Here is a 46,912-nt window from a genome sequence, read left to right as displayed (position 1 = left end):
AACACCCCCGCTGAGGGCTTCAACACGGCGTTCCAGGGAGCGCAGGCACCCGGATCGACGATGAACCGCCCTGACGCGCGGGCAGGTCAGGGCTGTGCCGGGGGCGGCAGTTCGGCGTGCACGACGGTGTAACCGCCCTTGGTCACCGGGGCGTACGGGGCCGGGGCCATGCAGGTGCCGACAGGGGCGTCCTCGGGGGCAGCGTCGCCGCCCGGCAGCAGATTCACCCCGTTCCACGAGAAGCCCACGCGGTCGCCCGAGCGGTTCTTGCCGTCCTTGCCCCCGTCGTAGACGCTGAATCCGAGCCTCCGGCCGATGTCGAGGGGCCCGCCGGGACCCACCTTGGTGATGACCGCCGTCAGCGTCGCCGAGCGGGGGCCGGTGACCAGGCAGTCCACCCGCCCCTCGGCCGTGTACGTGATGTCCCGTGCGGCCGAGTAGTGCGAAATCCTGACCGTTCCCCGGGCGTCGGTGGGAAGGCCCGTGGGTATCCCGGGCAGCGGCCGGCTGTACGGATCGGCGACCGCGTCGAAGCTGAACGAGCGGACGTCCTCGTCCTGGTGATAGGGCAGCGTGAAATCCGCCCGGCCGGTGACACTCGCGTGCGACGGCGTCCCGCGACCCTCGGCAGAAGCGCCGGAGTCGTCGGAGGCGCCCGAGGCGCCGGAGAGGCCGGAGGCGCCCGAGACGCCGGAGGTGCCGGATGCGCCCGACGCGCTGGCGACGCCGCTCACGGCGAGCACCGCGGCGGCCGCGGTCAGTACGGCCACTGTCCTGCGTGGTGACGGAGAAAGCACGGTGGTCTCCCGGGAGTTGGTGTGTTGCGACGTGTCCCATCCTTCACGCCGCCCCCTCCCGGGCCATCGGCCCTGAGCGGCAACTCCCCGCGCCCACCTCGGCCGTTCGGCGGACCCGTGGTCGCTCTCAGGTCGCGCGGACCGGCGCCACCGACCGCGCACGTCCCGGCGGCGGGCGCCCCGCGCCGGGCCGCTGCCGGGCCGGCGTCGAAAGCCCGGACGGACGCCGTGCACGCCGGGGGAGCGGGGCCGGCGTCCGGCGGACGCCGGTGAGAAGACGACCACCTCTCGGGAGGAACGGCAGCACGTGAATGCCGCACCGCCGAAAGCTGACGTGCCGACCCCGCCCCTGGCCATGTTGCTGCATCAGATAGGTTGTTGCAAGTAATGTGCAATAGGGGTTGGCTGTCCCCGGACGATCACCCACACGGAACGAAAGGGGACGTGCCTGATGGGCACCTACGCGCTTCCCGACCTGCCGTACGACTACTCCGCGCTCGCCCCGGCCATCGCGCCGGAGATCCTGGAGCTGCACCACGCCAAGCACCATGCCGCCTACGTCAAGGGCGCCAACGACACCCTGGAACAGCTCGCCGAGGCCCGGGAGAAGGACCTGATCACCCCCACCGGCCTGGTGGGTCTGGAGAAGACTTTCGCCTTCAACCTCTCCGGGCACGCCCTGCACTCGATCTTCTGGCAGAACCTCTCCCCGGACGGCGGCGACCGTCCCGTAGGCGCCCTCGCCGACGCCATCGACGAACACCTCGGCGGCTTCGACGCGTTCAGGAAGCAGCTCACCGTCGCCACCACCTCGGTGCAGGGATCCGGCTGGGGCGTGCTGGCCTGGGAGCCGCTCGGCCGGCGCCTGATCGTCGAGCAGGTCTACGACCACCACGGCAACGTGGGCCAGGGCAGCACCCCGCTGCTGGTCTTCGACGCCTGGGAGCACGCCTACTACCTGCAGTACAAGAACGTCCGCCCCGACTACGTCACCAAGCTGTGGGACCTGGTCGACTGGGCGGACGTCGCCGCCCGTTACGCGGCGGCGGCCGGCGCCTGACCACCCCGCCCGGGGCGGCCACGGACACTCCGCCCGGCACCTGCCGGGCGGCCGGTCTCAGCCGCGCTCGTCCGCCAGCCACGCGTCGAACGTCTGCATACCCCGCGGGCCCGGGCCCGTGGGGAGCAGGCCGCCGCCGGCCATCGCGCGGCCCGCCGCTCCCGGGTAGCGGACCGGCAGCACGAAGCGGCGTTCCGGGCGGGTGGGGAGCAGACGGCGGACCATGTCGAGGAGCCATTCCTCGCGGGGGCCCGCCAGTTCGGGGGCCATGCGCTGGGCGGGCCCCTCGGCCAGTCCGGCCAGGGCGCGGGCCGCCTCCCGGACGGCGACCGGCTGGACGCGCATGCGCGGGATCACGGCCAGCGGACCGGGCATGCCGTCCAGGATCTGGTCCGCGAACTCGTGGAACTGCGTCGCCCGCAGCACCGTCCACGGGACCGGCCCGTCCGCCACGACCTGCTCCTGGCGGATCTTGCCCTGGTAGTAGCCGTGACCGACCCGCTCGATGCCCACGATCGACAGCACCACGTGGTGGCGCACGCCCGCCCGCTCCTCGGCAGCGAGCAGATGGCGCGACGCCGACTCGAAGAACGCCACGGCCTTCCTGCGGCTGAGCGTCTGCGCGTTGGTCACGTCGATCACCGCGCCGACACCGGCCAGGGCGTCGTCGAGGCCCTGGCCCGTGGTGACGTCGACGCCCGTCGAACGGGCCAGCACCACAGGCTCGTGCCCGGCGGCGCGCAGTTCACCGACGACGTGCCGCCCGGCCAGACCGGTACCGCCCGCTACCGCAACACGCATGCGATCTCTCCGTTCAGGCACTCAGGCATTACAGGCAGGCGTTCAGGTGCTCGGACATCCGGACGTACGGCGCACCGCCGGGCGGATCTGCCGTACGCGACCGCGACCGTACCCGCGACCGCGACCGCGCCCGTATCCGCACCGCCGCTCACGCGGCGTGGGTGACGCGCAGTTTCGACTGGCCGTGCGGCAGCTGCTCCCAGTCGTCCATGAAGCGGGCGTCGAGGCCGTGCCGGGCGGCCAGCCGGACCAGTGTCTGGGTCCGGTAGTAGAAGTCCTCGCCCAGCACCTGGTGCTCGCGCGTCTCGGTGCGGTCGTAGGTGAAGTCGAAGAACCCGCCCGGGGCGAGCACTCGTCCCACGTTCGCCAGGCATTCGTCGATGATCTCCAGCGTCGAGTGCGAGAAGACGCTGTGCGCGTGCACGACCGTGAACGCGGCGTCGGGGAGGAAGTCCAGCGTCAGATTGTCCACGGGCGTCAGGTACGGAAGCTTGTGCTGGAGCCCGTAGCGGACGAGGGTCTTCTTGGCCTCGATGAGGATGTCGGGGGAGATGTCGATCCCGTAGTAGTGGCCGGGCTCCAGATGGTCGATGAACCGCCAGCCGGCCCGCAGATTGCCGCAGCCGATCTCCAGCATCCGGTCCTGCGGCTTCAGCCCGTGCTCGCGCAGGTAGTCGAACTGCATCTGCCCGATGGCGAGCCAGCGGTCGTGGGAAGGCCCGCCGCCGACCGCCGCGTCCGGGCTCCTCGCCGTGTCGGAGGCCATCACCGCCCGGTAGTAGGCGACGTGGCCGCCGCGGTGGCGCAGCCGCAGCCATGTGTCCCGGCCCGCCCGGCGCAGGTAGGGCAGTACGCGCTGCGGGTTCCGCAGCGCGTACCGCGCCTTGTGGCCGAGGCTCGACCGGTTCGTCGACAGACGGGATGCGGGTCGTTGCGGCATGACGGCCTCCGTGTCGGTGGGCGTCCCCCTTCCCGGATGCTAACCACGGGCGGCCCCGCCGGGCGCGGGCTCACCCGTTCGGCACACATTCCACCCGGGACCCCGACCGGCCCGGCCGCCCCGGCGCCCGCACGAGGTGCTCACCCCGGCTGCACGCCGCCGTACAAGAACACCGCGGCCGACCGCCGGGCAGGTCCTCGAACCACATGGCCCCCGAACGGACGCCGTGCCCGTGCGCCTCCGGCAGGGCCGCCAGAAGCTGAGGGCCATGCCCTCCACACGAGCGATATCCGCCGCTGTCCTGCTGTCCACCGCCACACTGCTCTCCTGCTCCCTGACGGCCTGCACGCCGGCGGCACAGGACGGCGACCAAGGCGGTCGCGGCGGCCGCGGCGGCGCAGCGACCGACGGACGCGACGAAGGCCGGTTCTGGAAGCAGTCCCTGGACTGGAAGGACTGCCCGGCCCCCTCGCCCGTCCAGGGCGGCGGCGAGGCCCCCGACCCCCTCCCGGACGGCACCCGGTGGCAGTGCACCACCCTGCGGGCGCCGCTGGACTGGAAGAAGCCCGCCGGGGAGTCGATCGGCATCGAGCTGATCCGGGCCCGCTCCAGCGGCGACGCCGACGACCGGATCGGTTCGCTGCTTTTCAACTTCGGCGGCCCCGGGGAATCGGGAGTCGCCACCCTGCCCGGCCTCGCCCCCGACTACGAGAAGCTCCGCTCCCGCTACGACCTGGTCAGCTTCGACCCGCGCGGCGTCGGCAACAGCCGGGGCGTGCGCTGCCTGGACGCCGGCGCCGCCGACGAGGACGAGGTGGACGACACCCCCGACGACGGCGGCGACGAGAACAACGCGCTGGTCGAGTTCAACCGGGAGATGGCCGCGGCGTGCAAGAAGAACTCCGGCGACATCCTCCCGCACGTCGGCACCACCGAGGCCGCCCAGGACATGGACCTGATGCGGCACGTCCTCGGCGACGACAAGCTCCACTACTTCGGGATCTCGTACGGCACCCAGCTCGGCGGCGTCTACGCCCACCTGTTCCCGAAGAACGTCGGCCGGGCCGTTCTGGACGGCGTCGTCGACCCCACCCGGAACACGATGGAGGAAGCCCTCGGGCAGGCCGGAGGGTTCCAGCTCGCCTTCGACCACTTTGCCGCATGGTGCGCCGAGCAGGGCTGCACGCTCGGCGACGACGCCGAGGAGATCGTGGACACCACCGTGGAACTCGAGGCCGACCTCGACGACACTCCGCTCCCCACCTCCGACGGAAGCGAACTCGACGGCGACAAGCTCACCGGCGCCATCACCGGTGCGCTCTACCGGCAGGAGTTCTGGCCCGCCCTCCTGGTGGGCCTGGAAGCAGCCGCCACCGGCAACGGCGACATCATGCTGGACCTCGCGGAGGAGCTGGGACAGCGCGGCTCCGGCGGCGACGCCGACGGGGACGGCGACGCCGACACCGCCGGCAACGACAACGAGAGCAACGAGGACGACGCCTTCAGGGCCATCACCTGCGACGACTCCAGCGACCGCTACACCGTGGCGGACGTGGAGGCCAAGATGCCCGAATTCATCGGAAAGTCGCTCCTGTTCGGGCCCACCCTGGCGTGGGGCACACTCGCCTGCGACGGCTGGCCGGTGCCGGGAGAGGCCGAACACCCCGAGGTGAGCGCGCCGGGCGCGCCGCCGATCCTGCTGGTCGGCAACACCGGGGACCCCGCCACCCCTTACGAGGGCGCCGCCCGCATGGCGGAGCAGCTCGGCAAGGGCGTGGGCTTCGAGCTCACCTACAAGGGCGAGGGCCACGGCGCCTACGACAGCGGGAACGCGTGCGTGCAGAGCGCCGTCAACGCGTATCTGCTCGACGGGAAGCTCCCGAAGAGCGGCGCGGTGTGCGAGGCGGAGCCGCTGCCGGAAGGCAAGTAGCCCTGGCCCGCGGCCGTCCGCGGGCCCCCGCCCCGCTGACCCGGCCGAGGGCATGTCCGCAGGCCCCGGCGCGGCTTCGCGGCATTACGTGTGGCATCGCGTTGGCTGGGCACTCCACCGCTTCGCAACCGCCGCTTTCCGAACCGCGCACGAAGGAACCGCCAGAACCGCCCGGGGGTCACACATGGTCACATCCACCCGTACGCCGGCACCCGTTCCCGTGAAGGGCCGCACGCGGGGCCAGGTCGTCATCGTGTGGCTGACGACCACGGATCATAAGAAGATCGGGCACCTCTACCTGATCGCGTCGTTCCTGTTCTTCGTCGTCGCCGGGGTGATGGCCCTGCTGCTCCGTGCGGAACTGGCCCGGCCGGGCCTTCAGATCCTCTCGAGCGAGCAGTACAACCAGACGTTCACCATGCACGGCACCATCATGCTGCTGCTTTTCGCGACGCCCACCTTCGCGGGTTTCGCCAATGCCGTCATGCCGTTGCAGATCGGCTCTCCCGACGTGGCGTTCCCCCGGCTGAACATGCTGTCGTTCTGGCTGTTCTTCTTCGGCGGACTGATCGTGCTGAGCAGCCTGTTCACCCCCCAGGGCGCCGCCGACTTCGGCTGGACCGCCTACACGCCGCTCAGCGGCGGCGAGCGCTCACCGTACCTGGGCGGCGACCTGTGGATCATGGGCCTGGCGCTGTCCGGGTTCGGCACCATCCTCGGCGCCGTCAACTTCATCACGACGATCATCTGCCTGCGCGCGCCGGGAATGACGATGTTCCGGATGCCGATCTTCACCTGGAACATCCTGTTCACCTCGGTCCTGGTCCTCCTCGCCTTCCCCGTCCTCGCGGCCGCGCTGCTGGTCCTGGAGGCCGACCGGCGTTTCGGCGCACAGGTGTTCAACCCCGAGAACGGCGGCGCACTCCTGTGGCAGCACCTCTTCTGGTTCTTCGGCCACCCCGAGGTCTACATCATCGCCCTGCCGTTCTTCGGCATCGTCACGGAGATCCTCCCCGTCTTCTCCCGTAAACCGATCTTCGGCTACGTCGGCCTGATCGGGGCGACCATCGCCATCACGGGACTGTCGGTGACGGTGTGGGCCCATCACATGTTCGCGACCGGCGCGGTCCTGCTGCCGTTCTTCTCCTTCATGACCTTCCTCATCGCGGTGCCCACCGGGGTGAAGTTCTTCAACTGGATCGGCACCATGTGGAAGGGATCGCTGTCCTTCGAGACGCCGATGCTGTGGTCCATCGGCTTCCTCGTCACGTTCCTCTTCGGCGGCCTGACCGGCATCATCCTCGCCTCGCCGCCCCTCGACTTCCACGTCACCGACAGCTATTTCGTCGTGGCCCACTTCCACTACGTCGTCTTCGGCACCGTCGTGTTCGCCATGTTCGCCGGCTTCCACTTCTGGTGGCCCAAGATGACGGGCACGATGCTCGACGAACGCCTCGGCAAGATCCACTTCTGGACGCTGTTCACCGGCTTCCACACCACGTTCCTCGTCCAGCACTGGCTCGGCGCGGAAGGCATGCCACGGCGCTACGCCGACTATCTCGCCGCCGACGGCTTCACCGCTCTCAACACCGTCGCCAGTATCGGAGCGTTCCTCCTGGGCGCCTCCACGCTTCCGTTCTTCTACAACGTCTGGAAGACGGCGAAGAGCGGCAAGCGCATCGAGGTCGACGACCCGTGGGGCTACGGCCGCTCCCTGGAATGGGCCACCTCGTGCCCCCCGCCGCGGCACAACTTCACCACGCTGCCCCGGATCCGTTCCGAGTCGCCCGCCTTCGACCTCCACCACCCGGTGGTCACACAGTTCGACGCCGCCGAGGCCGCCGGCCGGCGCGACGTCGTCGAACCCGGCAAGGGCGTGGCGCCCATGAGCCGGGACGAGAACAGCCCGGAGGACTGAGGCGCCACGTCCTCCCGGACCCCCCGGGGACGTGCGTGCCACTGTGGGTGATTCCCACCCCAGGGGTGGACGCGCGTTCTATTCGGCTGCGGCACGCATATCGCCGCCCAACTCCCGGCATTCGCCGCTGACCTGCGGATTTCTCCGTTCCGGCATGGTGCCGCCCTCTGATAACACGGGAGCGGACGCACTGCCAAATCGTTTCGCCACTCCAGGTTCATGATCACCAAAAAGCGTGATCGGGCGCATCCTGCTCCCTGGGCCCGCTGTTATCCGTGCGTCCACACCGTGATGGACACCGGCTCGTAGGGGTTTCGAGCCGTTAGCAGGAAACCGAAAGGAAAAAGTCTTCATGTCGAAGATCAGCTTCGAGGAGCTCGACGTTCTCGCCGGCGAGATGCTGCCCGAGCGTGCCGTGCTCTCCACCGTCGTGCCCTTCAACAACTGGGGCGGCGGCGGCTCCGAGGGCGGCTCCTCGAGCTCTGCCGTCGCCATCGCGCCGGCCGCGTCGGACCAGAACGGCATCACCAGCTCGGCCTGCTCCGTCCAGGAGGTCGACGGCACTCCGGGTCTGCTCGGCTCCCTGGGCCTGGGCTCGAACAACCCGAGCTCCGGCATGACCTGCATGCCGAGCTCCACGTCGGTGTTCTGATAGTTCACTGTCCGCGGCTGGGGACGGCGTTTCCGCCACCACGGAAACACCGTCCCCGGCCGTCCGGGTTTCCGCGTCCCGACCGTGAGTGCCGGCAGGAAACGAACGGCACATAACGGGAGCGTCAACGGGCACGAGGATAGCCCGAGGAAGGAAGCCATGGACAACATCGGCTACCACGAACTCGCAGCCCTCGGCGCAGAGTTCCTTCCGCCGCGGACCATGCTGTCGCTCATCACGATCGACAACAGTTCCACGACGTACCAGTACCACTTCCCCGAGGGCGGCGGCGACGGCAACTCGCAGGTCGCCTTCGCCTGCCAGTCCGAGCGCGTGCACGGCACCCCCGGCCTGATCGGCTCGTTGGGCCTCGGCTCCAACAACCCGAGTTCCAGCCTGACCTGCGTACCGGCCGCAGTCACCAGCGGCTGATCCGCCCCACCCCGACGCGGGGCCCGGCGCCGTGCCGGGCCCCGCGTGTCACCGGGAGAACCGCATGCCTTCCCCTTCCGCCGGTGAGCACCTGAACCTGCCCGCCCTCACCGACGGCACCGAACTCGTCGGCGAATACGCGGGCTCCGGCTACCGCAAGCCCCCGCACCTGATCCAGCGCCGCGACGGCCAGGTCATCCACCTGCCCGACCTGCTCTACCGCACCGTCAAAGAACTCCGCCGCCAACGCGGCATCGAAGCCTCCGCCGAACGCATCCTCGAACGCGTCGCCGAGGAACTGTCCCACGCCACCGGCCGCGGCTTCGCCGCCGAACACATCGCCTTCCTCCTCGACGAGAAACTCGCCCCCCTCGGCATCACCACCCGCAGCGACGGCACCGCGCCCCCGGTCACCAAGACCGAACACGCCGTACTCGGCCTGCGCACCCGCGCCGCCCTCGTCTCCGAACACACCACCTGGGTGATCGCCGGACTCTTCGCCTGGCTCTTCCACCCCGCCGCCGTCATCGTCCTTCTCGCCACCCTGCTCGCCGCCGAGACCTGGCTCTTCACCACCCAGGACACCGGCGCGGCCATCACCGGCGTCATGGCCGAACCGCTCGGCGTCCTCGTCACCGTCGGCCTCACACTGCTCTCCGCCGCGTTCCACGAGATCGGCCACGCCTCCGCCTGCCGCTACGGCAACGTACGCCCCGGCGTGATGGGCTGCGGCATCTACGTCGTGTGGCCCGCCTTCTACACCGACGTCACCAACTCCTACCGCCTCGGCCGCGCCGGACGGCTGCGCACCGACCTCGGCGGCGTCTACTTCAACGGCCTGTTCATCCTGGCCCTCACCGCAATCCACGCCCAGGCGCCGACACCGGTACTCCTCGCCGCGATCCTGCTGATCAACCTCGAAGTGGTGCAGCAACTCCTGCCCACCCTGCGGTTCGACGGGTACTACATCATGTCGGACCTGGTCGGCATCCCCGACCTGTTCAAATACATCGGCCCCATCCTCCGCCACAAGGTGCTGCGCCGGCCCGCCGAACCCCGGCTGCGCGAACTGAAACGATGGCCGCAGACCGTCGTCACCCTGTGGGTCCTGCTCGTGCTGCCCGTACTCGCCGTCCAGTTGGGCGTCGTGGTGCTGCGCCTGCCGGACATGATCACGCAGGCATGGGCCACGGCCGGCCGTCTGATCGACACCGCCGGCTCCCCGCTGGGCATCATCGCGTCCGCCGTCCAGATGCTCTTCCTGCTGCTGCCCGTCATCGGCGTCGGGCTCGTCCTGTGGTCACTGCTGCGCACCCTCGTGCGGCTGGCCGCCAGACAGGTCCGCACCGCCGGCGGACTGCCGACACCGTCCGCGATGCTGTGGGGCGCACTCCACATGCTGTTCGCCCTGGCCGTGGCCTACCTGCTGTGGAGGATGAGCCGCACCAGCGTCCGCCGTGCCGAATCCGAAGGACCGGCCGCCCCCCGCCCCGTCCTGGCCTGCGAACTGCGCCCCTTCGACGGCGGCAGCTCACCGGCGGAACCACCCTGCGGGGCGACCGTCTTCGGATACGCCGACGCACACGCGACCGGCGAGACGCTCGCCCCCTCCCAGAGGGAACGTCAGTGACCGCGGCGGACCCGGGCCGCCCTGCGCGCCTCCGCGAGACCACGGGCCTCGGCCGTCCTGCGCGACTCCTTCGGGGCCCGGGCGCCCAGACCCCGGAAGGGCGCGTTGCCGCCGGCTGACTTGTCCGCGACAGGCGGCCGCTTCGCCCCGGTGATGCCCGCCAGCTTCTCCTCGCCGGAGCGCACCTGCGTGACCACCGGCCGGATCCCGGCGTCGGACATCATCCGGTTCACGTCACGCCGCTGGCCCGGCGTGACCAGGGTGACCACCCGGCCCGACTCGCCCGCACGCGCCGTACGCCCGCCCCGGTGGAGATAGTCCTTGGGATCGGCGGGCGGATCGACGTTGACGACAAGGTCGAGCGCGTCGACATGGATGCCCCGCGCGGCCACGTTGGTGGCCACCAGCACGGTGACCTCACCGCTCTTGAACTGGGCGAGCGTATGCGTGCGCTGCGGCTGCGACTTCCCGCTGTGCAGCGCGGCCGCCCGGACACCACTGCCGCGCAGATGACGGGTGAACTGGTCGACCGCGTGCTTGGTGTCCAGGAACATCAGCACCCGCCCGTCCCGGGCGGCGATCTCCGTGGCCGTGGCGTACTTGTCCGCCGGATGGATGTTCAGCACATGGTGCTCCATCGTGGTCACCGCGCCCGCCGCCCGGTCGACCGTCGCCTGCACCGGGTCATGGAGGTAGCGCCCGACCAGAAGATCGACGTTGCGGTCGAGGGTGGCCGAGAACAGCATCCGCTGCCCACCCGGCCGCACCTGGTCCAACAGCTCCGACACCTGGGGCAGGAACCCCATGTCGCACATCTGGTCCGCCTCGTCCAGCACCGCGATCCGCACCTGGTCCAGATGGCAGTCCCGGCGCGCCACCAGGTCGGCCAGCCGGCCCGGGGTCGCGACGACCACGTCCGCACCGGCCCGCAGCGCCGCCGCCTGCCGCCCGATCGACAACCCGCCCACCACCGTCGCCGGCCGCAGCCCCAGCGCCGACGCGTACGGGGCCAGCACGTCACTCACCTGCTGCGCCAGCTCCCGGGTCGGCACCAGGACCAGCCCCAGCGGCCGCTTCGGCTCGGCGCGCCGGCCCGCGGTACGGGTGAGCAGGGGCAGCCCGAAGGCGAGAGTCTTGCCCGACCCGGTCCGCGCACGGCCGAGGATGTCCCGGCCGGCCAGCGCGTCGGGCAGGGTGGCCGCCTGGATCGGGAACGGCTCCGTCACCCCGGAATCGGCCATCACCCGCGCCACTTCCGGGGGCAGCCCCAGCTCGGCGAAGGACCGCGCGGGCGGCGAACCGGGCGTCAGCGTCACCGCAGAGAGCTCACCCCGCACCGCCGACGGCCGGTCTGTGCCGGCACCGAGGCGCCCGGCGGCTGACGGCTTCGCATTCATGGGGGACCCTTCCGTGGTCTGGCGCCCGGAACGAGCCGGGGCCCGCACCCCTTGGTACGGGCCCCAGAACGACGAAGCGTGACCCCATTTTACCAGCGCGCCCCCACCCCCGGCCGGTCCCGCCTGCGCCGCCCTCACGCCGAAGACCGGCACGGGCACCGATTAACGGTGACCCCCCTGCCTCCGGCAGGATGAGCGTCCATGACCGAGATCCGCACCCCCCGCCTCCTCCTGCGCCGCTGGCACGACGACGACCTCGCGCCGATGGCGGACATCAACGCGGACCCCCAGGTCATGCGCTGGGTCGACGACGGCTCCCCGCTCGACCTCGAGGACACCGCCGAGGCGATCGAGCAGTGGGAAGAGGAATGGGACGAGGAGGGCTTCGGTCTCTTCGCCGTCGAACTGCTCGCCTCCGGCGAACTGGCCGGCTTCACCGGACTGTCCGTGCCCGAGTTCCTGCCGGAGGTGATGCCCGCCGTGGCGATCAGCTGGCGGCTCGGCTCCCCGTTCTGGGGCCAGGGATACGCCTCAGAAGCCGCCCAGGCGACGCTCGAGTTCGCGCTCCAGGACCGTGGACTCGACCGCGTCATCAGCATCAGCCGCGCCGGGGACGACGCGTCCGAGAACGTCATCCGCAAGCTCGGCATGGTGCTCGAGCGCGAGACGGTGCACCCCGTGTACGGCTTCCCGCTGCGCGTCCACAGCATCGACCTCACCGAGTTCCAGGCCTGAGCCCCGCCGGGCACCCGGCGCCGCCCCACCCCCGGCCGGGCCCGCCTGCGCCGCCCCGCGTCACCCCCGCCCCGCCGCCTCTGCCTCCGTCCCGTCCCCGGCCTGCCGCGCCGCCGCCACGACGCGCCGCGGCGCCGCCGGTTCCGGCAGGGAACGCAGCAGCAGCCAGCCCAGCACGGGCATCACCACCAGCGGAGCCAGCGCCGTCCGCAGGGACGTCGCGTCGGCGAGCTGCCCGATGAAAGGGCCGGCCAGGCCGCCGGCACTGACGGTGAGCCCGAGGGTGACCCCGCCGGCCGTACCGACCCGCGAGGGCAGATAGTCCTGAGCGAGGGTGACCTGCAGCGAGAACGGCACGTACAGGCCGGCGGACGCCAGCGCCACGACCACGTAGAGGCCCGGCCCCGGAACGGTGACGATCCCCGCGACCGCGACGGCCGTGGCCAGGTACGACCAGCGGCACACGACGACCCGGTCCCAGCGCTCGGCCAGGTGCCCGCCCACCACGGAGCCCACCGCGCCGCCGAGGTAGAGCACGAACAGCGCCGCCGTGCCCGCCGCCGCGCCGCCCCCCGTGCGCTGCCGTGCGTAGAGCGAGATGAAGGTGCTCAGGCCGACGAAGACGACCGACCGGCAGATCACCGCCATCGACAGCTTCCCGAACGACACCCGGTCATCGGCCGCCCTCACCGCCACCGGGCCGGAACGCGCACTCCCGTCCTTCTCCAGCGCCTTCAGCACCGGCAGGCACAGCACGCTGCCGACGAGCGCCGGCACCACGAGCAACGGCGACAGCCGCAGCCCTGCTCCGGCGACGACCGCGGTGACCATGAGGGGCGCGAGCGCGAAGCCGAGGTTCCCGCCGAGGGAGAACCAGCCCATCCCCTTGTGACTGCCCTGGCAGGCGAGCCGCGCGACCCGGGCGGCCTCGGGATGGTAGGCGGCCACCCCCAGCCCCGACACCGCCACGAACACCAGCGTCCACCCGTAGGAGCCGCTCACGCCGCTCCCGGCGATGCCCGCCCCGCCCAGCAGCGTGCTCACCGGCAGCAGCCAGGGCATCGCCCACCGGTCGGTCAGCACCCCGAACACCGGCTGGGCCACCGACGACAGCACCGACGCGGCAAGCACGATCCCGGACACCGCGGCGTAACTGTAGGCACGCTCGGCCACGAAGAACGGCACGAGCGACGCCACCGCGCCCTGATACACGTCCACGCAGGCATGCCCGACCGCCAGCAGGACCACCGACCTGTTCTTCCGCCTGTTCTTCCGCCCGTTCTTCCGCACGCGACCATCGTCGACGGCACACCGGCTGTCGCACTTCCGATAAACTGCCGACCGATGCCGCGAATCCGCCACCAGCCGGTCGCTCCGACCCGGACCCGGAGCCTGGCGACCGGGACACGGATCGACGCCCACCAGCACGACGACCACCAGATCGTCTACGCGGGGCGAGGAGCACTGACCGTCACGACCGGCGCCGGCACCTGGGTGGCACCCGCCACCCGCGCCATCTGGATCCCGGCCGGCACCGTCCACGCCCACCAGGCCCACGGCGACCTGGAACTGCACCTCGTCGGCCTGCCCGCCACCGACAACCCGCTCGGCCTCCACACACCGACCGTGCTCGCCGTCGCGCCCCTGCTCCGCGAACTCATCCTCGCCCACACCCGCCCCCCGCTCGACGACAGCCCCGAACGCACCCGCCTGCGCGCCGTCCTGCTGGACCAGCTACGGGCCTCGCCCCAGCAGCCGCTCCACCTGCCCGCGCCCACCTCCCCCCTGCTGCAGGAGCTGTGCGACCTGCTGCGCGCCGACCCCGCCGACAACCGCACCCTGGCCGCACTGGGCAGGACCGTCGGCGCGAGCGACCGCACCCTGTCCCGGCTGTTCAAGTCCGACCTCGCCATGACCTTCCCGCAGTGGCGCACCCAACTGCGCCTGCACCACGCACTGCTCCTGCTGGCGGACAACACCCCCGTGACCACCGTGGCGCACCGGTGCGGCTGGTCGTCCGCCAGCGCGTTCATCGACGTCTTCCGCCGGGCTTTCGGCCACACCCCGGGCACCCACCACCGCCACGGACCCGGCTGACCCCGGCCCGGAACACGAAGCAGACCGGCGACGTCCGCAAGAAACCGGAAGAAAATCGAGGGACCGTGTCGATACGGCCCGGTCCCGTTCGTCGTCATCATGTGCGGCACCCGCCGCACGACAACGACAGACCTGAGGGAGCCGGACCATGAAGTACATGATGCTGATCAACAGTGGCGCGACCGACGCGAACGGCGGGGCCGCCGAATGCACCGTCGAGGACTGGATGGCCTACGACAAGGCCGTGCGCGACGCCGGCATCCTCGTCTCGGGCGAGTCGCTGGCCGACCTGGTCACCGCCACCAAGGTCCAGGTCGGCGCCGACGGTGAACGGACCGTCACCGACGGGCCGTTCGCCGAGACCCGCGAAGTCCTCGGCGGCTTCTACGTCATCGACGTGCCGGACCTCGACATCGCCCTCGACTGGGCCGCCCGTTGCCCCGGTGCACGCGGCAGCGGATCGGTCGTCGTGCGGCCGGTCGCCGACTTCGGGGCCTGACAGCGATGCAGGCGCGGGCGACCGGCACGGACAGGGCGGTGGAATCGGTGTTCCGCGAGGAACACGGCCGGTTGCTCGCCTCCCTCGTACGCCGGTTCGGGGATCTGGACCTGGCGGAGGAAGTCGCCTCCGAGGCGGTCGAGGCGGCGCTGGTGCACTGGCCGGTCCACGGCGTGCCGGACAGGCCCGGCGCCTGGCTGCTGACCACGGCCCGGCGCAAGGCCGTCGACCGGCTCCGCCGCGACCAGGCGTACGCCGCCCGCCTCGCCGTCCTCCAGGTGGACGCGGACCGGGCCGGCCCCGCCCCCGACACCGGCGCGGACAGTGAACTGCCCGACGAACGCCTCCAGTTGTTCTTCACCTGCGCCCACCCCGCGCTGCTGCCCGAGGCACGCGGGGCCCTGACCCTGCGCTGCCTGGCCGGACTGACGACACCCGAGGTCGCCCGCGCCTACCTCGTACCGCCCGCCACGATGGCCCAGCGGATCGTACGGGCGAAGAAGAAGATCCGCGAGGCCCGCATCCCGTTCCGGGTACCCGGCGCCGACGAACTGCCCGGACGCCTGCCCGGCGTCCTCCAGGTCCTCTACTCCATCTTCACCGAGGGCTACACCGCCAGCTCCGGCCCCCGACTCCAACGGCTCGACCTCGCCGAGGAAGCCGTCCGCCTCGCCCGCATCCTGCACCGGCTGCTGCCCGCCGAACGAGAGGTCACCGGACTGCTCGCCCTCATGCTCCTGGTCCACGCCCGCCGCGCCGCCCGCACCGGCCCCACCGGCGAACTCGTCCTCCTCGAGGACCAGGACCGCGACCGCTGGGACCGCGCCATGATCGACGAAGGCCTGGCCCTCGTACCCCCGGCCCTGACCGGCGGCCCGCCCGGCCCCTACGGCGTGCAGGCCGCGATCGCAGCCCTGCACGACGAGGCAGCCGACCTCGCGACCACCGACTGGCCGCAGATCGTCGCCCTCTACGACGTCCTGCTCACGCTCACCCCCTCCCCGGTCGTCGCCCTGAACCGGGCCGCCGCGGTCGCCATGCGCGACGGCCCCGAAGCGGGCCTGGCACTCCTCGACGACCTCGCGGACGAGGAGCGGCTACGCGGCCACCACCCCTACCCGGCCGCCCGGGCCGACCTCCTCCAGCGCCTCGGCAGGCTCCCCGAGGCCGCGGCGGCCTACCGGCAGGCACTCGACCTCGCCGGCACCGAACCCGAACGGGCCCACCTGCGCCGCAGACTGGACGCGCTCGAACACCCCGGCCCGGACAACCCCGCCCACCCATGACAGCCCCGCGTTCGGGTGCACGAAGGGACCCCTGGCTCACCCACCCGCAAGCAGCCGGACCTCGGCCGCCGGCAACCCCTTGACCCACCAGTGGTCGAAGCGCCGGTAGGCCGCCGGATCACGAGGGGCGAGGAACGCGACGAGCGACGCGGCCTCCACGGCCAGCTGCTCCCACACATGACCGGGAAGCGGACGAAAAGCCGTGGCCTCGATCCCGCCCTCCACCGCACGCCACACACCCGCGACATGACCGTCGACCAGCAGCGTGGGCAGCACGTCACCGTTCACCCGCGTCACCTGCCGGCGCCACTCGGGCGGCACGACACGGCTCCGGTCGGCGTAGGCCAGCAGGACGCTGTCCCACATCGCCATCAGCCTCGGCGGCGCCGGAACATCCTCCGCCGGGAGCAGCCCGCCGGGAACGTCGTACAGCACCGTGCCGTCAGGCCCTTCGAACCGCACGAGCCCACCGCCCAGCGAGTCCACCGCCGCCCTGATACGGGCCCGCCCCACCGTCGCGAACTGCGCCATGTCCGCCACCGACGCCGGCCCGAAACCCTCCAGGTAGCGCCGGACCAGCTCCCGCAGACTCCCCGCGGCCACCTCCGCATCCGCCAGCACCGGCCGCTCGCCCGCCGCCACGTACGACGGCCGCGTACCGAACGACCACGGCCCTCCCGTCGGCGCATGCCACAGCGGCACGTACTGACGCAGCATCCGCTGCGCCGCCGACTCCATCGGCGCGCCCAGCCGCTCCTCGATCAGGCCCCCTATCTCGGCCGCGGTCCGCGGCCGGCCGGCGAACTCCAGCACATCCGCGACCAGTTCACCGACGTCGTCCGCTGTGAGCCCGGACGCCGTGAACCGGGAGTCGCCGAGCCGGGAGCCGCGCAGCGTCGGCTCCATCGCCTCACGGAACGACCGGTAGTCCTCGGCGTGGACCGCGTGCAGGGTCAGCCGCATCAGCGTCGCCTTCACCGTCCGCAGACCGGCCATCGACGCGTCGAGCCCCGACGCGTCGAAACCGCTCAGCCTGTTCCACAGGGCGATGTACGGCGAAACGGGCTGCTGCGCCTGCAGGGCGACCACCCGCCGCACCCCCTCCGCCACATCGAGCGGCTCGCGGCCGAGCAGCAACTGCCGTGCGAGAGTGGCACGGTTGAGCCCGCGCGCGGTGATCTTCATGCCGGGATCGTGCCGGGTACGGCCGCCGCCCGGCGGCGAGGCAGAGGCCGGGCCGGGCGGGACGAAGGGCTCAACGGGCGGGGCGCCGCGGGGCACTGGCCACCCCCGACTCCCGGCCGCTGAGTTCCGCGTCCAGGGTCTCCTGGGCGATGCGCATCGACTCGGCGTACTTCGGCTCGGACATCCGCTGCCAGGCCACGTCCGGTGCGACGTCCTCGGTCCGGCTCGTCACCCACCAGATGTTGCCGAACGGATCCCGCACCCTGCCGCCACGGTCGCCCCACGCACTGTCGACGACCTCGGTGACCACCCGTGCCCCGTGCGCGACGGCGGCGGACATGGCGGCATCCGCGTCGGGCACGTAGATCCGCAGCAGTGACGGCATCACCGGCCAGTCCGGCCGCCGGTCGAAGGCCAGCACGACCGTGTCGCCGACCCGGATCTCACCGTGACCGATGGTGCCGTCCTCGACCGGCACCCGCGCGAGCTCCTCACCCCCGAACGCGGCGGTGACGAAGTCGAGCAGCGCCCCGGTGTCGTCGGTGACCACCCACGGCGCGACACTCGTATACCCCTCGGGCACAGTGCGGTTCATCGGCCTGTCCTCTCGTCCGGTCCTCCGTGCCTGCATGACATGACGACCGTAGAACCCGAACAGGTCGGATTCCGTCCTAGATGCCGCCCGACGCCACCGGCTCGGACGGCGCGCCGCCCCGGACGCACCGGCGCCCCGGCGCGACCCGCCGGACGCGACCGACCGGACGCGACCGGGCAGCCGCTATCCCCAGGTGCGCGAGCACAGCACCAGCCGGTAGCCGTCCGGGTCGGCGACCGTCACCCCGTGCTTGTCCCAGTACGGATTGTGCGCGCGCACCCGGGTGCCGCCGCAGGCCACCAGCCGGTCGACGAGACTCTCCTCCACGGCGGCGCCCAGGTAGAGCACGAACAGGTCGTCCACGGTCGGAGCCGGCTCCAGCGGGCGCTCAGGATCATGGGTCAGCTCGAAGTGCCAGGAGGCGCCCGCAGGGCCGACCATCAGCAGATCGTGCTCGCCCGGGACCCGCTCGGTGCTCCGCCACAGCACCGCGAGCCCGAGCCCGTCCACGTAGAAGCGTTCCGCGGCGGCGAGGTCGCGCGAAGGGCGGGCCACGCGGACGTGCGTCGTGGAGCCGATCACGCCGACGCCTCCAGGACGGCACGCCACACGGGGCTGTCGACGTAGTGGTTGTCGAAGCGTTCCGCGGACTCGGCGATCTCCTTCGCATCGGCCTCACCGCGCATCACCCGGCCGAGCAGGCGCAGGTAGTCGAACCGGCCCATGCCCGGGGTGAACACGAACAGGACGTCCGCCTTCGCGCCGGGCGCCGCGGCGAAGGCGTGCGGGGTGCCCGGCGGCACGGCCAGGAAGTCGCCCTCGTCCAGGACGGTGACCTCCTCGCCCACCAGCACCCGCAGAGACCCGCTGATCACGAAGAACAACTCCGTCGCCCTGGTGTGGAAGTGCGCCGGCGCCCCCACCGCTCCCTCGGCGAAGGCGGACCGGTACGTCGTGAAGCCGCCAAGGGCCTCGTCCGACTCGCCGAGCAGCGTCATCACACTGCTCGGGTCGGCACAGGTCTCGGCATCCACGCGGCGGGTCAGCACCGCCTGAAGGGGAGTGGTGGACGGCGATCCGGTGGGCGTTTCCTCAGTCATGATCACGACCCTACGGCCCGAAGTGCCCCGCGATGCGGGTCAATTCGACGCCGAAACCCTGGGCCAATCCGTACCGGCCATGATGGAGGGATGAGACCCCGGATCCAGGCCTTCGTCGCCGATGGCCCCCTGCCCGGCCAGGACGCCGACGAGGACGAGATCGACCGTCGCGTCAGACAGCTCGAGGCTGTCGCGGCGCCCGTCACGGCCGAGGAGGCGCAGGCTCTGGCCGGCTGCTTCGGACCCGACGACTGCTACGGCGTCGCCTGGACGCTGCTGCACCTCATCGAGACCGCCCCCGGCCCCGTCCCCACGGTGCCGCCGCCCGGCCCGGGCGCCGACGAGTGGCACCGTACACTCCGGAACCGGTGGGGGAGCGGCGAGTTCTCCGACGACGGCCCGGCGGCCTGAAGCCCGCCGGCCCTCGGCGGCACCGGACCGAGGAGAACGGCCTGCGGACCCCAGGAGCGCGGCCCTGCGGCCCGGCGCGCCCGCGGCTCTGCGGCCCGGCCCGCAGCCGGTCGCGAGGGGAAGAATCGATAACCGAAAGATCCGTCTACTTCGCCCACCGAGGTGATTCTGACGGCTCCCCGGCGTCGAGACCGACACGCAGAGTGATCGCTCGTTTAGCTGGGGGCATGGGATTCCGAAAAGATCACCACGGGTGTTCGACCCGTCAATGCGCAAGTAATACAGTCCTGTTCGCCCTGAACGCCGGAGGCGCGGCATGGCGGCACTGACAGCGCCCACCACGGATGTGACGGCGTCCGTGGAGAGCTTCCTCGACGAAGCCCGCGCCCTCGTGGCCCCGGCGTTGAGGGACGCCGTCGGTGAACTGCCGGAGCCGGAGCGCCGTATCGCCGGCTACCACCGCGGATGGCACGAGGCGGACGGCAGCCCTCTGCCGTCACTGGCATGTGCCCAGGGCGGCGGGAAGGCGGTCCGGCCGGCCCTGGTGCTGCTCGCGGCCCGCGCCGTCGGCGGCTCTGCCGAGTGCGCCGTTCCGGGGGCCGTGGCGGTGGAACTGATCCACGACTTCTCCCTGTTGCACGACGACGTGATCGACGGCGACCCGCTGCGCCGGCACCGGCCCGCCGCCTGGACGGTGTACGGCACGCCCGCCGCGGTGCTGGCCGGGGACGCCCTGCTGGTGGGGGCGATGCGCACGCTGGCGGCAGTGCCCGCACCGTCCGCGGACGCGGCGCTGCAGGAGGTCCTGGCGATGCTGGGCCGGCTGATGGCCGGACAGAGCCAGGACGTGGCCTTCGAGCGGCTCGGCCGGGTGGGTGTGGGGGAGTACCTGGACATGGCCGAGGGCAAGACAGGCGCCTTGATGGGGTGCGCGTGCGCACTGGGCGGTGTGCTGGCCGGAGCGGGGCGTGAACGGGTCGCGGGCCTGCGGGACTTCGGCCGCTGCCTGGGAGTGGCGTTTCAATGCGTGGACGATCTCCTGGGCATCTGGGGCACGAGCGCCCGCAGCGGCAAGCCGGTGGGATCGGACCTGGCGGCGCGCAAGAAGTCCCTGCCGGTCGTTGCGGCCCTCGCCGACGAAGGCCCGGCCGGCAGGCGTCTGTCCGCCCTGTACGAGCGTCCGGAGCCGCTGGACGAAGCCGGCATCGCGCTCGCCGCGGAGCTCGTGGAACGGGCAGGGGGCCGGGAGAGGACGGAACGGGAAGTCGCACGGCAGACCACGGCGGCGATGCGCGCCCTGTCGCGGGCGGAACCGCCTGCCGACGTGTACCGGCAGATGCAGGAACTCGCCGTTCTCCTGACGGGCCGCGACCGCTGAGGCATCGCACGGAGCCCGCCCGGCGGGAGCCCCGGTCGGCACGCCGCGGCACCCGCCGCAGCGTGCCACGGGATTTTCGTAACCAAGGGCATTGCCGGTACGTTCAATTCCAGGGAGCCGCAACGACGTGCTGCCCTTGGGCCGCAATTCACCACCGGCGAAACGTATGGATTTTGAATCCGAACGATATTCACATGAGAGGGCGGGATGTGTCCGGCCCCCCGGCCATCAGTGTGTACGGCCTGCATGTCATGCGGGGAAAGCACGCCCTGCTGCAGGAAATCAGTTTCACCGTACCGCAGGGCGTCATCGTGGGACTTCTCGGCCCCAGCGGCTGCGGAAAGACGACCCTGCTGCGGTCGGTGGTCGGCATCCAGCCGGCCACCTGCGGTCACGTGCAGGTCCTGGGCCATCCCGCGGGCGCGCCCGGCCTCAGCCGCCGGGTCGGCTACGTCACCCAGGCACCGTCGGTGTACCCGGACCTCACCGTCCTGGAGAACCTGAGGTACTTCTCGGCCGCCCTCGGGATGCGCGGCTGGCGGCGCGAGAACGCCGTGGTGCGCGTGGTGAAGGAGGTGGACCTCGCCGAGTACGCCGACAAGCCCGTCGCACGCCTCTCCGGCGGCCAGTACTCCCGCGTCTCACTGGCCGTGGCACTGCTCGGCACCCCGGATCTGCTGGTGATGGACGAACCGACCGTCGGGCTCGACCCTCTGGTGCGGCGGGAGTTGTGGAGTGTCTTCAAGCGTCTCGCGGAGGAGGGAACGACCTTGCTCGTCTCCAGTCACGTCATGGACGAGGCCGACCGCTGTGACCGGCTGCTGCTGATGCGCGGCGGCCGGCTGATCGCCTCGGCGGGCCGCGAGGACCTGCTGCTGCACACCGGATGCGACAGCGTGGAGGAAGCCTTCATGCACCTGGTGACCTCCGCGGCGACGACGGAAGCCGTCCCCCGTCCGGCTTCCGAAAGCGTTCCCGCCCCGCTGATCACCGACCCGCTGCCCGACCTGGGCCGGCCGTACTTCGCATCGGAAGCCCGCCGGTGAGCGCGGACCACCTGCCCGTACCGCAGTGGCGTGGACGTCCGCTGCCGTTCTCGCCGGCCATCACCGCGGCGACGGCGCGGCGCGTGCTGCAGCAGATCTCACGTGACCGGGGCAGCACGGCGCTGATGCTCGTGATCCCGTGCATGCTCATGGTGCTGCTCAAGCTGATGTTCAGCGGCGCCGAGGAGTCCTTCGAACGGGTGGGCCCGCAGGTCTTCGGCGTCTTCCCGGTCATCGTGATGTATCTGGTCGCCTCCGTGTCGACGCTGCGCGAGCGCACCTCCGGGACCGCGGAGCGGCTGCTCACCATGCCGGTGCAGCGGCTCGACATCGTCCTGGGATACAGCCTCGCCTTCGCGTTCCTCGCGCTGCTCCAGGCCGTCCTGTCCACCCTGCTCGCCATCGGCCCGCTGGGACTGGACATCAAAGGGCCCGCGTATCTCCTCATGGTCATCGCCATGCTCGGAGCGCTGCTCGGGCTCGCGCTCGGCCTCCTCGTCAGCGCCTTCGCCCGCAACGAGTTCCAGGCGGTGCAGTTCCTGCCCGCGGGCGTCCTGCCGCAGTTCCTGGTGTGCGGCCTGTTCGTACCCAGGGACGAGATGCACGGGGTCCTCGACGGTCTGGCGCAGATCATGCCGATGACCTACGCCGTCCAGGCCGCCACGGAAGCCGCCACGCACGAGGGGGTCACCGGCATCTTCGTCCGGGACGCCGGGCTGATCCTGCTGTGCGTCGTCGGGGTCCTCCTCGCCAGTGCCGCCACGCTCAAACGCTGACGGCGGTGAAGCGCCCGGCAGGCGGCCATCCGGGGGCCGACGAGCGGCCCCCGGCCACCCGGCGGCCCTGCGGCGGCCGTTGAGCGGCGACGCGGACGACGGGCCGCACACGGACGACGGGTGGGGTACGGCCCGGTGCCGTACCCCACCGCGTGCTGTCCGCCGGTCCGTCCGGTGGTTCAGAACCCGAAGCCGCCGCCGTTCGACGTGCCCCACTGGAAGCCCGCGCTGACATTGCCGTTGCGCGGGATCTCGAACGGGCCGAACATGATGGGCCGCTCACCGTGCCCGCCCCCGTGGCCGCCGGGACCGTCGATGCCGATCGACGGTGACGACGGCGCGGCGGACGCCGAGGCCGCGGCGCCTCCCACGGCAACTGCGGCCGCCATTACGGAAACAATCGCGGCACGACGGAGAAATGACATCAATGACTCCCACGGAGAGAAAAACGGATCCGAATACGTCTGCCACCCTAGTGGCCCGGCGGTGTCGTAGATCAATTCCTGCCGGTCGATTCCCTCGAAGGAGGCACGGTAATCCGATGTGCCCCATCAATATGCGTATCGCCTTTTCCGGCTTTCACGCCGGATAGTAATTGCCCCGCTTTTCTCTGTACGGTGCCCCGGTGAAGAACCGTGTTCTGGTCCCCGCCGTGGTCGCCCTCGTCACACTGGCCGGCGCAGCGCCCGCAGCCGGTCTCGCCCCACCGCCGCCCTGGTACTACGAGCCCGCACAGCCGGCCGCCTGGAAACCCGCACCGGCTCCCTCCTGGCGGCCGCCCGCCGCCCGCCCGGCCGAGAAGCCGTCACAGCAGGCCCCGGCACAGGGAGGTGGCACGGAACGCCCCACCAAAGGCACCGGTAGTAGTGGTCCTGCGCCGCAGGCCGACTACCGATCGACCCTGGTGCGGCTGCTGAACGACGAACGGGCCGCAGCGGACTGCCCGGCACTGCGCCCCCATCCGAAACTGAACAAGGCGGCACAGGCGCACAGCGCGTACATGGCACGTGCGCAGAACCTCTCCCACACGGGGGAGGGCGGCACCGACCCGGGCGGCCGACTGGCCGCGGCCGGCTACGACTTCGGCCGGGCAGGAGAGAACATCGTCGCCGGACCCGCGGACCCCGCGGCGGCGGTACGGGCGTGGATGAACAGTTCCAAGCACCGCACTTCCATCCTGACCTGCCAGTACCGTCACGCGGGTGCCGGTCGCGCCACGGGCCGCAACGGCCCGTGGTGGACACTGCTGCTGGCCGCGCCGCGCTGAGCCGCGCCGCGCTGAGCCGCGCCGCGCTGAGCCGCGCGGCCGGTGCGCCGCGCGGATCGGCGCGACGCGAACCGGCGCTCACGTCAAATCAGATCGTCGTCCCACCACCACGCGACCGTGGGGGCCGACGGAAGGGGCGCGCACCTGCTGTCGGCCGCGGACCGGGCCCACTCCAGCGGCGCTTCGTCCATGGCGTCGGGTACGTGTCCGAGGCTGAGGTACCGCGGCACCCGCAGGCCCCACTCGGCGTTACCCCTGATCCCGTACCGCAACCCCTGCAGATAGCTGCCCAGTTCGGTGCCGGCGTGGGGCCTGACCCGGTCGTGGACCTGCAGGAACCTGGTGAGGATCCGGTCCCTGATGCAGGCCGCCGCCTCCACCGCCTGCCCCAGCCCGATCTGCTGATGGTGCATCAGCACGCTGTAGATGTTCTGGTCGGAGTGGTCACGGGACATTTCCTTGCGCAACGAGTGCCGGTCGTTGTCGAGCGCGGCCACCATGATGGCCATCTCCGTCAGGGCCCGCACCACCGGCCGGTGCAACTCCTCGTCCGGCACCTCGAGCCCGGTCGCCAGCTCCAGCATGGCGAACGTCGGCTCGCCGCCGGACGCCAGCAGCCTCATGGCCAGGTACTCGTCCAGCTCCGGCATCCGGCCCGCCGCCTGATTGCCGATCTGCCAGGCGACGCCCGACAGCCACGCCCGGTGCGCATCGGTGAAGCGGCGGACCTGCGCCGGCGTGCCGAACGACCGGAACCGGCCGACGATGTCCTGCAGCGGCCGCACGAACCGCTCGCCCCCGTCGTCGGCGGAAGGCGCCTCGGCCGCCCGCTGAACGAGCCCGGCCACCGCGTTGAACTGCGCGGGGCGGCTGCTCAAGGGGCCACTGTCGCACCGGGCGTCGTCGAACGCGAAGCCCCAGTAGACCCACAGCGACGTCGCCAGCAGACGGTCGTCGTCCGCGACAGGGACGAACCGGGCGTAGAAGTCCGCGCTGTGCGTGGCCGCCACCCAGGCCTCCTCGTGCTCGGACGCGCACATGCCGCTCTCGCGGACCCACCGCACCGCCCGGTCGGCCACCTGCCGCACATGGCGGTGCACCGCCGACTCCAGAGGGCAGTAGAGGGCGGGAAGGTCGGCCTCGGCGACGGCAACTCCCATGATCAGGTCCTTTGTCTCGATCAGCGTGGACCCCTCACATGCTGGTCGGTGCCTTTGCAGGGCGAAGAGACATCAAGGCGTTTCCGTGACAAACCCCCCGAAAAGGTAGAGGCCAGCGGTGCATTGACGCACCCGGGCGGTGCACCTCCCGCCGCGGCACACAGGGCGGCCGCCCACGCGCCGTCGCCGTCGCCGTACACCGCACCGGCTGACCGGACCGCCGAAGCCGAGCCGGTGGGGGAGCACCCGGGCGCGAGGCGCGACCGGCCGGTGGAGAGAGGCGGCTCGCTCTTTCGGGCCACGCCGGAGGCCGGCGCAGACGGCAAGTGATCGGCTGACTCCAGCGCCAGTGCACCGAATGAGTGCTCCCCGGCGCAGACGGAGGAGTACTCGATGTTCTGGCCGACTTCCCGACACAAGACTCCCGCCCCGGGCCGCGGGCGGGCGCGGATCCTCCAGGTGGGTGCGCTGCTCCTGGCGGCACTGACACCCGCCCTTCCGGCGTCCGCCGCCCAGACACCTCCCATCACCTCCCCACCCGGCCAAGCACCCCACGATCTCGTGAGCACGCCGCCGGGCGACACCGAGGACCGGCTCGGCACCCCCGTGGCCACGCCCCTCGGGGAATTCGGCGGAATCCGCTACGTGCAGTACGACGGCGTGTTCGAGGGCGAGACGTCGACCGGCCGGTTCCGCGTGCCCTACCGGATCAGCGCTCCGGCCGACCCGCACCGCACCAACGGCACCGCTCTCGTGGAACCGCCGCACTTCGTCGTCGGACTCGGCATGCTCGACGTCTACCTGCGCCGGGACTTCCTGTTCCGCCAGGGATTCGTGCACGCCGGCGTCGGCTGGAGCACCCTCGGCGACCGCATCCTCGACCCGTCGGTGCCCGGCACATTCATCGAGGGCGGATTCGACGAGGACGGCGGGAGGGTCGACGACGAGATCATCACGGACTTCTCCAAGGCGCTCTCCTCCCGCGCCTCCGACGCGCGCCCACTGGTCGGCACAGTGCACCGCCGCTACGGCACCGGCTTCTCCGACAGCTCCTATCCGCTCCTGCGCCTGGTCCGTTCCGGTGACGCCGCGGGCCCGTTCGACATGGTGCTGCCCGTCACCACGGAGGGCTTCGACCCCCAGGCCGACATCGCCGCCGGCCGCTACAAGGGCAAGATCCTCATCGTGAACTCGGAGGCCGACGACTCCACCAACCTGACCGACCGCGGCATCGCCCCCGAGCGGTACCGCTTCTACGCCGTCGCGGGAAGCCCCCACATCCCGGACCCGCTGGACGCGCCACTGGACGTACCGTTCCCCGTCCGGGGATCCACACCGGCGAGCTTCGTACCCGCGCTGCGCGCACACTTCCTGCAGGGCCACGACTGGGTACGCAAGGGATCACCACCGCCGACGAGCACCCAACTGCGCACCGAGGGCGACAGCATCGTCCGGGACACCAACGGCAACGCCCTCACCGAAGACCGCACCGGCCGACTCGTACCACGACTGCCGTTCGTCGAACTCGGCGAGGCCCGCTACATCGCCGGCTTCATCGGCAGCTACGACAACGTGCGCACCGTCCAGCAACTCGGCTTCAGCAGCCACCGCGCCTACACCAGAGCCTTCGCCGACAAACTTCGGGACTACCAAAAAGCCGGCTTCATCCTGCCGGTGGACGCCCGCGACATGCGCCGCCGCGCACAGCTGTGCCCTCCGTCGACGTTCACCGAGACCTACCGCGACCACTACACCCGGTTCGTCACGATCCGCCCCTGCCCGGCCCGGTGAACCCCGCCGTGCCCTGAAGCCGAGCGTGACGGCTCCAGCCGCCCCAACGACCGCCCCCCGGCCGGGACCGGCCACGGCCGGGGGCAGCCCGGAGCACACGGCCGTGAGGCCCGCTCCGTCCGCCGCGCCGACCGCCGTCCGCCGATCCGCACGAGCCGACATCCCGCCCTTCGTGACCCATGCACGCTCATCAAGCAGACCAGAGCCTTCGCCGCCCGCCACGACCTGATCTCGCCTGCCACCTTCCACCCGGCGCGGGCGGACCCCGCCGCCCCTTGACGGACGGCCGCCTTGCCCGGCCGGAGGCCAGTAACCGGTGTGCGACATACGCGAGTTGCGTAGGCTGTCCGGTCGTGACGTCGTATGAGCGCTGGTCCCTGGTCGCCTCGTTCGGTGCCCTTCTGGTAAGTGTCGTCGCCTTCGGCGCGGTGCTGTGGCAGCTCGTGATGCTGTCGCGCGCCACGACCCTCGACCATGACCGACGGCGCAAGCAGGCGACGGTGGAGTACCTCGCCGCCACTATGGACAGGCGCAAGGAACTGCGCGACGAAGGCATCCCCGACGAGCGGGACCTTGCGGCGGTCTCAGCGTTGATCGGCCGAATGGACGCGGGTGACCGGACGGCGACACGGCTCGTCTACGCCTACCTGACGATCTACAACCATCTCGGCGTGGCCGCCCGGTCGGACGCGTTCGACCTGCGAGTCATCGACCAGGCATGGGGCGGCTCGGTCATCGCCATCTGGGAGGGCTACCGACCCTGGATCGAGCGCCAGAGGCGCGCCCGCTGTGAGCCGCGGCTCTACGAGGACCTCGAGCGTCTGGCCGCACTGATGACTCCACGGCGCGTCGCGGCTGCACCCGAGGACAGGAGTGTCCCCGTGCAGAGGTGATCTTCAGGTCCGTGGCGCGCCTCCCGAGCTCGAGGCTGTGCACACTCTGCCGCTCCTGCCCCGCCGCGTCAGGCCATCGGCGTCCGGTCCGCGAAACCGTGCTCCGCCGGGCGGGCCGCGCGCTGGGCGAGCCAGCCGGACACCCGGGGACCGCCGCTGACCGCGCTGCCTTCAACGACCGTGCGGACGTGTTCGAAGCCCTGACGGAGGTAATAGCGGTGCAGGGCCCGGTTCGTCGTCCAGGCGTCCAGCCTGACCCAGGCCGCCCTTGACCGGTACGCCCTGTCCCCGCCCCAGTCGAGCAGCCGCCCGCCGAGGTTCTGCCCGGCGTGTGTGCGGGCCACGGTGAGCTTGCTGATGTACAGCGCCGGGTCCGCCCCCTCCTCCGAGGTCCACAGCCCTTCCGGGGGAACCGGGGCCAAGGTGACGGTCGCAGCGGTCACCCCGCCGTCGCGCACCACGAACGTCTGCCCCGTTTCGACGGCTGCCCGCAGGCGGTCTGCCGGGTAGGGACGGCGCCACTGGTCGCTACCGAGCTCACCGAGCCAGGCCGCCGCCTCGTCGCGGAAGGACAACAGCAGGGGCAGGTCGTCCAGTTGTGCGCACGTGATGATCACGCAACCTCCCTAGGGATCCGCGGGCAGTCGACGCTGCTCCCTCGCGGCCGGCGGGGTCACAGCATGCCACGGCGCCGTCAGCTGCCGCCCGGCCCCAATGCCCGAAATGGCGCCTGCCGGTCAGCGGTGTTCCACCACGTGTCGTCACCCGGTGGCATCCCCTCCCCGGCGCGGCCGGCGGCTACGCCCGATTCGGGACTACAGCCCGCGCATCCGGTGGCCACGAGCGTTCCAGCACTGCTTGCCTCATTGAGAACGCCGATTCGGGGGCGGCGCGGGCTGAACCTTGCCGGCGGCGGCGGTGCCCGCAGCCGCGACGAGGGGTGGCACCTGAGCGGTCGGGGTCTGCGGTCCTTCTCGACACGCGCTCGTCGCCTGTGCGACGTCCGGTCGCACGCGAAGTGCCGCATCTGCGGGTCGGCCACTCGCTTCTGCCTGCTGTGCGGTCATGGTGCGATCTCTGCGTTCTGTGCCGCTGAGGTGGGCGGAGCATGAGGACGGTGGTCCGGCCGTTCGGCCGGACCACCGTCCTCGCCTGTTGAAGTGCTGTTGCCGCCGGGGTCAGAAGTCGAACAGGTCGCTGGCTCGGGACTGCGCCACACAGCTGTTGGCGAACGTCTGCTCGTACGAGACTCGGCGGCCCTCCCACACGCCGTCAGCTGTGACGGTCACGGGAGCGTAGATCTTCGGACAGACGCGCCCCGAGCCGTCGTTCAGCGTGAGCGCAGGCTGACCGTGGGCGCGTTCCAGGTCCGCGCACGCGGCCTTTGCGTCCGGGTGGGTTCCGCCGGCGGTCGGCTTGCAGGTGAGGGTGACGGCCCGCGCGACGGTCGCTGCCGCCGCGCTCTCGCCCTGACCGACCGTCAGCACGACCGCGGACGGCGCGTACAGGCTGTGGGGCTCACCCGCCGCGGCAGGGCCGGCGGTCAGAGTGGCGAGGCCGACGGCTGTCCCCGCCATGCAGGCGATCGTGGCTGCTGATCGACGCATCGGAGTCTCCTTCTTCTCGACTACGGAACCTGCAGCGTTGCTCAGGCGTCGGGAGAACATCACATCGATGCCCGTCACTTCGGACATCGGCGACGGGGGCAATTGACCGAAAGGGGCCATGACCGGGACGGGGAGTTCATCGGCAGCGCGTTTAGCGCCAGTTCATCAGCAAGAGCCCCTCACCGAACCGGTCCCCTCGGCAACATGAACGAGCCGTGACATCTCGACCGATATGCCCTGCTCTCCGGCTGATACGGCAGAAAGGTGATTGAAACGGCATACAAATTCCCCTGGACGTGGCGGTTACGTCACGCTGCCCCGCCCTTCGGGCGCGACGGCTCCCGGAATCCGCCCACCACCCAGCGAACCGCCCACGATCCCCAGCGTGTACGTCGTCATGCGCACTCAACGCAAAGGCCCCGGACGAGGGCACCGGGTGCGGGGGAAGGATCTGCCCTCGAGCGCTCGTCCACCGGCCGCTCGCCCGGCCCACCGTCACACCGCACGCATCCCGACTCGCTGGGTTCCTCATGCACGCTCGCCCTCTACGCCGACCGCCAGGTCCTCGAGGGTTCGGCTGTGGGGGATCGGCGAGCCGCCACGGCCACCCCGCCGATCCCCCACAGCTCTGACACTAGTCGTAGAGCAACCACGTCACGCCCGCTCTCGCTCCCCGCGTTCCCCAGTTGGTTCACTCCGTGAACCAACTGGGGCGAAGAGTAGCTCTGAGGAAAATGCGGGATCGGCATCAACTTGTGCCGTGGCGGCCGGTCGGCGGTGTGAGGGGCAGTGGGACAGTGAGCCTTTTCCAACCTCACGTTGAGGCGTAGTGAAGGACGAGGACGGCCTTCACGAAGTCGGTGCTCCGGTTGGTGCCGCAGCGAAGCTTCCGCAGGAGGCGCCAGCCCTTCAAGACGGCCATGGCCTGCTCACCGACGCCCCGGATCTTGGCGTGGCTGTTGTTGCGCCGTCGCTTCCAGCGCTTGAGCTGACGGCCCCGGAAGGGGACTCGGATGTGCTGTCCGGCGCCTTGGTACGCCTTGTCCGCCCAGCACTTCAGTCCCGCGGCGGCGAGTGCGTCGACGATCCCGCGCCAACGGGCAGCGGTCAGGTCTTGAGTGGAGCCGGGCAGGGCCGGGGAAGCCCACAGCAGTCGGCCGAATGTGAGGACCTGAACGTTCATGCCGTGCCGTTTGTGTTTGCCCGAGTAGTACGGGGTTTCGACGGTGATCTTGTCGATGGGCAGCAGTGTGCCGTCCAGGATGACGCACGCCTTGGCTGTGGCGGTCTTCATGGCCTCGGCCAGGCGGGAGCCGTACACGTGTCGGCACGGACTTGGTGCGGTCGCTCGCGAGCGCGGCGGGCGTGGAACGGTGCCGGACCCCCGGCACGGCCCGCCAGTCGGGGGTGCTTACGCTCCTCATTATGCGATATCTCAGAATTTTGACCGGCGTGGCCGCGGTGACCCTGCTCAGCGCGGGCTGCGGCGCTTCGGAAACCGCCAAGGCCGGCGGCACGGACGACGCGGCGAAGGCCCTGCCGGTCGCCATCACCGGCCCTCAGCCGGACGTGTACATGCGTGGCGGCGACGCGCTCCGGGTCACCCCGGCCCCCGATCTCGGCGCTCCCTTCGTGAAGAAGGTGGAGCACGCGCTGCGCGAGGACGTGCTCAGCACCGCCAAGGTCGCCGGTAAGACCAGCGCCACATGCCCTGCCGGCGTGGTCCAGAAGGCCGGTGCGGTCAGCCAGTGCGTGGTGACGTACGCGGGGGCCGAGATCCCCTACGACGTCAAGATCAGCGACAGCTACACCGCGGGCAGCAGCATCATCTCGTACACCAAGGAGCCCAAGAAGGCGCTCCTGGTCGACAAGCTCGTCTACCAGATGATCAACGAGAGGTACGGCGCCGAGTCCGGGCGCACCGACGCGAGCAAGGTCGCCTGCGACGAACTCCCCGCCGCGAAGGCGTTCGACTACGGGGCCGACACCGGCTTCACGTGCCAGTACTGGGGTGAGCACGCCAAGAACGGCGAGCCGGGTTACCGGACCGTGCAGATCAAGATCGGCGTCAAGGGCTACAGCTACAACTTCGAGGAAGTCGAGTAACGCCTGCCGGACCCTGGGCCGAGGCGTGTCTGTCTAGGACAGTTCTGCGTTCGGGAAGCCGGGCCCGCCGACTTCCCGACCGGGCCTGTACCGGGACCCGTGTCGAGTGTGCCGAGCCCGGTGGGTTCACGGCACCGAGCCCTTCTGCATGGTGGCACGGTGTTTTGACACGACAAACGGGTAGTCGCCGGCCAGATGCGCCAGCGGCTTCAACGGCTTCAACGTGGCGATGAGTAGGGAAAACAGCATGGGCACCTGCCGCCCGAGGCCACCTTCAACAGGTGGTCGCAGATACTGTGCCCACTCGCCGGCCTCGGGCCACGTCTCGGGGCCGGCGAGCAGGCACGGGTTCCGGGGGAGACTCCGGTCCCCGTGACGGGACTAGGGTCACCGAGGCCGGCACGGAGGCCGTCCACCGGCCTTCGACCGGCCCGGGGCTCTAACAGCAGCTGACACAATGAGGTGGATCACCCCTCAGTGTCTGTGATGCCGGCACGCAGGCCAGGCCTCGACGCGGTTGCCGTGCGTCGCGAAATCGGTCGACAGACGCAGCCGTGAACCACTGTGATGGCTGCGACTGCCCGTCGCACGGAGCGGGCCGGCCAGGGGAGTTGTTCTTGGTGACTGCGAGAACTACGGACACACGACCTCAGATCGATGAGGCGCTGGTCAGGCGCCTGGTCGACACTCAGTTCCCGCAGTGGGCGGGGCTGGCCCTGAAGCTGCTCGACCCGGCTGGCTCCGATCATGTGATCTACCGGTTGGGCGAGGAGCTGTCCGTCCGGCTTCCGCGCCATCCCGGAGCCATCGGGCAGGCCAGGAAAGAATTCCAGTGGCTGCCTCAACTCGCCCCGCACCTTCCCCTGGCCGTTCCGGTACCCGTGGGAGTGGGCGGCCCCGGCTTCGGTTATCCGTGGCCGTGGGCGGTGTCCCGCTGGCTGGACGGCGAGGTGGCGACCGTTGACGCACTGGGCGACTCCTCCAAGGCGGCAATTGAACTGGCTCAGTTCCTGGCCGCCTTGCAGCGGTTCACACTCGAGGACATCCCCGCCGGGGACACCAGGGAAGCCCTCACCGGCCGTCCGTTGTCCGACCGGGACCGCGCGACGCGGGTCGCCATCGACGAGGTAGACGGCGTGTTCGACAAAACAGCGATGACGGAACTGTGGAACGCGGCACTGAGCGCGCCCGGCTGGGACCGCTCTCCGGTGTGGTTTCACGGCGACTTCCACACCGGTAACCTGCTGACCTCCAACGGCTGCCTCAGCGCCGTCATCGACTTCGGCGGGCTCGGCATAGGCGACCCGGCCTGCGACCTGATGATCGCCTTCACCTTGATGACGGCAAACAGCCGAGCAGCCTTCCGCGATGCGCTCGGCGTGGACGATGCCACCTGGATGCGGGGGCGCGGTTGGGCCCTGGCTACCGGCCTGAACGCCTACACCTCCTACGCCGCCGTCAACCCCAGGGTCGCCGCGCAGACGACCCGGCAGATCACCCAAGCCCTTACAGACCAGCCGATCACCGGAATCATGTGACCGGCTCACGGACACTCCGCGCTGGCAGTGTCCCTCGCTGGTGTCTCGTCGCCCGCCCCTGGAGGACTCGTGCCGGAGCGCACCCTCAACGACGTCATGATCATCCTGGAGCGCCGTGACGGCGAGGTGTTGAAGGTGTGCCTCGCCGAGCGGCTGAACACCGGCTACGCCGACGGCCTGCTCAACCTGCCGTCAGGAAAGGTCGAGTGCGGGGAGGACCCGTACGACGCGGTGATCCGCGAAGCGAAGGAAGAGGTCGGCATCGACCTGGACCGCCAGGCACTGCGCCTCGTTCACGTCACCTACTTCCGGAGCCCTGCAGGCCACACCCGAGTCGGCTGGTTCTTCGCCGCCGACCGCTGGGACGGGGAGCCGTACAACGCGGAACCCCACAAGTGCGCCGGGCTTTCCTGGCACCGGCCGGACAACCTGCCCGCGAGCACGGTCCGCTACAACGCGGTCGGCGTCGGCCACTACCTCAAGGGAGAGCCGATCTCCGTGCACTGGCACGACCACTCGCCCTACGTCAGCCTCGGGACGAGGTGACCTCGGTGGGCGGGATGGACCAAGGGGAAACCGAGAAGACGGTCTTGGATGATGTGGGTGCCGATGTTCGGCTGGCGGCTCTCGAGTTCGATGACGCGCGAGCCTGGTGGGACCGTGCGCGTCAGCATCCGTTGGAGCCGCTGGCGGCCGACGTCTGGGTGACCGACCCGGCCTTCGAGCACGTCCTGTTGGTGAAGCACCGGTGGCGCGGCTGGGTGCCGCCGGGCGGCACGGTCGAGGCGGGCGAGACCCCGCGCGCCGCCGCCGAACGCGAGCTCGCCGAGGAGACCGGCGTGCGGGCTGCGCTCCTCGCCGTTCCTGCGGCCGTGTCCGTTCGCTCCTACCGAGCCGACTGGTCGGCGACGCTGGGCCTGTCGTACGCCGCGATCGTGCCCTTGACCGTGGAACTGGGGGGTGAGGCTGGACAGCCGCCGCAGTGGTTCGCCCTCGACGATGAGTGGGAGTCCGTGTTCCCGGAGGACGGCGAGCGGATCCGAGCGCATGTACGTCGGCTGGTGGCCGACGCGAAGGCGTAGCACCTGGCTACGCAGACGCCGAAGACAGTTTGTCTTCCGCGGCCCGCCCCCTGTTCAGCGTTCGTGCGGAAGGAATGCGTGTTGTCCGTGCCCAGCCCCAGCGGCTCGAGGGAAGAGGCGTTACCCGAAGCGGTGGCGGCGGTGTCGTTGAAGGGACACCGGTCGTTCAACGCGTATCTGACGGGCGAGGCGGCCAGCCTTCTCGGTACGTCGGTGCACGCGGTCGCGCTGCCGGCGCTGGCGGTGCTCGAGCTGGGGGCCGGGCCGGACCAGGTGGCGCTGCTGGCGCTGCTGGGGCATCTGCCGTCGTTCGTCCTGGCGCTGCCGGCGGGTGTGGTCGTCGACCGGCACGGCAAGAAGCGGCTCCTGGTGGTCACCGACCTGGTCGCTGCGGCGGCGGTCGCGGCCATCCCCGTGTCGGCTGCCGCCGGTGTGCTGTCGATAGCGGTCCTGTACGCCGTGGCGCTGACGGTGGGCGCGGCGACGGTGCTGCACAACGCGGCCGCGATCTCCGTGGTGCCGCAGCTCGTGCCCGCAGGGCTGCTGCATGCGGCGAACTCGCGTGTCGGCGTGGCATTCAGCTCGGCCGACATCGCGGGCACGTACGCGGGAACCGCGGTCGTCGCCGTGGTGGGCGCGTCGCGGGCGTTCGCGCTCGACACCGTCTCCTATCTGCTCAGTGCGTGGTGTGCGAGCAGGATCCGACTCGAGCGGCCGGCCGCCGTACCGGTGCGGCGCAGGATGATGCGCCAGATCGTCGAGGGCATGGGATACGTGGCCCGTGACCCGCTGGCGCGGCCGCTGGTGGCGAGCCTGGCCGTGACCGGCCTGGGCACCGGCATGGTCAACACGTACTGGGGCTTCCACCTGCTGACGGCCCTGCAGGCCGGACCGGTTGGGCTCGGTGTGGTGATGGGCGTCTGCGGTGCGGGCGGCCTGGTCGGCGCGTTCCTCGCCCCGCGGCTCGTGCGCCGGTTCGGCCCCGGCCGGGTGCTGGTCACGTCGTTCACGCTGTGCGCGGCCATGGGCGTGCCGCTGCTGCTGGCCCGGCCGGGGGCCGCTCTGGCTGGCGGTCCTCGCAGTGGCCGGGATGGTGCAGATGGCCGGGGCGGCGTGCGCCGGTACGACGCAGCGGTCCGTGCGGCAGCAGATCTGCCCGCCGGAGCTGCAGGGCCGGGCCCAGCAGACATCGACGTGGCTTGTGACCGGGAGCCGGTTCCTCGCCACCGTGGCCGCCGGTGTCCTCGCCGCGACGACGTCCGTGCCGACCGCGCTGGTGGTCGGCACGGTGCTGCTGTTCGCGCCGGTCGTCCTGCTGTGCCTGTCTCCCGTGCGCGGCCTGGCCCGGATGCCGGTCGCGCCGGCCGATGTATCCCTTCCGTCTCGTCGTCCCCCTGGAGTGTGAGCAGCTGTGTTGAACTTTGAGGAACAGACGGCCGAAGCGTGGAACGCGTACGGCGTGCACCACACGGCCAGGGGCACGGACGTCCCCGACGTCGACCGGTTCGCCTGGGGCTACTGGCCGGCGGGCCCGGCCGAGGAGATCCTTGGCGACCTCGAGGGACGCCGCGTGCTGGACATCGGGTCCGGGGTCGGGAAGTACCCGGCGCACCTTGCCCGGCTCGGGTTCGAGGTTGATGCCGTCGAAGCGTCGCTGGCGCAGCACGAGCGCGCCGTCGCCCGCTACGGCCAGCTGCCTGGGCTTCGGCTGATCCACTCCGATGCCGTCGCGCACCTGACGGAGGCGGAGCCGTACGACGTCATCTACTCGGTGCACGCGATGCCCTACATCGACCCGCGCCGCCTCTTGCCCGCCCTGTTTCCGGCGCTCAAGCCGGGCGGGCGGCTCGTCTTCTCGTCGCTGCTCACGAACTCGAGCGGCAACCCGCCCTCGACGTCGGTCGTCGCCCGGCCCGAGATCCTGCCGGTGGCCGGCGGTGAGCCGCTGTCCGTCCATATGTGGGTGCTCACCCCTCAGCATTGGACCGCGCTCCTCATCGACCACGGGCTCGGCGTCGAGCAGATCGACGTGCTCACCGACCCCGACGGCGAGAGCCCGCTGTCGTGCACCCTGATCCAGGCCCGCCGCCGCTGACGCGGGCCGACACGGGGCGTGGTCCTCGCCCGTTCGGCGGTGCGGTCGGTGTCTGATGGAAGGCGGGCCGTGCAACCGACAGACCACTGATGGGCGTTATGGCTGATGGGATTCGGGGCGAGGAACGCCGGAAGACAAATTGTCTCCGAGGAGGTGCCGCAGGACCCGGCGCAGGCGCAGACGTTCATGGGTGCGGTCGCGCCGGCGCAGGCGGGCGACCCGGTCATGGAGGAGATCATGGCCGGGCTGGCGACGTGCCTGTGCTCGCCCCTGGCGGCTGCGGGACCGCCTGCCTGCTGCTGCATGTGGTACCGCGGTTCGTCGCGGCCTCCGATGGACCAGTGCCACTGCGACTGCCCCGAGTGGCTTCGTTCATGAAGGCGGGTTCTGGCACAAACCTTGGGGAGCGGTCGCGGAGCGTTACCCCGTTGTTCGAATCGGTCTGCTGGAGCGGACTCTCACGGCGCTCGGCCGGCCCGCGTGGGACGTGACGCCCGAGGACATCGACCGCGTCGTCGGTGGCCTCGCGGTCCAGGGCCGCAAGACCTCGACCCGGCGCGAGTACGTGCAGATCTTCAAGGGCTTCCACCGGTTCCTGCAAGCCCACAAGGCAGCCGAGATCGAGGCCGCGTTCGGTGTCCGGCTGGTCTGCCCGGTCGACGAGTTCAACGCTTCCCGGCATGTCGGCGACGACTCCCCGGCTCTCCTTCCGCCGCCGACACCCGAAAGGGTGGCCGAGTTCTTCGACTTCATGAAGCAGCGGATCGCCACCGCACGGAAGTACGAACCCGCAGCCCGCGACTATGCGATGTTCCGGACGCTGTATCACGCCGGGCTCCGATCGGAAGAAGCCTCGCTGCTGGAAAAGCCGGACGCGCACTTCACTCGCGGCCCATTCGGCAAGCTCCACGTCCGCTTCGGCAAAGGCGCCCACACCTCCGGACCCCGCCCTCGCTGGGTGCCCATGCTTTGACGGCCTCGACCTCGTTCTGCGGTGGTTCCTGGAAGACGTACGACCCACGTTCCCCAACTCGCCGGTGCTGTTCGCCGATGAGTCCGGCGGCCCCCTGCACCGCGGAACGATCCGCAACCGGCTGCGGTATCTCATGCAACTGGAAGGACGGCCGACGGACGAGCGGTTCAGCCCGCATGCGCTGCGGCGGGCCTGCGCGACCCACAACTACGAACGCGGCGTCGACCTGGTGGCGATCCAGCAAATGCTCGGTCACTGGACGGTGAGCTCGACCATGCGATATGTCCGGCCCTCCGCGACCTTCATCGAGGATGCCTATCAGCGGGCGGTCGCCAGCACGCTGGCCGAGCTGACGGGGAAGGACACCACAGCATGAAGATCCGATGGCGGCTGCGGATGGCCGCTCCCGCGTCTGCGAAGAATGCGGCCATCCAGTCCGCGCGGCCCACACCCGACTGTGCCGGGACTGCCGCCGCAAAGCCGAGCCCCTGGCTGAGGCGGCTGGCGGAAGGTCGGCGACCGGCCGGGGTGGTGCGATGGGTCGCTCGACGGGGGTGGTGTCGACCTCGATCCCGGGCTGTGACGGTGAGATATGTGCTGGACGGCAGCCAGGTCAGGACGCTGGAGGACTTCTGGCGGGTCGCCGGCGAGAGCATCGGCTGCGGCGGCTACTGTTCTTCTCCTCGCGTTACGCCGAACCGGATCCGACTGCTATCCGACTCGCCCTCGCAGAGCTCGTGGAGGCTGGTGACGCGCCTCGGCGCGGCTTGCGGTGACCCAGTCTTTGAGGTGCTGGCCAGAGCGTGTTGTGATCCTTAACAGCGGCCCGAGCCCGAAAAGCCGGCGGGGCTCCCCGCTCACAAGGACGGGAAGCCCCACTTGCCTGCCTGTGCCGGTCAACCGGCCATGGCCGCCACGACCAGCGCAACAGCCGCACCGCACAGCAGCACCACAAGTGGCCATGCCAGCGGGCCGCGCCCGGTACGCCTGCGCCACAGCACCAGCCACAGCGCACACGCCGCCACGAACACGACCGTCACACCGCTCAGCTCGCCCTCCCGCCACGCCACCCGCACGGCGCCAGGCTCAGCACCCCATACAAGGAGCGCAACGAGGACGCCCACGGTCAGCGCGCACACCGCTTCCAGCAGCCTGCTCATATGGTGCCCTCGGCGTCTTGCCCGTGGCCCGGGGTGTCGGGTGGGTTTCACATCAACCACTGCGGCCGAGGCTGACAAGGTCGGGCAGCAGCATGAGCGATCCGACCAGGACCCAGCCCCCGCCGACGATCCGGAGCGTCTTCGGCGTCGCCGATCCCGTGAACGGCATCTGTCGCGCAACGAGGACGAAGAACTTCTCGGCCGCCCCTCGCACGTTCAGGGCGAGCACGATGCCGGCAACGATGAGGAACCCGACACCGATCCACAAGATCCATATGTCATCGCTGGCCGACTCGCCCACCACGTCTCCCCACCCCAGACAGACAGCTTGGATGCCTACAACCTACTCATCGCAGGGAGGTCGCTGGACGCCCGAGAGGTTGGGAGCCTGGGGAATCGCGTGAACTTCTCCCTGGGGAATTACACGATCGTCCACAGCAGTACGGCTGGTGGGACTTCACCGACACCGTCCTCATCATCGCCACCCACCTTGAGCGCCTGCGTGCCAAGGGCCCGCACGGGCCGATCTGGTGGCGCTTCGGCCGCTCTGAGTGGCAGCCCCTGACCGACGCGCTGACCAACATCCGCACCAAGGCGGAGTACGACGCCCGTGACGAACAGCGTCGGGCGGAACGGGAGGCCGGGCGGGGCGGGCTGTGCACACGCTGCGAGCACGCGCGCCGCGAACTCGAACGCGAACGCCGCACGGAGGATGCGGAACCGGCGAACGGCATCATGGCCCGCCTGCGCGCCCGCGCCGCCGAACGGTAGACCCAGCGGTGCGGCACGGTGACGTCGCCGGCGGTTTCGCCGCGTGCCTTCCTGAGGAACCAAGGGACACCGAGTCGGTGCTGAACGGCCTTCCTGCTCCCGGTTATCGCGGGAGTCGGATGCGGATGGTTTTGCCCGTTCCGGGGCTGTGTGTGATGGCGAGGTGGCTGGTGAGGCGGCGGATCACGTGCCAGCCGAACCCGCCGCCGTAGCCGGTCAGGTCGGGTGGGCGCCCGCACGGGAGGGCGGGGCTGGGGTCGCTGACCGCCGCCGTGAGTGTGTGGGGGTCGGCGGAGAGCTCCAGCGTGTACCGGCCGCCGCCGTGGCGTAGTGCGTTGGTGACGAGTTCGCACACGACCAGGGCCAGGGTGTCGGTCACCGCCTGGTCGGGCGGCGGGTGGAGCCGGGCGGTGAAGGCGCGGACGGCTTCACGGGCCTGGTGGATGCCGGCGGCGCTGTCGCCACGCACCACGATGGGTGTGGGTGTGTCCGGGGCGGCGGTGATGTTCGTGCTGTCCATGCGCGCTCCCGCCTGTGTCGGATGTCCGCTTTTGCGGTGCCCTGCCTGGTGCCCGATCCACGAGTTTTCACGCCCACCCTGCGAATTCAGGGGCCTGACGGGGAGTGCACCGCACCCGGTGCGCACTGCCGGGAGGGAGTTGTCGGCGTACACCTGATCGTCCCCACTCGCGTACGAAGGAACACGGCCAGTTTCTGATGCGCTTTGATGCGCGACGCTCCCCGGCGCCGGCTGGGCTCGCAGCCTGTCTGCTGAGCGTGCGACGGATGCGCCGGGCACCCTGCGGGTGGTCGCCGTGGTCACGGCTGCTGAGGGTGCGTGGCTCAGGGGATGGGGAGCGGCGATGGCGGTTTGGTGACGGCGAAGGCGAATGTCGTCTTGATCGAGGACAGTGACGGGAGGGTCCGTAGCTCTCGCCGTACGAGGTCTTCGTACGCGGCGAAGGAGTCGATGACGATCTTGACGAGGTAGTCGTCGTCGCCGGCGAGCAGGTACGCCTCGACCACCTCAGGAATCGAGCGGAGCTTCTCCTCGACGGCGTCGACGACCTGCGAGGTGTGTGCGAGGAGCGTCATCCGTACGAAGGCGGTGATCGACAGCCCGAGCGCGTCCTGGGAGAGCATCGCCGCGTAGCCCTTGATCACGCCGCTCTCCTGCAGGAGCCGCACACGCCGCAGACACGGTGACGGCGAGAGGCCCACGCGATCCGCCAGCTCCTGATTAGTGAGTCTGCCGTCTCGCTGGAGTTCGAGGAGGATATGCCGGTCGATGTCATCCATGGTCACCATGTGGCAGATCCTGCCACAGCGAGCCGCCTGAGAGGCATGATACGCAATCGCCCGCTACAGCCATCTCCCTAAAATTGCTTGCCGTAGAGCAGGGATGGAAGGAGCTGGCCATGGCCCATCACATGCGCGCCAGGCTGATCGGGGCGGCCGCTCTCACGGCCGCGGTTGTCCTGTGGACCTCGTTCGCCCTGACGGTCCGGGGGATCGGCTCGTCCAGCCTCACCTCGATCGACGTGGCGTTTCTCCGCTTCGCAACGCCCGTCGTCATCCTGGCGCCGTGGCTTCCGCGCACCGTCCGCGCGCTCCGTGGCGAACGGATCGGTGTCCTGCTCATGCTCGGAATCGGTGGACTGCCGCACTTTCTCCTCTCCGCACTCGGCGGACACCTGACCTCCGCCGCGCTCATCGGTCTCCTCATCCCCGGCACGGTCCCGCTGTTCGTCGCTGTGATCCTTTATCTCCGGTGGCGGGAACGGATCTCCCCGCGACGCCTAATCGCCCTGGCCGCGATCATCACGGGTATCACGGCGGCGGCGTTGCAGACGACGTCCACCGCGACGACCGAGGGCATCGGCATTCTCCTCACCGCCGGATGCGCCTGGGCCGTCTACACGATCGGCCTGCGCCAAACGCGGCTCGGCCTTACCGGCGTCGTGCTCGCCGTCTGCACACCCGCCACGATCACAGCCGCCCTGCTTGCCGCCTCCACCGCCATGCCCTCACACCTGATGACCGGCACCGCCGGTACCTCCGACGTTCTGCTCTTCACCAGCCTCCAGGGCATCGGGACGGGACTGCTCTCGACCCTGTGCTACGCCTACGCGGTGCGCGCCCTCGGCAGCAACCTCGCCGCAACAGCCGGCGCGCTCAGCCCCGTCCTGACCGCGCTCGTCGCCGTCCCCCTCTTCGACGAGCCCGTCACCCCAGGCGTGAGCGCCGCCCTCACGCTCATCGTCACCGGCGTGACGGTGTTCAACATCGCGCCGCGCCATCGTGAAAACGGACCGAAGCGTCCACGGCCCGGGGGGAGGACACTGGACCGAACCCGCAGCATGACGAATGGGATGCCGCCGACCAGCGCGGCATCAACGAGCGAAGTGGCCTGAGAGCTGGGGAAGTTGGTCCGTACGCGCCTGGGGAGCCAGGGCCGTACGCCAACAGGAGTGCGCACGGCGGTCCCGCAGGGGCGCGCTTGCCGCTGCCCTACGGCCCGTCCTCGGTCGCCGGCGTGCGGTGTCTGGTGCTGTTCGTGGCCCGGTGCACCTTGCGCAAATCCCTGGTCATCCGGATGGCAGGCTCTGTGCTCCCGGGCGAAGGAGTCGTGCCATGACGGATCGGCCGGAGACGGAACGAGTGGACTGTGCCGACTGCTTCGCCGGACCGGGCCGCGACAACACCCGCGTCGCGTTCGTGAAGACCGGCGGCGGTCTCAACGAGACCTGGCACCGTCCCGACTGCCCGGCGCTCACGATCATGCGGATCGACTTCGAGGAGAGCAGCAGGCGGGGTCAAGGAGCAGGACGCGTGGGCCAATGGCGTCTTCCCCGCCGCGCACGAGCGGCTCAAGCAGGCCGCCGCGGCGCTCCCCGCCGACACTTCAGCCCGGCCGTTCATCGACGCCCTGACCGAGTTGGTCCAGGCGCAGGCCGACACCACAGGCTTCGTCGTCCTGCACCGCTGGGCGGAGATCCTCGAGCGGCACTTCCCCCCGGACCTCCCCGATCCCGCACACATCAAGGAGTGACAGGCTCCCCGACGCCGCCGGAATCGAGGATCCGGCATTGGTGGAGTGACGCTGCGGCCGCCCCGGCCACCGTCCTCCAGGCCGAGGTGACGACAGCAGTCGAAACAGGGGTGACAGCGGGAGTCACAACAGCTGTCACAACGAGGGTGACACCCAAGAATGGGGCGGGTAGGCAAGGCCGCTGATCACAGGGCATTCAAAGAACACCCGGTGCGCTGACATCCCTTCGTCCGAGGTGGTGGAGAGCCGACCTGCTGACGTGATCCGGCTGGCGCTGCGCTGGGCCTCGTTCTCGGGCGCTGCCGCGCCGGTGATCGACGGCCGACGCGAGCGCCGCGCCCTTGTCGTCAGTGGACCGTCGCCGGCCAAGTGGGGGGGGCCGACCCCCACAAGGGCTTTGGCGCATCCTGCCTGGTCATCCCGGGATTTCTGCGCTGGCTGGAAGCCGACTTCCCCTCTGCGGCCGCCTGGGAGACGAGGGCGGGCGGTCTGGAGCGGCACGGGAGCTGCTCCTCAACGGCCCCGGGACGGGGGACTTGTGACGTAGTCGGATTCTTCGTTCCCCTGGACGGGCTAGGCTCGATTACGGGCCGTGCCGGTATGGAGTGCGCGGGACAGGCCCCGGTCCCCGGTGACGGGACGCAGTACGGCCGGGGGCGCCCCCGCACAGCGAGCTCATCCCTGGGCCGTGGGCCGGTATCGCTGGGCTACCGCCCCTGACCGGAACTCATGGCGGTCCACGAGCTCGAGCTGGATGCGCTCGCGCAGACCGGCGAGCAACGTCGGCCCGTGTCCGGCAAGGACCGGCTGAACAAGGAACTCGTACTCGTCGATCAGTCCCAGATCTGCCAACGCCAGGGGGAGTGTCACGCCACCCACCCACAGGCCCTCGCCCGACTCCTGCTTGAGCCGCTGAACCGCTTGCCCCAAGTCGCCTCGCACCAGGTCGGCATTCCAATCGACCTCGCTGAGCGTGCTCGACACGACGTACTTCTTCGCCCGGTCGATGGTCTCGGCGAACGGGATCTGCCACTCATCCATCCAGTCAGGCCACGTGCCCGTGGCCGGCTTCCGCCACGCCGACTCCATCATCTCGTAGGTCACCCGGCCGAGCAGCAGGGCATCGGCTCGCTCCATCTCAGCGGTCCAGTAGCGCATCGACTCCTCGTCCGGGGGGAGTCCTGCCTCGTGATGGCAGCAGCCGTCGAGCGTGACGTTGATCGAGTATCGAAGTGGTTTCATCTCGTTGCCTCCCTTGATGCGCGCCCCGCGTTCACCGGACCGTACTCAGACGACTGCCGGCGCCATTTCTCATCGGCGCCCCGATCGCCCCTACTTTGACGCCGTCGTGATGCGAACCAGACCGCAGACCAAGCGCGCGACCGATTCGGCGCTCGGAGCGTTCAGGTTCGCAACTTGACGGCGCCCATAACGCTCGACTTCGACGCACCGTGCCGCGTCACCTACCGCTGCTCAGGGTCAACGACAAGCGTCGCAAACGTTGCCTGACACGGCACCAGACACCCCTGCGCCCGCCCAGGACACGTCTGGGGCGGGCGCAGGGGTATCGGCGCCGGACTCACCCAGACACGGTGCTCAACGGGCTGGGCACCGCCGTTTCCTCCGTCCTGCCCCACCAGCATTCCTACCTGGGGTACTGCCAACCGTCCTGCTCCTGCCACCGGGCGTGAAGCCGCCCGCGGACCTATCGGCCGTCGGGAGCACAACAAGAATCGGCGGCGCACCGCGAGCAGCCCCGCACCGCGAGCTCATTCCTGGGCCCACTCCAGCCCGAGGTCGGCGAGTGCGGCGAGTTTGTCGGCACTCAGTTTGGTGCGGCGGCTCTTGCTGTTGCTCAGGAACACCCCGAGTTTGACTTCCGTCCCGTCCGGCAACGCCTCTGTGTGGGTTCTGGGGACCTTCACAGAGTCCGTGCGGGTCTTGTACTGCGCCAGGGCCACCACGCCCCGCTCGAAGGCGCTGGAGGCCGTCTTGGGGGCCTTGGTGGGCGGCTCGTGCTCCGGCGGCAGCGGTGTGACACCGATCGCCTCCAGGAGCTCGCGCTGCCCGTCCACGAGACCCGTCCAGACCTCGTGCCGCCGCTGCTTGGCCAGCCATTTCCCGATGTCCATTCCGTGCACGGTGACGCCAGGTAGGACGTCGGCCTGGCCGTCTTCGTCGCGTACGAGCTCACGCAGGGCGGCGTAGTGGCGTTGCCAGTCCGCCAGCCACTGCGGGTTCCAGTGCTCATCCACCGCGTCCAGCGCCGTCTTCCACTCGGGGTGGCCGTCCAGCGCACCCGGCCGCCGCAAATTCGAAATCCATTGCCCGACCGGCCTGTCGAGCATGGTTGCGGACCGGGGTGCACACAGGGTCCAGTGCTGTTCGTAGTACGCCTTCGCGGCTTCCAGGTTCTCCTGGAAACGCTCATCCGCGAGGTTCCAGACCATGCCCAGCTTCTCCAGCCGCGCCGCACGCAGACCGGTCATCTGCCCCGCCCCGTAGGCCCTTCGCTGTTCTGCCACCCACTGCCCAAGGGGGTGCGGGCCGGGGGACTCTTTGTGGCCGTAGGGAACCCTCGCGTGGCCCTCGCGTTCGGTGAACTTCTTGAGCGCCGCCCAGCCGCGCGCCCAGTCCTGCTTCTCCGTGTCGATCACGTTGAACGACACCCACTCCGCGACCATCACCGGATCACGCGGAGCGGCAAAACGAAGCAGCAGGCGAGATTCTTCCTCACCTTCCTCCGGCGGCGGGCCGATGCTCACGGACGGCTGCGCCACGTCCTTCTGCGGCTCCTGCGGAATCGCCAACAACTCAATGGCTTCCTCATCATGAGCACGCAGACCTTCAAGGACCTTCACCAAAGACCGATACGACCCCGACGTGAACATGTCCTCCGGCCTTTCTCCCGGCTGGAGAAAAACCGGCACGATCAAAGACGCGAGCTTCCCCTGTCCGGGCTTCTGCCGCAAAGCGCGCCCGATCGCCTGGACGATGTCGTGCGGCGCGCCCTTGGGGTCCAGCAGGGCAACGCTGTCCACCGCCCGAATGTCCACGCCCTCACCCAGGACACGACAGTTCGAGAGCACGGCCCGCTGCGCCGTGGACCCGAACGAGCCGAGGACCTGACGCCGGCGCTCCGGGACGTGCTCGCCACACAGCCAGTCCGCCCAGATCCGCTTCGGATACGTCTCCGGCTCATTGGCGTGAAGCTTCGCGGCCACCCGCTCCAGGCCCTCCGCGTACGCCTGTGCCTCGATCGTCCGATGGTGGAAGGTGATGCACGTCTGGAGGTTGTGCTGCGCCATGGTGTGCAGGAGCGCGGCCTGCAAGGCCCCGAGCCGCTGCCCCCGCACCTCCTCACTGCGCCGCTCCTCGCCCATCAGCCGCTCCGGAGTGACGACCTCGTCCCGGAGCTCCAAAACGATGATCTGGTACCGCGCCAGCAGCCCGCGCGACACAGCCGACGCCAAGGACAGCTTGTAGAGAACGGGTCCGAAGACCTTCTCATCATCCATGGAAGCCGCCATCTCACGCGGCAACGGATCACACGCCCACTCCGCGACCTCGCGGCTCAGCCGCTCCTCCCAGATCCGCGGCGTCGCCGTCAGATACAACCGCCGGTACGCCGGGATGACGCTCTGGTCGTGGACGTCGGCCCACGCCTTACCCATCGAGCCGGAAGTCCTGTGCGCCTCATCGACCACCGCGAGGTCCATCGGGGCCAGTTGCTGCCCGTAGACGCCCTCGAACGCCTCCGCCAGGACACCCAGGGACGCGTACGTGGCGTAGACGGTCACCGGCCCCTGGCCGTGCCACAACGCCAGCTGCACAGGGTTCGTGGTGGAGCGCACCCTCAGGCTCCACAGCTCCGGATCGTCCTGGAGGCTGCACACTGCGACAGCCGGCCCCTTGTGCCCCGCGTCGTGCCACGCCTTCACCGTCTGCGCCAGCAGGTCCAACGTCGGCACCAGAACGAGAATGCGCCCCTTAGGAACAAGACGCTGTGCCGACGCGGCGGCAATAATCGTCTTCCCCGTGCCACATGCAGCGTGTACCTGCCCGCGCAGCCCATGAACGGGAATGCCGCTCGGCGGGATATCGAGACCGCGCACAATGGCGGCAACGGCCTCGATCTGGTGGTCACGCAGCTTCACGGCCATGCCCCGTGTTCTCCTTTTCGCGGAATGTGGCGCGCCATCAGAACGGAAGTTCCGGCGTGATGGAGCAGCCCGGGGGATGTGATGTCTGATCCCAGACTCTACACAGTGCTGCACTGTGATGCATCATCCGTGCGTCAACTTCCGCCCCCAGAGTGAGACGTGACCGAACCCCGCTCCCGAAGTGGCCGGTGGCATGCTGGCTTGCAGGGTGTTGGCGAGTACGAGTAACCGATCCGGGGGCGGGAGAGTGGTTCGGGCGGAGCGCAGCGGAGCCCGTCACTGGAGCCCATCACTGCGGTGAGGCCGGCACTCGATCGGGCCGACGGACCGTCAGTCCCGTTGCCGGGGTGGTGACTGGGATCCCAAGCCCTACACAGGCCCGCGCACGATGCAAGCCCCCTCGTAGCCAGCCTCAGCACCCGCGCTTGCGCGGGTGCCCTCAATTCGCGCTTGCGCGAATTGAGTTGCGTTTATAATTCCGCTTGCGGAATTCAATTTCCGCGCTTGCGCGGGAATTTGACGGAGCGTTAGCGGAGTCGCTCTCTATGCAGCGCGCCAGCGCTGCATATACCGCGGAGCGGGATATGCA

General features: G+C 70.3%; 46 protein-coding genes and 1 pseudogene. 26 read left to right on the top strand and 21 right to left on the bottom strand.

All coding sequences use genetic code 11. From position 1 onward, the window contains the following. Window positions 1–86: 86 nt before the first annotated feature. A complete protein-coding gene (locus AB0K36_RS28690) occupies window positions 87–770 on the bottom strand; it encodes a hypothetical protein (RefSeq protein WP_364599871.1) in 684 nt (227 codons plus the stop codon). A 478-nt stretch (window positions 771–1,248) separates the two neighbouring features. On the opposite strand from AB0K36_RS28690, the gene AB0K36_RS28685 reads away from it, so the two are divergent. Continuing rightward, a complete protein-coding gene (locus AB0K36_RS28685; RefSeq protein ID WP_364599869.1) occupies window positions 1,249–1,857 on the top strand; it encodes a superoxide dismutase in 609 nt (202 codons plus the stop codon). A gap of 57 nt (window positions 1,858–1,914) precedes the next feature. On the opposite strand, the gene AB0K36_RS28680 is transcribed toward AB0K36_RS28685, so the two are convergent. Beyond that, complete coding sequence (locus AB0K36_RS28680; RefSeq protein WP_364599867.1) at window positions 1,915–2,658, bottom strand: SDR family oxidoreductase; 744 nt, start codon at window positions 2,656–2,658, stop codon at window positions 1,915–1,917. A 148-nt stretch (window positions 2,659–2,806) separates the two neighbouring features. Then, a complete protein-coding gene (locus AB0K36_RS28675; RefSeq protein ID WP_364599865.1) occupies window positions 2,807–3,598 on the bottom strand; it encodes a class I SAM-dependent methyltransferase in 792 nt (263 codons plus the stop codon). Between the two features lie 268 nt (window positions 3,599–3,866). Here AB0K36_RS28675 and AB0K36_RS28670 point away from each other — a divergent pair, with 268 nt between their 5' ends. The 5 genes from AB0K36_RS28670 to AB0K36_RS28650 all read left to right on the top strand — a co-directional run bounded on the left by AB0K36_RS28670 (window position 3,867) and on the right by AB0K36_RS28650 (window position 10,160). Beyond that, the gene (locus AB0K36_RS28670) at window positions 3,867–5,528 is read left to right on the top strand and encodes an alpha/beta hydrolase (RefSeq protein WP_364599863.1); all 1,662 of its coding nucleotides are present in this window, start codon (window positions 3,867–3,869) and stop codon (window positions 5,526–5,528) included. Between the two features lie 184 nt (window positions 5,529–5,712). Beyond that, entirely contained in the window at window positions 5,713–7,446 is a 1,734-nt protein-coding gene (gene ctaD / locus AB0K36_RS28665) for an aa3-type cytochrome oxidase subunit I (RefSeq protein WP_364599861.1), read from the top strand. 352 nt (window positions 7,447–7,798) lie between these two features. After that, window positions 7,799–8,098 (top strand): hypothetical protein, encoded by a 300-nt coding sequence (locus tag AB0K36_RS28660; RefSeq protein WP_364599859.1) that lies wholly within the window; start codon window positions 7,799–7,801, stop codon window positions 8,096–8,098. Between the two features lie 159 nt (window positions 8,099–8,257). Beyond that, window positions 8,258–8,530 carry a hypothetical protein gene (locus AB0K36_RS28655; protein ID WP_364599857.1) on the top strand — a complete coding sequence of 91 codons (273 nt, stop codon included), beginning with the start codon at window positions 8,258–8,260 and terminating at the stop codon, window positions 8,528–8,530. 64 nt (window positions 8,531–8,594) lie between these two features. After that, the gene (locus AB0K36_RS28650) at window positions 8,595–10,160 is read left to right on the top strand and encodes a hypothetical protein (protein WP_364599855.1); all 1,566 of its coding nucleotides are present in this window, start codon (window positions 8,595–8,597) and stop codon (window positions 10,158–10,160) included. Here AB0K36_RS28650 and AB0K36_RS28645 read toward each other — a convergent pair. Further along, on the bottom strand, window positions 10,154–11,557 hold the full coding sequence (locus tag AB0K36_RS28645; RefSeq protein ID WP_364599853.1) for a DEAD/DEAH box helicase: 1,404 nt from the start codon (window positions 11,555–11,557) through the stop codon (window positions 10,154–10,156). The two genes, AB0K36_RS28650 and AB0K36_RS28645, sit on opposite strands and share 7 nt — an antisense overlap. 201 nt (window positions 11,558–11,758) lie before the next feature. On the opposite strand from AB0K36_RS28645, the gene AB0K36_RS28640 reads away from it, so the two are divergent. Further along, window positions 11,759–12,292 carry a GNAT family N-acetyltransferase gene (locus AB0K36_RS28640; RefSeq protein ID WP_189473867.1) on the top strand — a complete coding sequence of 178 codons (534 nt, stop codon included), beginning with the start codon at window positions 11,759–11,761 and terminating at the stop codon, window positions 12,290–12,292. 60 nt (window positions 12,293–12,352) lie between these two features. Here the strand turns inward: AB0K36_RS28640 and AB0K36_RS28635 are convergent, their stop codons facing one another. Further along, window positions 12,353–13,582, bottom strand: a complete 1,230-nt coding sequence (locus AB0K36_RS28635) for an MFS transporter (RefSeq protein WP_364599851.1) — start codon at window positions 13,580–13,582, stop codon at window positions 12,353–12,355. A gap of 54 nt (window positions 13,583–13,636) precedes the next feature. Between AB0K36_RS28635 and AB0K36_RS28630 the strand changes: the two genes are divergently transcribed. The 3 genes from AB0K36_RS28630 (at window position 13,637) to AB0K36_RS28620 (ending at window position 16,174) form a co-directional block, all read left to right on the top strand. Continuing rightward, complete coding sequence (locus AB0K36_RS28630) at window positions 13,637–14,389, top strand: AraC family transcriptional regulator (RefSeq protein WP_364599849.1); 753 nt, start codon at window positions 13,637–13,639, stop codon at window positions 14,387–14,389. Between the two features lie 148 nt (window positions 14,390–14,537). Next, window positions 14,538–14,888: a YciI family protein gene (locus AB0K36_RS28625; protein WP_364599847.1), complete on the top strand. Its 351-nt coding sequence runs from the start codon at window positions 14,538–14,540 to the stop codon at window positions 14,886–14,888. Between the two features lie 5 nt (window positions 14,889–14,893). Further along, complete coding sequence (locus AB0K36_RS28620; RefSeq protein WP_364599845.1) at window positions 14,894–16,174, top strand: RNA polymerase sigma factor; 1,281 nt, start codon at window positions 14,894–14,896, stop codon at window positions 16,172–16,174. 36 nt (window positions 16,175–16,210) lie between these two features. On the opposite strand, the gene AB0K36_RS28615 is transcribed toward AB0K36_RS28620, so the two are convergent. From AB0K36_RS28615 to AB0K36_RS28600, 4 genes are all read right to left on the bottom strand, one after another. Continuing rightward, window positions 16,211–17,359: a winged helix DNA-binding domain-containing protein gene (locus AB0K36_RS28615; RefSeq protein ID WP_364599843.1), complete on the bottom strand. Its 1,149-nt coding sequence runs from the start codon at window positions 17,357–17,359 to the stop codon at window positions 16,211–16,213. A gap of 70 nt (window positions 17,360–17,429) precedes the next feature. Continuing rightward, complete coding sequence (locus AB0K36_RS28610) at window positions 17,430–17,954, bottom strand: VOC family protein (RefSeq protein WP_364599841.1); 525 nt, start codon at window positions 17,952–17,954, stop codon at window positions 17,430–17,432. 183 nt (window positions 17,955–18,137) lie between these two features. Further along, entirely contained in the window at window positions 18,138–18,536 is a 399-nt protein-coding gene (locus AB0K36_RS28605; RefSeq protein WP_364599839.1) for a VOC family protein, read from the bottom strand. After that, window positions 18,533–19,054, bottom strand: coding sequence for a cupin domain-containing protein (locus tag AB0K36_RS28600; protein ID WP_364599837.1), 522 nt, complete (start codon window positions 19,052–19,054; stop codon window positions 18,533–18,535). Before AB0K36_RS28600 ends, AB0K36_RS28605 begins: the two co-directional genes overlap by 4 nt. Window positions 19,055–19,144: 90 nt before the next feature. Here AB0K36_RS28600 and AB0K36_RS28595 point away from each other — a divergent pair, with 90 nt between their 5' ends. The 4 genes from AB0K36_RS28595 to AB0K36_RS28580 all read left to right on the top strand — a co-directional run bounded on the left by AB0K36_RS28595 (window position 19,145) and on the right by AB0K36_RS28580 (window position 22,665). Further along, window positions 19,145–19,465, top strand: a complete 321-nt coding sequence (locus AB0K36_RS28595) for a hypothetical protein (RefSeq protein ID WP_364599835.1) — start codon at window positions 19,145–19,147, stop codon at window positions 19,463–19,465. A gap of 316 nt (window positions 19,466–19,781) precedes the next feature. Continuing rightward, window positions 19,782–20,843 carry a polyprenyl synthetase family protein gene (locus AB0K36_RS28590; protein WP_364599833.1) on the top strand — a complete coding sequence of 354 codons (1,062 nt, stop codon included), beginning with the start codon at window positions 19,782–19,784 and terminating at the stop codon, window positions 20,841–20,843. A 194-nt stretch (window positions 20,844–21,037) separates the two neighbouring features. Then, on the top strand, window positions 21,038–21,889 hold the full coding sequence (locus tag AB0K36_RS28585; RefSeq protein ID WP_364599831.1) for an ABC transporter ATP-binding protein: 852 nt from the start codon (window positions 21,038–21,040) through the stop codon (window positions 21,887–21,889). After that, complete coding sequence (locus AB0K36_RS28580) at window positions 21,886–22,665, top strand: ABC transporter permease (RefSeq protein WP_364599829.1); 780 nt, start codon at window positions 21,886–21,888, stop codon at window positions 22,663–22,665. The genes AB0K36_RS28585 and AB0K36_RS28580 overlap by 4 nt, the downstream gene beginning before the upstream one ends. Before the next feature lie 179 nt (window positions 22,666–22,844). On the opposite strand, the gene AB0K36_RS28575 is transcribed toward AB0K36_RS28580, so the two are convergent. Then, window positions 22,845–23,054, bottom strand: a complete 210-nt coding sequence (locus tag AB0K36_RS28575; protein WP_364599827.1) for a hypothetical protein — start codon at window positions 23,052–23,054, stop codon at window positions 22,845–22,847. 236 nt (window positions 23,055–23,290) lie between these two features. Between AB0K36_RS28575 and AB0K36_RS28570 the strand changes: the two genes are divergently transcribed. After that, window positions 23,291–23,932, top strand: a complete 642-nt coding sequence (locus AB0K36_RS28570; RefSeq protein WP_364599825.1) for a CAP domain-containing protein — start codon at window positions 23,291–23,293, stop codon at window positions 23,930–23,932. Between the two features lie 83 nt (window positions 23,933–24,015). Here AB0K36_RS28570 and AB0K36_RS28565 read toward each other — a convergent pair whose 3' ends face one another. Then, complete coding sequence (locus AB0K36_RS28565) at window positions 24,016–25,092, bottom strand: terpene synthase family protein (protein ID WP_364599823.1); 1,077 nt, start codon at window positions 25,090–25,092, stop codon at window positions 24,016–24,018. 393 nt (window positions 25,093–25,485) lie between these two features. On the opposite strand from AB0K36_RS28565, the gene AB0K36_RS28560 reads away from it, so the two are divergent. Next, a complete protein-coding gene (locus tag AB0K36_RS28560; protein WP_364599821.1) occupies window positions 25,486–26,883 on the top strand; it encodes an alpha/beta hydrolase domain-containing protein in 1,398 nt (465 codons plus the stop codon). Between the two features lie 353 nt (window positions 26,884–27,236). Beyond that, window positions 27,237–27,776: a DUF4760 domain-containing protein gene (locus AB0K36_RS28555; protein ID WP_364599819.1), complete on the top strand. Its 540-nt coding sequence runs from the start codon at window positions 27,237–27,239 to the stop codon at window positions 27,774–27,776. Window positions 27,777–27,844: 68 nt separating this feature from the next. Here AB0K36_RS28555 and AB0K36_RS28550 read toward each other — a convergent pair whose 3' ends face one another. From AB0K36_RS28550 to AB0K36_RS28540, 3 genes and pseudogenes are all read right to left on the bottom strand, one after another. Beyond that, complete coding sequence (locus AB0K36_RS28550; RefSeq protein WP_364599817.1) at window positions 27,845–28,393, bottom strand: GNAT family N-acetyltransferase; 549 nt, start codon at window positions 28,391–28,393, stop codon at window positions 27,845–27,847. Window positions 28,394–28,954: 561 nt separating this feature from the next. Beyond that, window positions 28,955–29,383 (bottom strand): SSI family serine proteinase inhibitor, encoded by a 429-nt coding sequence (locus tag AB0K36_RS28545; RefSeq protein WP_364599816.1) that lies wholly within the window; start codon window positions 29,381–29,383, stop codon window positions 28,955–28,957. An 814-nt stretch (window positions 29,384–30,197) separates the two neighbouring features. Continuing rightward, window positions 30,198–30,689 (bottom strand): annotated as a pseudogene (locus AB0K36_RS28540) (transposase family protein); the annotation flags it as partial. Window positions 30,690–30,808: 119 nt separating this feature from the next. On the opposite strand from AB0K36_RS28540, the gene AB0K36_RS28535 reads away from it, so the two are divergent. Then, window positions 30,809–31,489, top strand: a complete 681-nt coding sequence (locus tag AB0K36_RS28535) for a hypothetical protein (protein WP_364599814.1) — start codon at window positions 30,809–30,811, stop codon at window positions 31,487–31,489. Between the two features lie 126 nt (window positions 31,490–31,615). Here AB0K36_RS28535 and AB0K36_RS28530 read toward each other — a convergent pair whose 3' ends face one another. Next, window positions 31,616–31,744, bottom strand: coding sequence for a hypothetical protein (locus tag AB0K36_RS28530; RefSeq protein WP_364599812.1), 129 nt, complete (start codon window positions 31,742–31,744; stop codon window positions 31,616–31,618). Between the two features lie 362 nt (window positions 31,745–32,106). Between AB0K36_RS28530 and AB0K36_RS28525 the strand changes: the two genes are divergently transcribed. The 7 genes from AB0K36_RS28525 to AB0K36_RS28495 all read left to right on the top strand — a co-directional run bounded on the left by AB0K36_RS28525 (window position 32,107) and on the right by AB0K36_RS28495 (window position 37,553). Continuing rightward, a complete protein-coding gene (locus AB0K36_RS28525; RefSeq protein WP_364599810.1) occupies window positions 32,107–33,027 on the top strand; it encodes an aminoglycoside phosphotransferase family protein in 921 nt (306 codons plus the stop codon). A 69-nt stretch (window positions 33,028–33,096) separates the two neighbouring features. Continuing rightward, window positions 33,097–33,573 (top strand): NUDIX hydrolase, encoded by a 477-nt coding sequence (locus AB0K36_RS28520; protein ID WP_189475374.1) that lies wholly within the window; start codon window positions 33,097–33,099, stop codon window positions 33,571–33,573. 53 nt (window positions 33,574–33,626) lie between these two features. Further along, the gene (locus AB0K36_RS28515; RefSeq protein ID WP_364599873.1) at window positions 33,627–34,109 is read left to right on the top strand and encodes an NUDIX domain-containing protein; all 483 of its coding nucleotides are present in this window, start codon (window positions 33,627–33,629) and stop codon (window positions 34,107–34,109) included. An 87-nt stretch (window positions 34,110–34,196) separates the two neighbouring features. Then, a complete protein-coding gene (locus AB0K36_RS28510) occupies window positions 34,197–35,534 on the top strand; it encodes an MFS transporter (RefSeq protein ID WP_364599808.1) in 1,338 nt (445 codons plus the stop codon). Continuing rightward, window positions 35,521–36,204 carry a class I SAM-dependent methyltransferase gene (locus AB0K36_RS28505; protein ID WP_364599806.1) on the top strand — a complete coding sequence of 228 codons (684 nt, stop codon included), beginning with the start codon at window positions 35,521–35,523 and terminating at the stop codon, window positions 36,202–36,204. The genes AB0K36_RS28510 and AB0K36_RS28505 overlap by 14 nt, the downstream gene beginning before the upstream one ends. Window positions 36,205–36,691: 487 nt before the next feature. Continuing rightward, window positions 36,692–37,177 (top strand): site-specific integrase, encoded by a 486-nt coding sequence (locus AB0K36_RS28500; RefSeq protein ID WP_364599804.1) that lies wholly within the window; start codon window positions 36,692–36,694, stop codon window positions 37,175–37,177. A 64-nt stretch (window positions 37,178–37,241) separates the two neighbouring features. Then, entirely contained in the window at window positions 37,242–37,553 is a 312-nt protein-coding gene (locus tag AB0K36_RS28495) for a tyrosine-type recombinase/integrase (RefSeq protein ID WP_364599802.1), read from the top strand. A 520-nt stretch (window positions 37,554–38,073) separates the two neighbouring features. Here the strand turns inward: AB0K36_RS28495 and AB0K36_RS28490 are convergent. From AB0K36_RS28490 to AB0K36_RS28475, 4 genes are all read right to left on the bottom strand, one after another. Beyond that, the gene (locus tag AB0K36_RS28490; protein WP_364599800.1) at window positions 38,074–38,337 is read right to left on the bottom strand and encodes a hypothetical protein; all 264 of its coding nucleotides are present in this window, start codon (window positions 38,335–38,337) and stop codon (window positions 38,074–38,076) included. 52 nt (window positions 38,338–38,389) lie between these two features. Continuing rightward, a complete protein-coding gene (locus tag AB0K36_RS28485) occupies window positions 38,390–38,638 on the bottom strand; it encodes a hypothetical protein (RefSeq protein WP_364599798.1) in 249 nt (82 codons plus the stop codon). A gap of 573 nt (window positions 38,639–39,211) precedes the next feature. Beyond that, on the bottom strand, window positions 39,212–39,628 hold the full coding sequence (locus tag AB0K36_RS28480) for an ATP-binding protein (RefSeq protein ID WP_364599796.1): 417 nt from the start codon (window positions 39,626–39,628) through the stop codon (window positions 39,212–39,214). 323 nt (window positions 39,629–39,951) lie between these two features. After that, window positions 39,952–40,416, bottom strand: coding sequence for an Lrp/AsnC family transcriptional regulator (locus tag AB0K36_RS28475; protein WP_364599794.1), 465 nt, complete (start codon window positions 40,414–40,416; stop codon window positions 39,952–39,954). Between the two features lie 110 nt (window positions 40,417–40,526). Here AB0K36_RS28475 and AB0K36_RS28470 point away from each other — a divergent pair, with 110 nt between their 5' ends. After that, the gene (locus AB0K36_RS28470) at window positions 40,527–41,522 is read left to right on the top strand and encodes a DMT family transporter (RefSeq protein WP_364599792.1); all 996 of its coding nucleotides are present in this window, start codon (window positions 40,527–40,529) and stop codon (window positions 41,520–41,522) included. A gap of 1,313 nt (window positions 41,523–42,835) precedes the next feature. On the opposite strand, the gene AB0K36_RS28465 is transcribed toward AB0K36_RS28470, so the two are convergent. Together AB0K36_RS28465 and AB0K36_RS28460 are read right to left on the bottom strand one after the other, a co-directional pair. After that, window positions 42,836–43,402 carry a dihydrofolate reductase family protein gene (locus AB0K36_RS28465; protein WP_364599790.1) on the bottom strand — a complete coding sequence of 189 codons (567 nt, stop codon included), beginning with the start codon at window positions 43,400–43,402 and terminating at the stop codon, window positions 42,836–42,838. A 527-nt stretch (window positions 43,403–43,929) separates the two neighbouring features. Then, entirely contained in the window at window positions 43,930–46,323 is a 2,394-nt protein-coding gene (locus AB0K36_RS28460) for a DEAD/DEAH box helicase (RefSeq protein ID WP_364599788.1), read from the bottom strand. Window positions 46,324–46,912: the final 589 nt, after the last annotated feature.

Source organism: Streptomyces kurssanovii (assembly GCF_040677245.1).
Lineage (GTDB): Bacteria > Actinomycetota > Actinomycetes > Streptomycetales > Streptomycetaceae > Streptomyces > Streptomyces kurssanovii.
The sequence above is the reverse complement of the archived record's forward strand: the minus strand, read 5'-3'. Positions and strand labels throughout refer to the sequence as shown.

Coding starts and splice junctions, on each gene's coding strand:
- AB0K36_RS28685 (WP_364599869.1), top strand. CDS start 1,249: ATGGGCACCTACGCGCTTCCCGACCTGCCGTACGACTACTCCGCGCTC.
- AB0K36_RS28680 (WP_364599867.1), bottom strand. CDS start 2,658: ATGCGTGTTGCGGTAGCGGGCGGTACCGGTCTGGCCGGGCGGCACGTC.
- AB0K36_RS28675 (WP_364599865.1), bottom strand. CDS start 3,598: ATGCCGCAACGACCCGCATCCCGTCTGTCGACGAACCGGTCGAGCCTC.
- AB0K36_RS28670 (WP_364599863.1), top strand. CDS start 3,867: ATGCCCTCCACACGAGCGATATCCGCCGCTGTCCTGCTGTCCACCGCC.
- ctaD (WP_364599861.1), top strand. CDS start 5,713: ATGGTCACATCCACCCGTACGCCGGCACCCGTTCCCGTGAAGGGCCGC.
- AB0K36_RS28660 (WP_364599859.1), top strand. CDS start 7,799: ATGTCGAAGATCAGCTTCGAGGAGCTCGACGTTCTCGCCGGCGAGATG.
- AB0K36_RS28655 (WP_364599857.1), top strand. CDS start 8,258: ATGGACAACATCGGCTACCACGAACTCGCAGCCCTCGGCGCAGAGTTC.
- AB0K36_RS28650 (WP_364599855.1), top strand. CDS start 8,595: ATGCCTTCCCCTTCCGCCGGTGAGCACCTGAACCTGCCCGCCCTCACC.
- AB0K36_RS28645 (WP_364599853.1), bottom strand. CDS start 11,557: ATGAATGCGAAGCCGTCAGCCGCCGGGCGCCTCGGTGCCGGCACAGAC.
- AB0K36_RS28640 (WP_189473867.1), top strand. CDS start 11,759: ATGACCGAGATCCGCACCCCCCGCCTCCTCCTGCGCCGCTGGCACGAC.
- AB0K36_RS28630 (WP_364599849.1), top strand. CDS start 13,637: ATGCCGCGAATCCGCCACCAGCCGGTCGCTCCGACCCGGACCCGGAGC.
- AB0K36_RS28625 (WP_364599847.1), top strand. CDS start 14,538: ATGAAGTACATGATGCTGATCAACAGTGGCGCGACCGACGCGAACGGC.
- AB0K36_RS28620 (WP_364599845.1), top strand. CDS start 14,894: ATGCAGGCGCGGGCGACCGGCACGGACAGGGCGGTGGAATCGGTGTTC.
- AB0K36_RS28615 (WP_364599843.1), bottom strand. CDS start 17,359: ATGAAGATCACCGCGCGCGGGCTCAACCGTGCCACTCTCGCACGGCAG.
- AB0K36_RS28610 (WP_364599841.1), bottom strand. CDS start 17,954: ATGAACCGCACTGTGCCCGAGGGGTATACGAGTGTCGCGCCGTGGGTG.
- AB0K36_RS28600 (WP_364599837.1), bottom strand. CDS start 19,054: ATGACTGAGGAAACGCCCACCGGATCGCCGTCCACCACTCCCCTTCAG.
- AB0K36_RS28595 (WP_364599835.1), top strand. CDS start 19,145: ATGAGACCCCGGATCCAGGCCTTCGTCGCCGATGGCCCCCTGCCCGGC.
- AB0K36_RS28590 (WP_364599833.1), top strand. CDS start 19,782: ATGGCGGCACTGACAGCGCCCACCACGGATGTGACGGCGTCCGTGGAG.
- AB0K36_RS28585 (WP_364599831.1), top strand. CDS start 21,038: ATGAGAGGGCGGGATGTGTCCGGCCCCCCGGCCATCAGTGTGTACGGC.
- AB0K36_RS28575 (WP_364599827.1), bottom strand. CDS start 23,054: ATGGCGGCCGCAGTTGCCGTGGGAGGCGCCGCGGCCTCGGCGTCCGCC.
- AB0K36_RS28565 (WP_364599823.1), bottom strand. CDS start 25,092: ATGGGAGTTGCCGTCGCCGAGGCCGACCTTCCCGCCCTCTACTGCCCT.
- AB0K36_RS28560 (WP_364599821.1), top strand. CDS start 25,486: ATGTTCTGGCCGACTTCCCGACACAAGACTCCCGCCCCGGGCCGCGGG.
- AB0K36_RS28545 (WP_364599816.1), bottom strand. CDS start 29,383: ATGCGTCGATCAGCAGCCACGATCGCCTGCATGGCGGGGACAGCCGTC.
- AB0K36_RS28535 (WP_364599814.1), top strand. CDS start 30,809: ATGCGATATCTCAGAATTTTGACCGGCGTGGCCGCGGTGACCCTGCTC.
- AB0K36_RS28490 (WP_364599800.1), bottom strand. CDS start 38,337: ATGAGCAGGCTGCTGGAAGCGGTGTGCGCGCTGACCGTGGGCGTCCTC.
- AB0K36_RS28480 (WP_364599796.1), bottom strand. CDS start 39,628: ATGGACAGCACGAACATCACCGCCGCCCCGGACACACCCACACCCATC.
- AB0K36_RS28475 (WP_364599794.1), bottom strand. CDS start 40,416: ATGGTGACCATGGATGACATCGACCGGCATATCCTCCTCGAACTCCAG.
- AB0K36_RS28470 (WP_364599792.1), top strand. CDS start 40,527: ATGGCCCATCACATGCGCGCCAGGCTGATCGGGGCGGCCGCTCTCACG.
- AB0K36_RS28465 (WP_364599790.1), bottom strand. CDS start 43,402: ATGAAACCACTTCGATACTCGATCAACGTCACGCTCGACGGCTGCTGC.
- AB0K36_RS28460 (WP_364599788.1), bottom strand. CDS start 46,323: ATGGCCGTGAAGCTGCGTGACCACCAGATCGAGGCCGTTGCCGCCATT.